The sequence below is a fragment of the Methylobacterium sp. J-026 genome (assembly GCF_022829585.1).
In the GTDB taxonomy this organism is placed as follows: Bacteria; Pseudomonadota; Alphaproteobacteria; order Rhizobiales; family Beijerinckiaceae; genus Methylobacterium.
In genome coordinates, this window is sequence record NZ_JAKSYC010000166.1 from 1 (window position 1) to 42,542 (window position 42,542).

Genomic DNA, 42,542 nt, shown 5'->3' on the forward strand with positions numbered 1-42,542 from the left:
AGGACTATGTGGCGGCCAACGGTGCCGCCTTCGCCAAGTTCGGCGGCCGCTTCCTCGTGCGCGGGGGCGCCCACGAGGCGGTGATGGGCCAGGCCCGGTCGCGCAACGTGGTGATCGAGTTCCCGAGCTACGAAGACGCCCTCGCCTGCTGGAACTCCGACCTCTACCAGGCCGCCAAGGCCAAGCAGCGCGGCGGCGTCGAGGCCGAGATCCTGGTGATCGAGGGCTATGACGGCCCGCAGCCGAGCGCCTCCGAGCCGGCGCCGGAAGCCGGGGCGGCCTCCGAATAGACGTGCCGCCGGAGCGCCGGTCTGACGGCGCGATCGCCGGCGCGTGACGCTTTTGACGGACGTGTATCCCGATCTTCTCCTCATCCCGAGGTGCTGCGAAGCAGCCTCGGAGAGGCGTCCCGAAATCGCCCGGTACGGGAGAACGCCGTGTCACGGCAGCAGCCTCGGCGGGCCTTCGCGGCAGCGGAAGCAGGCCGGGCGCCGTCGGAACAGGATTCGCGTCCGGCGCGCTACGGTCGGGGTGCCGTCGGCGCCAGGCTCCGCAGCAGGAACGCCGTCATGGCCTCCACGGGCGGCACCGGCTGGAGCATCGACGTCCCGACCAGCACCGGATGCGTGTAGCGGGCGATCGCGGCGTGGATGCAGGCCGCCGCCAGAGCCGGGTCCGCGGCCTCGAACGCGCCGCGCGCCACGCCGTCGCGGATGATGCGCTCGAACCCGGCGGTGATCCGGGCGACGTGGTGGCGGCAGACCTCCCAGCTCTCCGCCATCGCCGCCTCGATCATCTCGTGCAGCCGGGGGAACGCCTCGCAGCGGCGGGTGCAGTCGCGGTGCAGGGTCTCGATCGCCGCCACGAGCCGCGCGGTGGCGTCGAGGCCCGGCCGGTCGGCGATCTCCGAGATCAGCGCCTCGACCTCGCCGATCAGGCGCTCCAGCACCGCCTCGTTGATCGCCTTCTTCGATTCGAAGAAGCGGTAGACGTTGGCCGGGCTCATCTTCAGCGTCCGGGCGATGTCGGCCACCGTCGTCTTCTGGTAGCCGATCTCGCGGAAATACGCGTCCGCCGCCGTGAGGATGCGGCTGCGCGTGTCGGGTGCGCACTCCTCCGCGACCAGTTGGATCGTGTCATCGACGGACATGGGTCCTCAGTAGGCCATGCGGACGCGGAGCGTCAAAGAGAGGGCGCGACGCGGGTTCCCCCGCGCGGCGCCTGCGGCCGGTGCGCGCGTGCGGAACCGGGTCCGGCGGCGCCCATTGCCCCGGCATCCGGCCGCGACCGCGGCGCGCCTGCGAGGAAGCACGATGACCCTGACCGATACCCGTGCCCTGATCACCGGAGCCGATTCCGGGATCGGGCAGGCGACCGCGGAGCTGTTCGCCCGCGAAGGCGCCGACGTGGCGATCACCTACCACACCGACGAGGCCGGCATCCGCGAGACCGCCGCCCGGGTCGAAGCCGCCGGTCGCCGGGCGCTGGTGCTCCAGCTCGATGTCGGCGATCCGGCTGCCGTCACGGCCGCCTTCGACCGGATCGGCAGCGAGTTCGGCACCCTCGACGTGCTGGTGGCCAATGCCGGGCAGGCGATGAGCGGCGTGCCGGTCGCCGAGATGGACGACGCGTTGCTGGAGCGGATCCTGCGGGTGAACCTGATGGGGCCGCTGTTCTGCGCGCGCCCGTTCATCAAGATGCGCAGGGCACAGGGCGGCAACGGCAAGATCGTGTTCGTCTCCTCCGTGGCCCAGCACCTGCCGACCCCGGAGAGCGCCCCCTACGGCATGTCGAAGGCGGGGCTCGGCTCCCTGTGCCGGTCCCTGTCGCGGGAACTCGCCGAGGACCGGATCAACGTCAACAACGTCGCCCCCGGCCTGATCGAGACCCCGATGACCGCCGACCGCTTCGAGAAGACGGAGGTGCTCGACCGGTCTCTGGAGCGGATCCCGTGGCACCGGGCCGGCCAGCCGGAGGAGATCGCCCGGGCGATCCTCTACCTCGCCTCCGACGCGTCCGATTACGTCACCGGCCACACTCTCGTGGTCGATGGCGGGCTGACGATGCAATGGGGCGGGGCCTAAAACGACGCGAGGCGCCGGACCCGGGTCCGGCGCCTCGTAGGCTGAACGGGCTCGGCGGGGGACGGCCCCCGCCCGGGCCCTACGAGCCGAACTGCGAGCCCAGCCGCTCGAGGTATTCCGCGAGGTCGACGCCGCCGACCCGCTTGCCGTAATCGAAGCGCATCCCCTGGCGGATGTCGACGCTGGCGTCCCGGGTCGTCAGGGTGAAGGGCCGGACGCAGACCCAGGCTCCGTCGCGGCGGTGCTCGAAGTAGCCGAGGATCTCGTGCTTGGCCATAACCTGTCCTCCGGAACCGTGTTTGGAGACATAACGGTCACCCCCGCCACAGGTTCGCCCGCCGGGACTGTTTTTCGTGTCGGGATCGGCGGGTGTCGCGTGTCCGGAAACCGGAAGGCCCTCGGGGGCGGTCCGGCCTGATCTCGCCTGAGCTTGGCCATGACTGGCCGAACGCTCGCAGCCCGGCCGGTTCCGTCACGGTCGGTCTGGTCGCGGATCCCGCCGGAAGCCCCTACCGGTCGGCCTTCGCGCCGGCGGTGGTGAGCTTGATGTAGCGCTCGGTGGTCGGCCCGATCAGCGAGCGCACCGCCGCGGCCATGCCCTCTTCCTCCTTCAGCGATTGCTGGAAGGCCGTTCGATGGCCCTGCTGGCCGCCCGCGTCGCCGATCACGAGCAGCGACTCGTAGGCCGCGATCTCGAAGTTCTCGAAGGCGTGGTTGGCGTAGGTGTTCTTCAGGATCTCGTCCTGGGCCGGCGCGTGGCCGAGGGCCATCATGTTGCCCACGAAGCCCAGAAACCCCTCCTTGAGGGCCGAGGGGCTCTCGGACAGGCTCTGGAGCGCCTCCTCCAGGCGCTGGCGCTGGCCGTGCGTCTCCGCGATGTGGCGGCGCAGGGCCTGCTCCATCTCCGGATAATGCTCCAGGCGCTCGACCTGGCGCTCCATGATCTGGAGCGCCTGCATCTCGACGGCATGGGTGTTCTTGAGGGCGGTGACGTAGATCTCGTGCGTGTCGGTGGCCATGGCCGATACCTTTGTTAAGCTGCGGGATTTGAGGCCCGTACAACCAGAGAACGCAGGCTCGGCACGGCCAAGTTCCCTGCGGCCCGTTCCCATCCGGGTCGCCGGCCCGCTTCGGCCCGGCGCGGCGGTGAGCGGGGGGCGCCGCGCCGGGCCGAACCAACGAATTCGTGTGACGACAAGGGGTTAGTGACCGTGGCGGCGGCGCCACAGCGCGTCGGAACCGGTCGCCGGCCGGCGTTTTCCCCCGCCTCCGGGGTACCCCGCGGGGAAACGTCATGCGAGCGTCGTATGCCACATCCCACAACCTCGGGCTGTTCGCCGCGGATCCCGCCCGGGGATCCCCGACCCCGTTGGGTGAGGACCGATGCTGCGCCTGAACCTGCCGAGCGCCCACGCCACCGCGGCGGCGACCGGTCTCGCCCTCGGTCTCACGGCCGGTCTCGGAGCCGGTCCGGCCCGGGCCCAGACCGTCGCCGAGATGGCCGCGCGCATGGACGCGATGCAGCGCCAGATGCTGTCCATGCAGCAGGAACTCGCCGCCCTGCGCCGGCAGTCCGGCGCGCAGAGGGCGGCGCTCGCCGGTGAGACCCGGGAGCGCCGGGTCCTGTCGCGGGATCAGGCCCGCCTCGCCGCCCGGACCGAGCACCAGCAGCGCGTCGCGCAGGCGGGCGGTCCCGGCGGGGCCCGGCCGGGGGTGAGCGAGCACACGCCGGTGATCCTCGCCAACGACCTCGTCTGCAACGCCGGCAGCTACGCGCTCGGGCCGGCGATCTGCTTCACCCCGGGGGGCTTCGTCGAGCTGGCCGGGATCTTCCGCAACCCCAACACGGTCTCGGACACCGCCACCGACTTCAACGGCATCCCGTTCCGCAACAGCCCCCAGTCCCGCGAGAGCGAGTTCCGCTTCTCCGCCCGGCAGAGCCGGCTGAGCGGGCTGTTCACCGCCCGGGTCGAGCCGACGCTCCAGATCTCGGGCTATTACGAGATCGACTTCCTGGCGGCCGGCACCACCTCGAATTCGCGCGAGAGCAACAGCTACACGCCCCGCGTCCGGCAGATTTTTACAACTGTCGACGCCCTCGATAGCGGCTGGCACGTGCTCGCCGGCCAGGCCTGGAGCCTGGTCACCACGGACCTGTCGGGCATCACGCCGCTCAAGGAGCAGATCCCGCTCACCATCGACGCCCAGTACGTGCCGGGCTTCAATTGGACCCGCAACCCGCAGGTGCGCGTCGTCAAGGACATCGCCCCGGGCCTGTGGGCCGGCCTGTCGGCGGAATCGCCCCAGAGCGTCCTGCCGCCGAGCCCCTTCGCGGCGCCCAGCCTCGTCAATGTCAACAACACCGGCGACGCGGCCGGCCTGCTCAACAATTCCACCACCTACTCGAACAGCAGCGTCCCCGACCTCATCGGCAAGCTCGCCATCGAGCCGGGCTTCGGGCATTTCGAGCTGAAGGGTCTGGTGCGCTTCTTCGACGACCGGCTGAGCCCCACCACCCTCACCACCGCGACCCGTCTCCCCGGCCACTCCGACACCGCGGTGGGCTACGGCATCGGCGGCGCCGCGACCCTGCCGGTGATCGACAAGCGCCTCGATCTCCAGGTCAGCGGCCTCGTCGGCCAGGGCATCGGCCGCTACGGCTCGGCGCAGCTGCCCGACTTCGCCCTGAAGGCCGACGGCTCGATCGCGCCGGTCCCGGCCTTCCAGCTGCTCGCCGGCGCGGTCGCCCACGTCCAGCCGGGCACCGACGTCTACCTCTATGCCGGCTGGGAGCACGCGTCCCGGGCGGGCGCGCCGAACGCCACGGGCTACGGATCGCCCACTTTGGTGGTGACGGGCTGCGACGTCGAGGGGGCGGCGAGCGGGACCTGCCAGGCGGAGACCCGGGACATCCGCCAGATCACCGGCGGCTTCTGGCACGACCTGTACAAGGGCGGCTACGGCCGCCTCGTGGCGGGCGCCCAGGTCTCCTACACCGAGCGCGACGCGTTCCGGGGCGCCTTCGGGATCACCCCCTCCAACCACCTCGTCACCGGCCTGACCTCCCTGCGCTACTACCCGTTCTGAGCGCCGGGGCGGCCCTTCCGGCCGAGGGCGCCGCGCATCGCGACGCGGCGCCGGGACCCGCGGGCCCGGTCAGTGCAGTGCGGTGTCGTGCGCGATCCGCTGCCGCGCCGCCAGGTGCCGGCCGATCTCCAGCAGCAGGGTCTCGGTCAGCGCCTGCATGCCTGCGTCGTCGAGCTGCGAGACCGCGTTGTGCAGCGACAGGCACAGGTCGGCGGTCCGGTTGAGGGCGTCGTCGATGCTGGCGCCGTCGCGCTGGGCGAAGGCGGTGCCGGCGGACTTGCTGTCCGAGATCTCGACGATCACCCCCCGGCCCGTGGTCGGCTGGCCGGCCTCGTCCAGGTAGAAATGCCCGCGGGTGAACACCCATCGCAGCCGACCCGCCGGCGAGCAGACGCGGTACTCGGCCGCGTAGGAGCCGCCGGACTCGACGCAATCCAGGATCACCTGCGCAATGTGCGCCTTGTCGTCCGGATGGACCGCCTCCAGGATCTCCGCGAGGCTGACCCCGGCGCGCGACCGGGCGGGGCTGATGTTGAACAGCAGGGCGCTGACCGGATCGGCGCGCGCATCGTCCCTGGCGATGTCCCAGGTCCAGAAGCCGACGCCGCCGGAGGCCTGGAGGGCCGCACAGAGCGCCGCCTCCGACACGACATCGTCCGCCGCCTGGTCCATCTGAACTGTCCCTCGCTGGTCGGGGCGGTCCTGCGCCGTGTCGCCCCGTGCCCGTGGCCGTCTCAACTGGAAGTCGATGATCGAGAAAGGCTGGTCTGCCAATAAGCGCCTCTCACAAAACGTCTGCGCCGCCGGCTTCCCCTCCGGCGAGATCGCGCGCCCCGCGGTGGCGGGTGCGAGCCGTCGCGGGGGGCACGTCCATGGCAAGGCTTTGCCGACGCGCCGTTCTTCGTGGGTAGAGTGCGGCCCCGATCGCGGCCCGGACGGGTCGAGAACGCCTTACGGCAACGCTTGCGCCTGTCCATCCTCCGCAATCGCTACTGAGGCGTGGCCATATTATTATTGCTTACCGTGGGTTCATGAACCCGCAGCCCGCAGATGGATATTCTAAACGCAAATTAGTTGTAGGGAAGCTGCCGATTTGGCGCTATGTGATAGCGTCCACCCAGCTCGGAGACTAGGATGCGCCGTCTAGCACTCGAATCCGCAGTGCTGTCCCTCCTGGCGTCTACGGTCGTCTTCCCGGCCACCTGCTACGGCAAGCCGAAGCAGGTCAGGTTGCCGATGCTGGAGGTGCCTAATGATCTCGGCATCATCCTCAACAAGCCCAATTTCGGCAGCCGCTCGACGCTGCTGCGGGCGCCGGTCGAGTTGTCGGACGCCAATGACCGGCGGGTCCTGGCGCGGGAACAGCTGATGTGGCAGCGCCTCAACGGCTCCCTCTGCACCGGCTGCGGCGAGACCCAGGTCGTGCGCAAGGTCAATTACGTGGATCCGGTCGCCGTCCTGAACGCGAAGCCCGCCGCCGCGCCGGACAGGGCCGTGGCCCGGTACGCGGCCGTGCCGCCGCGGATCGCCCGCGTCCGTCTCGCCCACCGGCAGCACCGCAATTCGCGGCTGTACGCCTATTACAGCAGGCTGCGCTACGCCGTGCTGAAGTGGCGCCGGCACCACCACCGCCGACGGGTCCGGGCCGTCCAGCACAATCCGGCATCGCCCGTATAGTCACGCGACGCCGCGCGGGCGGGATCAGGCCGCCCGCAGGGCCTTGATCTCGGCGATCGTGACCGCCGTGCGGTCCCGGAGCGTGCCGAGCATCGGGGCGACATCCGCCCCCGACTGGCAGGCCGCCTCGACGGCCCGGCAGGTCTCGGCCAGCGTCGCGAAGCCCACCATGCTGGCCGCCGACACCATCGCGTGGGCGTCCAGCATGAGCCGGTCGCGGCTCGTCTCGGGCGCGGCGGTGCCGAACCGCTGGGACAGCTCCTTGGCCAGCATCGCGAGCAGATCGTTCATCCGCGCCCGGCCGATCATCTGGGTCATCTCGTCGAGGACGGCGCGGTCGATCGTGCCGCCGGGGGACGGCGGCTCCGCGGGCCGGTCGGTCCAGCGGTCGATCGCGGCGAGCAGCGTCTGCGCGCGGAACGGCTTGCCGACATGGTCGTCGAACCCGGCCGCACGCAGCTCGGCCACCTGCTCCGGCAGGACGTTGGCCGTCATCGCCACGATCGGGACGCGGCCCGGTGCATCGCCGAGCGCGCGGATCCGCCGGGTCGCCGCGATCCCGTCCATCACCGGCATCTGCACGTCCATCAGGACGAGGTCGTAGGGCCGGGCCTGGACCGCCGAAACCGCGGCGACGCCGTCGCCCACCACGTCCACCGCGTGCCCGGCCCGTTCCAGGATCGTCCGGGCGAGTTCCTGGTTCAGCGGCACGTCCTCGGCGAGGAGCAGGCGCTTGCCGGTCGCGCTGAGACGGGCCGAGGCGGAGGCCGCCGCGGGCGCCGCCGGGGCGGTCTCGGGCAGCGCGGCCTCGAACCAGAAGGTCGAGCCGCGCCCCACCGTGCTCGCGACGCCGATCGTCCCGCCCATCAGCTCGACCAGCGACTTGGAGATGGCGAGGCCCAGGCCGGTCCCGCCGTACTCGCGGCTGATCGAGCCGTCGACCTGCGAGAACCGCCGGAACAGCCGGTCGCACTTGTCCGCTGGGATGCCGATCCCGGTATCGTCGATCTCGAAGCGCAGGGTCGGCGCGCCGGCCCCACCGCCGGGGCCGGCCAGGACCCGCAGGCCGATATGTCCCGCCGGGGTGAACTTCACGGCGTTGTTGAGCAGGTTGAGGAGAACTTGGCGCAGGCGATCCTCGTCGCCCTCGAGCCAGGCCGGCAGGCCCGGCGTCCGGGTGATGGTGAGGGCGAGGCCCTTGCGCTCGGCCGACGGGCGCACGATCGAGACCGCGTTGTCGATGAGCGCTTCGAGGGCGAAGGGCCGGGGCACGATCTCGACCTGCCCGGCCTCGACCTTCGAGTAGTCGAGGACGTCGTTCACCACCGTCAGGAGCGCCGCCCCCGCGGTGCGGATGTGGTCGGCGTGCCGGCGCGCCACCGGTCCGAGGTCCGTCTCGTCGAGGAGCAGGTCGGCGTAGCCGATCACGCCGTTCAGCGGCGTGCGGATCTCGTGGCTCATGGCCGCCAGGAACTCGCTCTTGGCCGCGCTCGCCCGCTCCGCCTCCAGGCGCGCGGCGTCGGCCGCGGCCTTGGCGGCGAGGAGCGCCGCCTCGGCGGCCTTGCGGGCGGTGACGTCGATGTTGAGGCCCATCATCCGCCGCGTCCGGCCGTCCGGCCCGGGGGCGCCGCGCCCGACGCCGTTGATCCAGCGCACGCCGCCCTCCGCGGTCGGGACCTGGAACTCGATCGAGAAGGTCTCCCCCGTCTCCGCGGCCGCGGCGGCGGTCCGCAGGGCGCACTCCCCGTCCCGGCGATCGATCAGGCTGAGCCAGGTCTGCGCGTCGAGCCCGTAATCCCGGTCGGTCTCGATGCCGTGCAGGCGCGCGCTCTCCGCCGACCAGTCGATCCGGCCGGTGTCGAGGTCGAGGTGCCAGGTGCCCGCCTTGGCGGCCTGCTGGGCCAGATGCAGCAGGCTGCTCGCCTCCTCGACCTCGCGGCGCGCCGTCACGATCTCGTCGATGTCGAGGGCGGTGCCGAGCATCCCGACCATCGTCTCCCCGTGCCAGATCGGCAGGAGCACGAGCTTGTGCCAGCGATAGGCGCCGTCGTGCCGCTGCAGCCGCCCCTCGACCTCGTAGGCGGTCCGCCGTTCGCGCGCCGCGCACCACAGCTGCTCCATCCGCTCCGCGTCCTCGGGATGGTTGCGGGCGATCCGCGCGGCCCGCGACGGGCCGATCGGGCCGTAATAATCCTCGAAGCGCCGGTTGACGTAGGTCGCCTCCCCGGTCCCCGTGCCGGCGATCCAGACGAGCTGCGGCAGCGCGTCCGCCAGCGCCCGGTAGCGCGCCTCGCTCAGGCGCAGGGCGTCCTCCGCGGCCTTGCGGCCGCTCACGTCGCGCAGGGTGGCGACGTAGCCATCCGCCTGGCCCGTCACCCCGTCGTGGGTCAGGCTGAAGGAGATCTCCAGCCAGACCCAGTGGCCGTCCCGGTGCCGGTAGCGCTGGCAGGTCAGGGCCTGTTCGGTGCGGCCGCTGGTCAGGCCGTCGAGGACGGCGCGGTAGGCCGCGACGTCGTCGGGATGGACGTCGGCGAGGGGCTGCGTCCCGATCAGCGCCTCCGGATCGTAGCCGAGGACGGCGCGCACGGCGGGGGAGACGTAGCGGCGGCAGGTGCTCAGGTCGGACCAGATGATGATGTCGGTGGCGTTCTCGGCGAGCAGCCGGTAGCGGCGCTCGCTCTCCTCCATCGCGCCCTCGGCGATCCGGTTCTGCGTCACGTCGCTGAAGGTCAGGACCGCGCCGCCATCGGCGAGGGGCGAGCGGCGGACCTCCAGGGTGATCCCGGTGGGCAGGCGCCAGTCGAACAGCGGCGGGAGCGCCCGCAGGTCGCGGCCGACCAGCCCGAGCCGCAGGTCGGATTCCGCCGCCGCGAAGTCGCCCCGGGCGCGCTGGTAGGCGTGGATGTCCGGGAAGGCGACGCCGGCGCGCAGCACGTCGCCCGGCAGGTCGAGCAGCTCCGCGGCGGCGCGGTTGAACACGCGGACCCGCTGCTCGGCATCGAGCACGACGAGGCCCTGGTCCATGCTGTCCAGCGTCCCGTGCAGGAGCCGGTCGGTTTCGTGGGCGCGCCGCTCGGACCGGACGAGGTCGCTCACGTCGAGGAGCATGCCGTGCAGGGCGACGAGCGTGCCGTCGGGTCCGAATTCGGGCACGCCCTGGATGATCGCGTCGAGGTGCGAGCCGTCCGGACGCATGATGCGGGCCCGTGCCTGATAGGGGCTCGCCGGCCGGTTTCCGGACAGGATCCCCTCGACCCGCGCGGTCACGGCGGCGCGGTCGTCCGGATGGTAGCAGGCGAAATGGTCCTCGAAGGCGAGGTCGCGCGCCTCCGGCGCCCCGAGCAGGCGCGCGAGCCCCGCCGACCGGGTCACCCGGCGGCTGAGCGGATCGAGGCGCCACTGGCCGAATCCGGCGGCTCCGTCCCAGGGGGCCGGCTCGCCCGTGGCCGGGGGCGCGGCGGGGCTCGGCGGCGCGACCGGGGAAGGCGCGTCTGTCTGCATCGGCGCTCGCGGATCCGTTCGACCGGCGCGAACCGCGCCCCGAAGCACCGACGGCGGTGCTGAGACGGCAGCTTTCTCACCCGATGGTTGCGGAATCCTTGCCGCGACACCTGCGGCATTCGCGCCGGCCGCCCCGGCACCCTTCGTCATCCCGCCCCGTCCAGGCTGTGGGCGCCCCGTCGGCCCCCGTCGGCCCCCCTCGGCCCCGAACACGGCCGGGTCGGTGGGAACCATCCGGGCCGCAAGCGGCTTCCTCGCCGACCCGTGGGAGAATCTGCTCCCGCCAACGGTCTCGAGGAAACGCCTGCCCTCACCGGCGGCGAGAGAGGACACCCCCTTGCGCACCACGATCATCACCGCCGCACTGATCGCCGTCTTCGGCAGTGCCGTCGCCCTGCCGGCTTCGGCCGCGCCGATCGGACCCGGAGCCGCCGCTGCCCCCGCCGACATGGTCACCCATGTTCAGATGGACCGGATGGAGCACCGCATGATGCACCGCCGCATGGAGCGCCGGATGATGCGCCACCGGATGGAGCGTCACATGATGCGCCGCGACATGCGCCACCGCATGATGCACCGGATGTGAAGCCGATCCGCCGCGGGGCCTGCCCCGCGGCGGCACCGCACGGGATGGCCGTCCGGCCTCTGAACCGCCCGCCTGCCGCGTATCGGCGGGCGCCGGCCGCCCGCTCGATCTCACGGCCAAGCCGATCGAACCATTCCCGGTGCGAGGCGTTTCACGCCACCGGAAGAAGGATCTGGAACAATGAAGGCGCTTCTGACAGCGGCCGCGGTGACCCTCGGTATCCTGGGCGTGGTCGGCCCGGTCTCGGCGCAGCCCCGTCCCGATTACGAGGATTACGGCGATCGCGGCCGCGACCGCGTCTATCGGGATCGCGGCGAGGACGAGTACCGGGATCGCGGCTATCGCGACCGGGACGAGTATCGCGGGCGCGCCACCTTCGAGTTCGACGAGCGCGAGTACCTGCGCTGCAATCCGGATGTCCGCCGCGCCATCGCCAACGGCCAGATGGAATCCGGGGCCGCGCATTACCGCACGTTCGGGCGCCGGGAAGGCCGCCGGCTGAGCTGCTGACCGGACGGGGTGTCGGGGCCGTGCCGAATCCACCGGTACACGGCCTGACCTGACTGACGTCGCCGCGGGGACGCGGCGGTGGACACGGCTTATGCTCCCGGCCCGCATCGCGGCGCGCACCGGAGCCCCCATGTTCGACTTCAGCCAGCTCCGGTGCTTCGCGGCCGTCGCGGAGGAGCTGCATTTCGGACGTGCGGCGGCCCGCCTGAACATGACGCAGCCGCCCCTGTCGCGACAGATCCAGGTGCTGGAACGGATCCTCGACGTCCGGCTCCTGGAGCGCACGAGCCGTTCCGTCCGGCTGACCGCGGCCGGGCGCAGCTTCCTTCCCGAGGCGCAGCGGATCCTGCGCCTCGCCGAGGCCGCGACCCATGTGACCCGGCAGGTCGCGGCGGGACGCGCGGGCGTCCTGAAGCTCGGCTTCACGGCGGCCTCGGCCTACGACGTCCTGCCCTGCCTCGTCTCCGCGGTCCGGCGGACGCTGCCGGACGTCACCCTCGCCCTGCGCGAGATGGTGAGCAAGGATCAGATCGCGGATCTGCTGGCCGGCCGCATCGACGCCGCGCTGGTGCGTCCGCCGGTGACGCATCCGGACCTGACCGCGATCCGGGTCCTGGCCGAGCCCCTGGTGGTCGCGCTGCCGGCGGCCCATCCCCTGGCGCCGCGCGACCGGCTCAGTCCCGGCGATCTCGGTGGCGCGGCGCTGATCGGCTACGCGCCGAACGAGGCGCGCTACTTCCACGATCTCACCCGCGACCTGCTCGTCGAGACCGGGATCCAGCCGCGGATCGTCCAGCAGCTGACGCAGATCCACTCGATCCTGGCCCTGGTCCGGGCCGCGGTGGGGATCGCCCTGGTCCCGGCGGCGGCCGAGCGCCTGCGCTTCGCGGATGTGGTGTTCCGCCCGCTCGCGCTGTCCGCGCCGCGGCCGGTCGAATTGCTCCTGGCCTGGCGGCGCGATGCGGACGATCCCCTGATCGCGCAGCTGGTCTCGATCCTGTCGGACATGCCGGCCGGCTGATCCCAACGGGCGCATCGATGCCGCGCTCGCATCGATCGATCCAGCCTTTGGCTTTGACCTCGGGGCGGAAGGCTGCGCCTGATGGCACCGGACGGCGCGCAGACGCCCGGTGCCCAGGGAGGGACTCGCGATGGACAGCCTCACCAACCGCTTCAAGGCGGCGCTCGCCGAGGGGCGCCAGCAGATCGGCCTGTGGTGCAGCCTCGCCAGCCCGATCTCCACGGAGATCGTCGCCGGGGCCGGGTTCGACTGGCTGCTCCTCGACATGGAGCACTCGGCCAACGACCTGCGGGACATCTACGCCCAGCTCCAGGCGATGATGGAGGGCCCCACCCACCCGATGGTGCGGGTGCCGAGCGATGATCCGATCACCATCAAGCGCATCCTGGATGCCGGCGCGCAGTCGCTGATGATCCCCAATATCGACGATGCCGAACAGGCCCGGCGGGTGGTCGCGGCGACGCGCTACGCCCCCCGGGGCATCCGCGGCTTCTCGCAGGCGCCCCGCGCCGCCCGGTTCGGCCGCATTCCCGATTACCACACCCGCTGCGAGGCCGAGATCTTCGTGGCGGTGCAGGTCGAATCGCGCCGTGCCCTGGACAATCTGGACGCGATCGCCGCGGTCGAGGGCGTGGACGGGGTGTTCATCGGCCCCGGCGACCTCTCCACAAGCCTCGGCTATCTCGGCCAGCAGGGTCACCCCGAGGTGGTCCGCACCATCGAGGACGCGGTCGCCCGGATCGGGAAGGCCGGCAAGCAGGCCGGGATCCTGACCCCGAGCGAGGAGCTGGCCAAGCGCTACATCGCCGCCGGCACCCGGTTCACCGCGGTGGGGTCCGATATGGGGCTGCTCGCCCGCAACGCCGAGGCTTTGGCCGGGCGTTTTCGGACGCCAAGTTGAGGGGATGGCGATGCAGGCCGAGAGCGAAGCCCCGTCCCGCGAGCGCCCGTCCGGCGACCTGCCGCGCACGATCCGCCTGAGCGAACGGGACAACGTCGCGATCGTGGTCAACGCCTTCGGCCTGCCGGCCGGCACGGTGTTCCCGGACGGGCTGGAGCTCGTCGAGTTCGTGCCGCAGGGCCACAAGGTGGCGCTCACCGACATCCCGGAGGGCGGCGACGTGCGCCGCTACGGCGAGGTGGTGGGCATCGCCACCCAAAACATCCCGCGGGGCGCCTGGGTGGAGGAATCCCGGGTGGCGACGCCGCTGGCCCCCGCCCTCGACGCCCTGGACTTGGCCACGCGGGTGCCAGCCCCCCTGCCCCCGCTCAAGGGCTACACCTTCGCGGGCTACCGCAACCCCGACGGGTCGGTGGGTACCAAGAACATCCTGGCGATCTCGATCAGCGTGCAATGCGTCGCCGGGACCCTCGACGTGGCGATCCGGCGGATCAAGCAGGAGCTGCTGCCGCGCTACCCCAACGTCGACGACGTGGTCGGCCTGACCCACGCCTATGGCTGCGGCGTCGCCATCAACGCCCCCGAGGCGGTGGTGCCGATCCGTACCCTCCAGAGCCTCGCGCAGAACCCGAATTTCGGCGGCGAGGTCATGGTCGTCGGCCTCGGCTGCGAGAAGCTCGTCTCGGAGCGCCTGCTGCCTGACAACGGCGCGGCCGGGGACGGGGTGGTGCGCCTCCAGGACGAGCGCCACCGGGGTTTTTCCGCCATGCTCGACAGCATCCTGGCGATGGCCGAGGCCCGCCTGGAGGTGCTGAACCGGCGCACCCGCGAGACCTGCCCGGCCGCCGACCTGGTGGTCGGCCTGCAATGCGGCGGCAGCGACGCCTTCTCGGGGGTGACCGCCAACCCGGCGCTGGGCTTCGCGGCCGATCTCCTGGTGCGCAGCGGCGCCACCGTGCTGTTCTCCGAGGTGACGGAGGTGCGCGACGCGATCCACCTCCTGACCCCGCGGGCGAAGAGCCCGGAGGTCGCCCAGGCTCTGATCCGCGAGATGGCCTGGTACGATGCCTATCTCGCCAAGGGCGAGGCCGACCGCCGGGCCAACCCCTCCCCGGGCAACAAGAAGGGCGGCCTCAACAACATCGTCGAGAAGGCGCTCGGCTCGGTCGCAAAGTCCGGCACGAGCGCGATCTCCGGAGTCCTGGCCCCGGGGGAGCGCGTCCGCGGGAAGGGCCTGATCTTCGCCGCGACGCCGGCGAGCGACTTCGTCTGCGGCACGCTCCAGCTCGCCTCGGGCATCACCCTGCAGGTGTTCTCCACCGGCCGCGGCACGCCCTACGGTCTCGCCCAGGCCCCGGTGATCAAGGTGGCAACCCGGACCGAGCTCGCCGAGCGCTGGTCCGACCTGATCGACCTCGATGCCGGCCGGATCGCCACCGGGGAGGCTACGATCGAGGCGGTCGGCTGGGAGCTCTTCCACCTGATCCTCGACGTGGCGAGCGGGCGCAAGCAGCCCTGGTCGGACCGTTGGGGCCTGTTCAACGACCTGACCCTGTTCAACCCGGCGCCGATCACCTGAGACCGGGGGGCCCGGCCGCGGCCCATGCGTCCCGCGGCGTCGTCAGCTTGGCCGGAAACTGGTAGGCAGCCGGCACCGCCATGACGCTGCCGATTCCCTCCCCCCGGACCGTGCTCTTCCGCCTGCACTGGGCGCTCGGCCTCACCGCCGGTCTCGTGCTCGCCCTGATGGGCCTGACCGGGGCGCTGATGAGCTACGAGGAGGCGATCACCGCCTTCGCCAACCGCGACCGTCTGGCCGTGGTCGCCGGCGACCGCGCGGCGCTCCCGCCGGCGGCCCTCGCGGCGCAGGTCGAGGCCCGGGCGGGCGGCCGCCGGGTGAGCGCGCTGACCCTCTCGGACGACCCGCATGCCAGCGTCGCCGTGCGCTTCGCCCGCGATCCGGAGACCCGCGAGCGCCCGCCCGCCCTCTATGCCGACCCCTATGACGGCGCGGTGCTGGGCCCCGTGCGGCTGGAGGCGGCGTTCGCGACGATCCGGGACCTGCATCGCTGGCTGCTGCTGCCGGGCGGCTCGAAGGGCTGGGGCCGCACGATCACGGGGGCCTGCACGCTGGCGCTGCTGGCCTTCCTGGCCACCGGCCTCTACCTGCGCTGGCCCAAGATCCACCGCTGGCGGATCTGGCTGAAGCCGAGCCTGTCCCGCCCCGGCCGGCCGCGCTGGTGGTCGCTCCACGCCGTGGCCGGGACGTGGCTCCTGCCGGTCTACCTCGTCGCCGCGCTGACGGGGCTGACCTGGTCCTACCCGTCGGTCAAGGACGCCGCCACGTGGCTGCTGGTGGGCGACCGGGCCGCGGGCAAGCCCGCCCGTGCCGGCCGCAGGGCTGCCCCCGAGGCGCCGGGCGACGCATCCGGGCCGGCGGCCGTCGACCGCGCCTGGGCGGCGTTCCGGTCCGGCGCGGGGCGCGAGGCGGGCACCGCGATCCTGACCCTGCCGGAACCCGACGCGAAGGCGATCCGGATCCGCTGGCTGCCGAAGGGCGTGGATGATCCGAGCGCCCGCAACGAGGCCCGCTACGATGCCGCCACGGGGGCGCTCCTGTCGGCCGAGCGCGCCGCCGACACGCCGCTGGGCCGGCGGATCCTGGAGAACATCCTGGAGGTGCATCGCGGCCGCTTCTTCGGCGCCCCGTTCGCCCTGCTGTTCTGCCTCGGCGCCCTGGCCCTGCCGGGCTTCGCGGCCACGGGGCTGACCCTCTACGTCCTGCGTCGCCGCGCGGATGCGCGGCGCCGGAGCGTCCTGCCGGGGGCGAAGACCGGGTTTCCGAAGGGCGAGCCCTTCGGCGGGGTTCAGGGGCGGAGCCCCTGAGAGACCCGGGCTCCGCCCTGGACCCGCACAAGGGCTCGCCCTTTTGAAACCCTGACCGTCCCCGATCCGACCCGGCTCACAGCCGCGCGGTGATCGTCGCAAGCACCGAGAACGGCGCGCCGGGGAGATTGTCGGTCGGGCTGAAGGGTTGCTCGATGTAGCGCCTGTCGGTCAGGTTGCGCAGGTTGATCGAGAACCGGGCGTGCTCGTCGAAGTCGTAGAACACGGCGGCGTCGAGCCGGGCGTAGCCGCCGACCGTGTAGCTGTTGTTGAGGTCGCCGGTGCGCCGTCCGACATAGGTGATCCCGGCCCCGACGTTCCAGCCGCGCAGGAAGCCCTCCTGGAACGCGTAGGTCGACCAGATGCTGCCGCTGAAGGACGGCGCTCCCGGCAGGCGGTTGCCGACCGGGTAGACCTGATCCTTGGTGATCCGCGCGTCGAGGAAGCTGACGGCGCCGATCACCTTCCAGCCCGGCAGGATCTGGCCGGCAAGGTCGGCCTCCACGCCCTCCGAGCGCTGCTGGCCGGTGATCACCGAGTAGAGGCTGTTGTTCGGGTCGGTCCCCGACACGTTGTTGCGGGTGATGCGGAAGGCGGCCGCCGACAGGGTCAGGTCGGGGGTGAGGTCGAGCCGGCTGCCGATCTCGTAGAGCTCGCCGGTTTCGGGGGGCGGGTTGGTGACGTTGAGGATGTTGGCGGTCTGCGGCTTGAACGAGGTCGTGTAGCTTGCATAAAACGTCAGCGGATCCACCGGCCGGTAGACAAGGCCGACGCGCGGCGAGGTGCCGGACAATTGCTGTTCGGGTGGGATCGTGCGCGAGGTCGGAATGCGGCTGAAATAATACTGCGTGCCGGTATCGTAACGGACGCCGACCAACATTTGCAGGCCGAGGCCGAGATCGATCTGGTCTTGCACGTAGAGGCCGTTCAGCTCGTTCTTCTGCTTCAGATCCGACTGGAATTGAAGGCCAACGATGGCGGATCCGGGAACCGGGTTCAGGAAGTTGACCGACGGGTAGTTGGTGCTCTGCGTCGTGTAGGAATGCCGGTAGCCGTTGCTGTATTCGATCCCGGCCAGCACGGTGTGCCGGAAGCCCAGCAGGTCGAACTTCGCCACGATCTCGGTCTGGCTGTCGACGGAGGCGTAGGTCGAGTAGCCCGCGGTCTCGCGCCGGCTCACCAGCGTGTTGCGGCTGGCGAGCCCGGTCGCGCGTGTCGCCAGGAAGTTGAAGCCGCCCCATTGGGCGTTGAGGACTTCGCGGAGCGTGATGTTCTGGTCGAGGTCATGCTCGACTTTCAGCAGGCCAAAATTTGACGTGCCGTTGTAGCGGGAGAACAGCTCGCCGTAGTAGCGTGAAATATTGTCGAGCGGGACGCCGCCGTTCCGGGCGACAAGCCCCTCGTCATACTGCGAATCCAGCCGCGTGAACTCGCCGACGAACGAGACCCGGGTATCCGGGCTCGGGTTCCACGTGAAGGCCGGAGCCACGAAGGTCCGGGAATTGTTCCGGTCGCCGAAGTTGCGGAAGGTCGGGTCGGACTGGCCGGCGAAGCTGAGGCGTCCGGCGAGGCCCTCCACCCCCTCGATCGCGCTCGACACCGAGCCCTGGACCCGGCGGAAGCCGAAGCTGCCGCCCTGCAGGTTGATGTCGCCGGACGGCGCCAGTGTAGGCTGACGCGTGACGATGTTGATCAGGCCGCCGGGCTCGCCCCGGCCGTACAGCACCGAGGCCGGACCTTTCAGCACCTCGATCCGCTCCACGTCGGCGAGATCCCGGGTGACCGTCGAGAAGTTGCCGGCCTGGTTCAGAAGCACGCCGTCGATGGCGTAGGTCTGGGTTCTGAAGCCGCGGATGATGAAGGTGTCGCTCCGGCCCTGGATCGTGCCCCCGGGCTGGACGCTGCTGACGTTCTGCAGGGCGTCGCCGAGGCGGATGTCCTGCTGGTCGACCAGCACGTCCCGCGGCACCACCTGGACCGATTGCGGCGTGTCGCGCAGGGGCGTGTCGGTCCGGGTCGCCGTGGCCGACCGCGTGGCCCGGTAGCCGGCGACGGGGCCCCCGGCCCGCTCGACCGCGGGACCGGTGCCGGTGACGCTCAGCTCGGAAAGGACAACGTCGCCCGATGGACCGTCAACTTCCGCCTGTACGGAAGTCGTCGCCAGAGAAAACAGAGTTGTCGCGAAAACACGTCCAATGGAGATGCTGTTTCCACGGCGCTTGCGGCGAGTGCTGTCCGTACGTCTGCGGCGCCCGGGCATAGTTTATAATCGCTCTCAAGAGAAACCGCACCGATCGAGTGTACGGATCCTTGAGCGAAGCACCGATGATTTTTCAATGCGCGTGCGCGGGATGCGGCTTGGATTCGACCGTAACTCGCCGGACGTGACCAAGCGGACACATTGTCGCATTGGAATAACTTAAGATCGCCGAGCCGATTTGCCCGGACTCCGCAGCGTGCGGAGGCTGCACATCCCGATACGGGATCTCCCGCGCGACAGTCCTGTGGACCCTGCGGCAGGGCGCGTGCACGGGCGGCGAAGCGCGTCGCCCGCCCGGGAAGACGGTGGCCGGTTCGCGAGAGGCGCGGTGCGGTTCGCCCGCGCGGGGGCGGCGGCTCTCGTCCGCCGGATCCCACGGATCCCGGACTTGCGGGATCCGTGCGACCGGGTCTCAGCCCTGCAGGGCCGGCTTGAGGGCGCCGGTCCGCTCGTGGAAGTCCGGGCCGTTGGTGGTGCGGGCCACGTGCCCGGCCCGGATCAGGTAATCGCCGAAATGCTCGCCCGGCTGCCGGCCCTTCGCGTAGTCGGCGAACAGCGGATCGAGGGTGTCGCGGATCTCGGAGGCCTGCACGTCCTCCCGGTAGAGCTTGCTCAGCCGCGAGCCGTCGAAGGCGGCGCCGAGATAGAGGTGGTAGCGCTCGGGGCCGCGGCCCACGAGGCCGATCTCGGCGATGAACGGCCGGGCGCAGCCGTTCGGGCAGCCGGTGGAGCGGATCGTGATCTCCTCCTCGGCGAGGCCATGGGACGCCAGGCTCTGCTCCAGCTCGGTCATCAGGTCCGGCAGGTAGCGCTCGCTCTCGGCCAGCGCGAGGCCGCAGGTGGGCAGGGCCACGCAGGCGATGGAATTGCGCCGGAGCGCCCCCGCCCCCTTGGTGAGCCCGTATTCGTCGACCAGCGCCTCGATCGCGGCGCGCTGCTCCGCCGGGACATTGGCGATGATCACGTTCTGATTGGCGGTGAGGCGGAAATCGCCCGTATGCACCTCGGCGATCCGGCGCAGGCCCGAGAGGAACTGCGCGCCGCCCTCGATGTCCTTGATCCGCCCGGACGGGACGTAGAGCGTGAGATGGTGCCGGCCGTCATCGCCCTCGGTCCAGCCGAAGCGGTCGCCGTTGTTGGTGAAGGTAAACGGCTTCGGCGCGGCGAGCGGCTTGCCGATCCGCGTCTCCACCTCGGCCCGGAACGCGTCGAGCCCGTAGCGCTCGATCGTGTACTTGAGCCGGGCGTTCTTGCGGTTCTTGCGGTTGCCCCAGTCGCGCTGGACCGTCATCACCGCCTCGGCGACCTTGATGGCGTCCTCAGGCTCCACGAAGCCCATCACGTCGGCGGTGCGCGGGAAGGTGTCGGGCTCGCCGTGGGTCATGCCCATGCCGCCGCCCACCGTGACGTTCCAGCCGGTGACTTGGTTCTTCTCGTCGAGGATCGCGATGAAGCCGAGGTCGTGGGCGAAGATGTCGACCTCGTTCGACGGCGGCACCGCCACCACAGTCTTGAACTTCCGCGGCAGGTAGGTCCGGCCGTAGACCGGCTCGACCTCGGCTTCCTCTTCGCCGCCGGCCACGCGCTCGCCGTCGAGCCAGATCTCCCGCCACGCGCTGGTCTTCGGCAGCAGCGAATCGGAGATGTCCTTGGCGAGCTGGTAGGCGGCCCTGTGGGCGCCGGCCTGGGCGGGGTTGGTCGCCGCCATGACGTTGCGGTTGACGTCGCCGCAGGCCGCGATCGTGTCGAGCAGCGTGGCGTCGATCGCCGCCATCGTGCGCTTCAGGTTCGACTTGATGACGCCGTGATACTGGAAGGTCTGGCGCGTCGTGGCGCGCAGGGCGTTCCCGGCATAGGTCCGGGCGATGTCGTCAAGGACCAGCCACTGCTTCGGGCTGATGACGCCGCCCGCGATGCGCAGCCGGATCATGAAGCTGTAGGCCTTGTCGAGCTTCTTCTTGGTCCGCTCGGGGCGCAGGTCGCGGTCGTCCTGCAGGTACATCCCGTGGAACTTCACGAGCTGCCCGTCATCCTCCGAGATCGCCCCGGTGGCGTGCTTCAGGAGCCCGTCCGCCAGGGTGCCGCGGAGATAGCCGCTGGCAATCTTGATGTGCTCGTTCGCCGCGAGCTGGGCCGCCCGGGCGGCCTCGGCATTGGTGATCGGCCGCTCGGTCGGCGGGGTCTCGTAGACGCGCTTGGTGTCAGTCATGGGCGTTCGTCTTCAAATGATCAAACCGCTTGCCGCGGGACCTCCCCCCCCCCTCTGCGGGGGAGGGTGGCCCTCGCGTGAGCGAGGGTCGGGAGAGGGGAGCGCCGGGACCGGAGATGTCGCGACGGGCGATTCATCCTGAACCGTCGCGCTCCCCTCTCCCGCCTGCTCCGCAGGCACCCTCCCCCGCGGAGGGGGGAGGGTTCCGTGTGTCTCAGTATACGTCCTGCTGGTAGCGGTGGCTGCGCTCCAGCGCCGCGACCTGCGCCTCGGCCTTGGCCGGGCTCAGGCCCTTGGCGGTCTCGTAGGCCTTCACCACCGCGTTCCGGACATCCTTGGCCATGTTCTTGGCGTCGCCGCAGACGTAGAAATGGGCGCCGCCGTCCAGCCAGGAGACCAGCTCCCGCGCGTGATGGGTGATCCGGTCCTGCACGTAGACCTTCTCCGGCTGGTCCCGGGAGAAGGCCACGTCGATCTGCGTGAGCGACCGATCCTCCAGGGCCTCCTGCCATTCGAGCTGGTAGAGGAAGTCGTGCAAGAAGTGGCGGTCGCCGAAGAACAGCCAGGACCGGCCGGGCGCCTCGATGGCGCGGCGCTCCTGCACGAAGGCGCGGAACGGCGCGACGCCGGTGCCCGGCCCGACCATGATGATGTCGGTGGCCGGGTCCTGCGGCAGGCGGAAATGGCGGTTCGGCTTCAGCCGCACGCGCAGCTTGGCGCCGTCGCGGATCCGGTCGGCCACGTGGACCGAGGCGACCCCGGAGCGGGCCCGGCCGTGGGTCTCGTAGCGCACCGCCACGATGGCGAGGTGGACCTCGTCGCCGACCTCCTTCCGCGAGGAGGCGATCGAGTAGGCCCGGGGCGGCAGCGGCCGGGTGATGGCGGTGAGGTGCTCGGCCGTCAGCGTCGCCGGGAAGGTCGCGATCAGGTCGATCAGGTGCCGGCCCTCGATCCAGGCCTTGGCCTCGCCGCTCTCGATGAGCCGCTGCGCGTCCGTGTGGCCGGTGGCCTTCACGAAGCGCTCGATCGTGGCGGCCGACAGGGTGGTGATGTCCCGTTCGGCGAGGAGCGCGTTGCGCAGGGCCGCGTCGCCCGAGAGCCCCGCGGCGGTGAGGATCTCGTCCACCAGCTGCGGATCGTTCTCCGGGAAGAGCTCCAGCGAATCGCCCGGCTCGTAGGCCGGGGCGCCGTCCTCGAAGGCCAGCGCGAGGTGGATCGTCTCCTTGTCGGAGCGCGAGGAATTGAGGTTCACGTGCTCGACGACCTCGACCACCAGCGGCTCGCGGCTCGGCTCGGCCTCGTCGTCCTCACCCGCGGCGACGCGGGCGAAATCGACCGCCACCACGTTGTCGGCCGCCTCCGCGGGGGCCAGCGCCTTGAGCGTGGCCTTGATCCAGTCGGCCGCCGGCTTCTCGAAATCGAGATCGAGGTCGGCCCGCTCGGCGGCGCGCTTGCCGCCCAGGGCCTCGAAGCGCGCGTCCAGCGCCTTCCCGATGGCGCAGAACTCCGCGTAGGAGGTGTCGCCCAGCGCCAGGACCGCGAACTCGACGCCGTCGAGGCGCGGGGCGCCCTCCCCCATCAGCTCGCCGTAGGCCCGCACGCCGCGCGCCGGCGGCTCGCCCTCGCCCCAGGTGGCCGCGATGGCGACGAGCTTTCCGGCCTTGGGCAGGGTCGCCACGTCGAGGTCGGCGAAGTCCACGACCTTCGGCTTGAAGCCCTGCTTGCGCGCGAGCTTCGCGACGGTCCCGGCGAGCGCCTCGGAATTCCCCGACTCGCTCGCGTAGATCACCGTCAGCGGCGCGGCGGCCTTGGGCGGGGCGGCCGGCACGGCGGCGGGCTGCCCGCCCGCGGCGTCGAGCCCGGCCAGGAAGCCGGCCAGCCACGCGCGCTGCGTGGGGCTCGCGGCGCCGAGCACCGCGTCGAGGCTGGCGCGCTCGCCGTCCCCGAACGGGGCGGTGCGCGGGAGGAGATTCTGGCGTGACATCAGGTGACCATGTCGGGGCCTACGGGGCCGGTGTCAATCGAGAAACGTTCGTTTTGCAGAACGGGCGAGGATTAGAACATCACGTTCGTTGCACTGCGAAGAAAGAGAAGATCATTCTCCGACCACCGCAAGGACCGGCCCGGTTCCGGGCAGGTGCCGGCCGTTCTTGGGTGGGGCCGGCAACGGCAGGGCGGTGGTGGATTTCACCTTTTCCATGGCGAAGCGCGAGGTGACGTTCTTGAGCGGCAGCACCGCGATCAGGTGCTTGTAGAAGCTGTCGTAGGCCTGCATGTCGGCCACGACGACCCGCAGCATGTAATCCACATCGCCGGCCATCCGGTAGAACTCCAGCACCTCCGGCATGGCCGAGACGGTTGCGGCGAAGCGTTGCAGCCAATCCTGGGAGTGGTCTGCGGTCTCGATGGAGACGAACACCGTCAGCCCGAGGCCCAGCTTCACCGGATCGAGCACCGCCACCCGCCGGTCGATGACGCCGTCGGCCTCCAGCTTCTGGATGCGCTTCCAGCACGGGGTCTGGGACAGGCCGACGCGCTCGCCGATCGCCGCGATGGAGAGCGTCGCGTCCGTCTGCAGCAGGGCGAGAATCTTGAGATCGATCGCGTCCAAGGCTGTCTCCGTGGGGTCCGTCCACGCGGGTGAGGCCCGCGATCGGTACAGGGTCGCCCGGGGGCGGTGAAGAAGATTTTTTCACCTGGGTGCCGCGGGGCCGCGGCGGCCGCTGTGTGCAACCGCACGCCGGACCGCGTCTCCAGGCCCGACAAGCGCGCCGAAGCGCCTTGACTTCGTTCGGTATAGCGAACATCTCGACCCCTCGACAACGGGGTGCGGCACCGACCGCATCCTTATCCCTTCACGAACCCCGGGACATGGTGCGATGACCCGTCTTGACCGACAGACGGCCGAAGCCCTCGCGGAGCGGCTGTCCGGGCTCGACCTTCCAGGCCGCCTTCACGCGATCGCCGCCGCGATTCCCGGCCGCCTCGTCTTCACCACGAGCCTCGGCGTCGAGGATCAGGCGCTCACGCACGCGCTGGCCATGGCGGGCCTGGCCAAGGGGCTGACGAAGGGTCGGGTCGCGATCGTCACCCTCGATACCGGCCGCCTGTTCGCCGAGACCTACGACACCTGGGCCGAGACCGAATCGGCCTACGGCATCCGGATCACCGCCTACGCGCCGGAGCGCGCGGCCGCGGAGGATTTCGTGCGGGACGAGGGCATCAACGGCTTCCGCCGCTCGGTGGCCGCCCGGCAGGCCTGCTGCGGCTTCCGCAAGGTCGAGCCCCTGGGCCGCGCCCTGGAGGGGGCGAGCGGCTGGCTTACGGGCCTGCGGGCCGGCCAGTCGGCCAACCGCGCCGAGACGCCGCTCGCCGAATTCGACCCCGCGCGCAACCTGATCAAGCTGAACCCGCTGGCCGATTGGACGCGGGCGCAGGTCGACAGCTTCGTGCGCGACAATTTCGTGCCCTACAACGTGCTGCACGACCGCGGCTTCCCGTCGATCGGCTGCGCCCCCTGCACCCGCGCGGTGAAGCTCGGCGAGCCGGAGCGCGCCGGCCGCTGGTGGTGGGAGCAGGAAGAGAAGAAGGAGTGCGGCCTGCATGTCGGCCAGCCCTCCGCGTCGGTGCAACCGGGCCAGGAGCCCGCAATCTTCGAAAGCGATCCAAACGTGAAGACCCGCCAGCCGGAGTTCGCCCGATGAGCGCCGCCCTCGCCGCCGCCGTGCAGCCGAGCGCCCCCGCCGACCGCCTCAGCCACCTCAAGCGGCTCGAGGCCGAGGCCATCCACATCTTCCGGGAGACGGTCGCCGAGGCCGAGAACCCGGTGATGCTCTACTCGATCGGCAAGGATTCCTCGGTGCTGCTGCACCTCGCCCTCAAGGCGTTCGCGCCGGGGCGGCTGCCGTTCCCGCTGCTCCACGTCGACACCACGTGGAAGTTCCGCGAGATGATCGCCTTCCGCGACGCCCGCGCCAAGGAACTCGACCTCGATCTCCTGGTCCACACCAACCCGGACGGGCTCGCCCGCGGGGTCGGGCCGGTGAGCCACGGTTCCGAGGTCCACACCGACGTGATGAAGACGCAGGCGCTGCGGCAGGCCCTCGACAAGTACAAGTTCGACGCCGCCTTCGGGGGCGCCCGCCGGGACGAGGAGGCGAGCCGCGCCAAGGAGCGGATCATCTCGTTGCGCACCGCGCAGCACCGCTGGGACCCCAAGCGCCAGCGCGCGGAGCCCTGGCACCTCTACAACCTCAAGAAGAAGCGCGGCGAGTCCCTGCGGGTGTTTCCGCTCTCGAACTGGACCGAGCTCGATATCTGGCTCTACATCGAGCAGGAAAACATTCCGATCGTGCCGCTCTACTTCGCGAAAGAGCGCCCCGTGGTGGAGCGCGATGGCCAGCTGATCATGGTCGACGACGACCGCCTGCCCCTGGAGCCCGGCGAGGTTCCGCAGCAGCGCCTCGTCCGGTTCCGGACGCTCGGCTGCTACCCGCTGACCGGCGCGGTGGAGAGCGACGCGGCGACGCTGCCCGAGATCGTCGGCGAGACGCTGGCGGCGCGCACCTCGGAGCGCCAGGGCCGGGTGATCGACAAGGACGGTGCGGGCGCCATGGAGCGCAAGAAGCAGGAGGGCTATTTCTGATGACGGTGCACCAGGCTCCCACCGCGTTCGGTGACCGTGCCGCCACCTATCAGGCGTTCCTGGCCGCCCACCAGAACAAGGCCGTGCTGCGCTTCATCGCCTGCGGCTCCGTGGATGACGGCAAGTCGACGCTGATCGGCCGGCTCCTGCACGACACCAAGCAGATCTTCGACGACCAGATCTCGGCGCTCCAGCGCGACTCGCGCAAGCACGGGACGCAGGGCGCGGAGATGGACCTCGCGCTGCTGGTGGACGGCCTCCAGGCCGAGCGCGAGCAGGGCATCACCATCGACGTCGCCTATCGGTTCTTCTCCACCGACACGCGCTCGTTCATCGTGGCCGACACCCCCGGCCACGAGCAGTACACCCGCAACATGGCCACCGGCGCCTCGACGGCGGACGTGGCGGTGATCCTGGTGGATGCCCGTCAGGGGCTCACCCGCCAGACCCGGCGCCACGCGCTGCTGGTCTCGAATCTCGGGATCCGCCGGGTCGTGCTGGCGGTGAACAAGATGGACCTCGCCGGCTGGGCGCAGGGCACCTTCGACGGCATCGTGGCGGGTTTTTCCGACTTCGCCCGGGGGCTGAATTTCTCCGAGGTCAAGGCGATCCCGCTCTCGGCCAAGAACGGCGACAACGTCGTGGAGGCCGGGGTCGCGGCGCCCTGGTACACGGGCGGCCCGCTGCTCCGCTACCTGGAGACCGTGCCGGTCCACGCGGAGGCGCTGAACGCGCCGTTCCGGATGGCGGTTCAGTGGGTCAACCGGCCCAATTCCGAGTTCCGCGGCTATAGCGGCCGGATCGGCAGCGGCCGGGTCCGCCCGGGCGATTCCGTGACGGTCCAGCCCTCCGGCCGGACCTCCACGGTGGCGCGGATCTACACCGCCGACGGCGACCTGGCGGAGGCCGGCGAGGACGAGTCGGTCACCCTGGTGCTCGCCGACCAGATCGACGCCTCCCGCGGGCAGGTGATCGTCGCGACGGACGCGCCGATGCGGGTCACCGAGACGCTGGACGCCCGCCTGTTCTGGGCGGCCGAGACCGATCTCAGCCCGGGCGCCAGCCTGTTCGCCAAGATCGGCACCGCTACGGTCATCGCGACCGTGGAGCGGATCGTCTCGCGCATCGATCCCGAGACCGGCAAGCCCGGCCCGGCCGAGCGCCTGTCGGCCAACGACATCGCCGACGTGTCCCTGCGCCTCGACCGGCCGGTGGCGGTGGACGCCTACGCGGAGAACCGCGAGACCGGCAGCCTGATCCTGATCGACCGCGAGACCACCGATACGGCGGCCTTGGGGCTGGTTCTGGCACCCACGATCCAGGCGTCCCAGCCGGCGGCTTCACAGGCTGGCGAGAAGGGACCGAGCCTGCTCGGTCGCCTCGGACGGTTGTTCGGGCGCTGAGCATCCGGGGCGCCGGACGGACATCCGCTCCGTCGCCCCGGAACGCCTGCGTTCACAGCCTTCGCATCACACCCGCAGCACGATGAAGCGGAGCACGAGGATCGCGAGCAACAGGCCGAAGAGGCCGCCGTGGGACCAAGCGAGGTAGCAGGCGAGACCGCCGGCGAGGACGAGCGCCGGCAGGCCGATCCGCAGCCTGCCGAGGATCGCGAGGGTCGGATCGGGGGCCGTATCGTGAAGACCCGGCACCGTCCGCGTCGGGTTGGGCGGAAAGGGTTTCCCGCTCACGATGAAAGCGGCGATCTCGGGCCAGTGCGCCTCCCCGATCCCGGCCCCGTGTCCGCCCAGGAGGTAGCGGTACTCGGTGAGGGCCGGCCGCAGCCCGGCATCCCGGAAGCCGTCGAAGCCCGCGCCCCCGAGATCGAATGCGCGGATCCACTCGACACTCTTCGGCAGCAGGGCGACCACCCAATCGTCGGCCGCCACAATATTCTGGCAGGCCGTGATGCGTCCATTATTGAGCATCTGCGCCCACGGGTAGTCGCGGCGCACGACGCTGCCGGCAAACAGGACGTGCCTGAAGTGGATCGCCGGATAGTCGGTCAGCGCCCGCGCGGCAAGGTACGTGCCGTTCGAGTGCCCGACATAGTGAAAGTCAGAGACCGGGTACTGCGCGAAGGCCGTCACGTACTGATCGGCGAACCACTCGACCTTCTCGCGCCGGATCCACGGCAGCACGAACGGCAGCATCGCGAAGTAGCCGTAGCTGGGCGTCCAGCTCCGGAAGATCGTGACCCCCGTGTCGGTCAGCCCGCCGTGCTTGCGGACCTTCTCGGCGATCCGGTGCGTCCAGAAGCCGTCGTCGCGGATGCCGTGGATCACGAACACCGTGTTGCCGACATCGAAATCGACGGCGTCGATCTCATCGACGAGCAGGGCCGGATCGAGGGCGGCCTTCGCCAAGGTGGGGCGCGTGGCCGTCAGGGCCGTTTGGACCAGATGCCCGCGCCGGAGGGCGGCCGGATCGCCCGTGAGCGTGATCGCCTGTGCATGGTCGGTGTCGGGCAACTCGATCAGGAAGTAGTCCTGCTGGGTCGGACCGGCGGCGGCCGCCGTGTAGCCGGTCTGCTGAAAGGCCCATTTGCTGCCGTCGACCGCGAGGTCGACCTGATCGACCGGCGAGATCAGGTCGTCCTGCGTGCCGAGCATCTGGATGAGGATCGGGCGGTCCTTGTCGACGAGGTGGCGCGGCGGGTTCCGGCGATAGGCGAGCCAGTGAAGCCGGGTCTGCGCCATGAACGGCGCGCCGAGCCGGAAATCGAAGGCGGTCGGGGTCCAGCCTCGGTCCGGAGCCGGTACGTGCCCGAAGAGGCCGACGAGGTTGAACAGGATGCTGTAATACCAGCTCATCCGCTCGGAGATCTTCCAGCCGCGGTTGAAGGCTGCGAGCATGACGATGCGCTCGACCTTGTAGGCCCAGTCGCGCGGCCTCTGATGGCCAAGATCGCGCTCCTGCCGGAAGTTGCTGGGCCAGCCGGCCGCGACCAGGAACAGGCGCCGTGCCAGCGTGGCGCCGACGCTGTGGCCGACGAGGACGATCCGGTCGGGCTCGCGCAGGCGCACCTGCTCGTCGATGCCGTCGAGCAGGAGGCCGATGATCGCGCCGGCCCGTGCCCCGGAGAGCCAGCTCCCATGGGGAAGGTCCGGGGCGAAGATCTGTGTATCCGGTCCGTAGGCGATCCGGGCCGCGGCGATGACGTCGCGCAGACGGTGCGCCGAACTTCCGAGACCGTGAACCACAACCACGAGGGTCCGAGCGGCCGGCGCAGCGCGCGCTGGATTCGCGGCAGTCTGGCTCATGGCGGCGCCCGTCCGTTCGGTTTCGGGTGTTTTAACTTCCCGTCGCGGCCTCGTAAATTGATTTCACGGAACAGACATCTTTTTTGGTGAGGCGCTGGCCCGTATCCATGCGCCAGATAGAAGGTATCTGGAGCGCAATCGGCCGTATTCCGCCGGGATAGAGTGCGGGATTCCCTATCCGACGGTCCCCGCAAGGCCCCAGGCCCGCGCCAGCAACGTGTAGGATTCCCGCCGCGCCGCCTGGTCGGGAATCGCCGAGACGATCATCAGCGCGTCCGCTTGGGTGTGCTCGACCAGCTCCGCAAGTCGCGCCCGCAGGGTCTCGGGGCCGCCCACGTGCAGCTTGTCACGGCCGCGCTCGATTTGGGCCCGCTCGGCCTCGGAATATGGATAGGCCAGCGCCTCAGCGAGGCTCGGCAGCGGCCGGTATTCCCCCCGCTCCCGTCGGAGCGTCGACAGGCGGGCGCTCGCGGCCAGCCGCTCGGCCTCGGCATCGGTGGCGGCACAGATCGCCGCCACGGTCAGGATGGCGTGCGGCCGGGCGCCGAGCCGCGTCGGCCGGAACAGGCGGCGATAGGCGAGCATCGGCGCCTCGGCGGGCATCCCGGAGAAGTGCTGCGCGAAGCCGAAGCCGCAGCCGATCTCGCCGGCGAGCTGGGCGCTGTAGTCGGAGGAGCCGAGCAGGAAGAGCGGCGGCAGCCTCACATCCGCCGGGCTCGCCGTGATCCGGGCGAACGGGTGCCCCTCCGGAAAGCCCGCGTCCCAGAACAGCAGCTCCTGCAGGCGGTCGAGGAAGTCGTCGTTGCCGCCCTCCCCCGGCGCCTCCCGGCGGCGCAGCGCCCGGGCGGTGAGGCCGTCGGTGCCCGGCGCGCGCCCGAGGCCGAGATCGATCCGGCCGGGAAACAGCGCCTCCAGCACCCGGAAGCGCTCGGCCACCATCAGCGGCGCGTGGTTCGGCAGCATGATCCCGCCCGAGCCGACCCGGAGATGGCGGGTCGCGGCGGCGATCTGGCCGATCATGATCTCGGGGGCCGGGCTCGCCACGTTGGGCAGCGCATGGTGCTCGGCGAGCCAGTAGCGGGTGTAGCCCAGCCCATCGACGTGCCGGGCGAGCGCCAGGGTGTCGTGCAGCGCCTGCGCCGGGGTCGAATCGGCGCTGACGAAGGAGAGGTCGAGGACGGAGAGCGGGGTCATGCCGAGAGAGATGGGGGTGCGGGCCGGGCGGTGCGAGGGCGCTGCGTTACGAGGACGGCCCACGCGGTTCGTCCCCTGTCCCATCCCCGTAGAACGCCGCGACGTCACGTCCGCCGTAGAAGACATTGAAGATGCGCACGGCTCCGCGCTCCACACGGTATGTGATGACCGCAGACCGCTCGAATGACACCGTCCGCAGGCCTTCCAGGAGATCGTCGCGGGGCCGGCCCGCATGCGGCGCGTCACCGATGCGATCACACCGGTCCTTGATCCGCTGCGTAAAACGCCGCGCCGTCACGATGTCCTGGCTCCGATGCAGGATCGTTCGAAAGATATCGGCGAGGTCGGTTCGCGCCTGCGGGCGGAACACCACCGGCAGTCTACGCACGACGGAAGTCGCGCTCTGCTTCGGCGAACACCCTCTCGAGATCCTCCTGAACCTCGTCGATGCTCAGATCGGGCCGCGGATCGTCCAATGATCTCCGGATGCGGGCGCGGATGGCATCGAGCCGTTCGGCATCCTCCCGGCGCTGGCGCTGCAGGGCGTGCACGGCCTCGTCGAGGAGCGCGTCCACGGAGGCGTACTCGCCGGCCTCGACGCTCGCGCGCACGGCGCGGAGCGTGTCCGGCGCCAGGGTAATGCTGATCGTCTCGCCCATCGGCAGGGCCTCGCGTTCCGTCCCGAGTCTCGACCATGGTAGCAGAGAACGCGGGTCCGCGCGCCGCCCCGGCGTCCCGTGCTTGCCGGCTCAGCGTCCCCGGCCTAGGGTCCCGCCGCGCCGCGGAGCCGCGGCATCCGATCTCGAAAAACCGGAGCATCGCCCATCATGGCTCTCCTCGCCGACGTCCTCTCGCGGGTGAAGCCGTCCGCGACCATCGTGATGACCCAGAAGGCCCGGGACCTGAAGGCGTCCGGCGTCGACGTCATCAGCCTGTCGGTGGGCGAGCCGGATTTCGACACGCCGGACCACATCAAGCAGGCCGCGATCGAGGCGATCCACCGCAACGAGACCCGCTACCCGCCGGTCTCCGGCATCGCGCCCCTGCGCGAGGCGATCGTGCGCAAGTTCAAGCGTGAGAACGGGCTCGACTACACGGTGTCGCAGACCATCGTGGGCACCGGCGGCAAGCAGGTGCTGTACAACGCGTTCCTCGCCACCCTGAACCCCGGCGACGAGGTGGTGATCCCCCGCCCCTACTGGGTGTCCTACCCGGAGATGGTCGGGCTGTGCGGCGGCACCCCGGTCTTCGCCGACACCGACATGGACCACGGCTTCAAGCTCCAGCCGGAGGAGCTCGACCGGGTGCTGACCCCGAAGACCAAGTGGATCGTCCTGAACTCCCCCTCGAACCCGTCCGGGGCCGCCTACACGCGCGACGAGATGAAGGCGCTCACCGACGTGCTGCTGCGCTATCCCGACGTGCACATCCTGACCGACGACATCTACGAGCACCTGACCTACGGCGACTTCGAATTCGTCACCCCGGCCCAGGTCGAGCCGCAGCTGATCGAGCGCACGCTGACCATGAACGGCGTCTCGAAGGGCTACGCCATGACCGGCTGGCGGATCGGCTACGCGGCCGGACCCGAAAAACTCATCAAGGCGATGGACTTCGTGCAGGGCCAGCAGACCTCGGGCGCCACCACGATCGCGCAATGGGCCGCGGTCGCCGCCCTCGACGGGCCGCAGGATCACCTCGCCACGTTCCGCGCGGCCTTCCAGGGCCGGCGCGACCTCGTCGTGTCGATGCTCAACCAGACCAACGGCCTGACCTGCCCGACGCCGGAGGGCGCCTTCTACGTCTACCCGTCCTGCGCGGCGCTGATCGGCAAGAGGACGGAGGCCGGCAAGACCATCGAGACCGACGAGGACTTCGTCACGGAGCTGCTCCAGGCCGAGGGCGTGGCGGCGGTGCACGGCTCGGCCTTCGGGCTCGGCCCGAACCTGCGCATCTCCTACGCGACCTCGAACGCGGTGCTGGAGGAGGCCTGCCGGCGCATCCAGCGGTTCTGCGGCTCGCTGCGGTAGGCCCCGGGGGCTCCTAAGCGGCTGGCTGCTCACGGCAGCGGGTCGCTCCAGGGATCGAGGAGCGGCGCGCGCGCGGCGACGAAGTCCGCGGTGTTGCGCGTGACCAGCGTCAGTCCTGATACCAGCGCGGTCGCGGCGATGAGCAGATCGGGCTGAGAGAACGTATGCCCGCTCCGCCGGCCTTCATCGACGAGGAACCGCCAGCGCACCATCACATCCTCGTCGATCGGCAGGACGCGCGGTCCGAACATCGGGCGGAGCTGCCGGTTCAGCCAGTCGGTCAGCTCCGTGCGGCGGGGGCCGTCGGCCAGCCGCTCGATGCCGAACCGCAACTCGGCGAAGGTTACGACGCTCACGTACAACGCTTCGAGCGGCTGCGCGGTAATGAACGCGACAACGCGCTGCTCCGGTCGAGGGCGGCGCAGCTCTGACAGGATATTGGTGTCGAGCAGCCAGCGCGTCACAGATCGACGTCGCGGACGGACATCATGACCGGTTCGGGCTCGAGATCGACATCGCGATGGGGCGATGCCTGCAGGACATCGACCAGCGCCTTTCCTGTCGCCGTCGCGGTGAGGCGGCGGAACTCCTCGGCGGAGATCACCACGACAGTGTTTTGACCGTCGACGGTCACGTGCTGCGGACCATCGCTGCGCACGCGGCGAACCAGTTCGGTGAAACGGGCGCTGGCATCCTTCAGACGCCACGGCCCGGATGGCTCGGCAGGGCGCACCGCAGGATCGGACATGGGGGAGAAGATACCGGCGCAGCCGGGGCCCGTAAAGGCGATCGCGGCGCGCCCTTCGATGGGCCGAGCCGTTCGGAGAGACCCTGGTGCGGCATTTCCCGACGGGCGTATATCGGTCCTCACCAAGGCACCCCTCTCGTCCCGTCGGAGCCATTCCATGCCCACCATCGCGGTGATCGCCCCCGGCGCCATGGGCAGCGCCGTCGGGGCCCGGCTTGTCCAGCACGGCGCCCGCGTCCTGACCGCCCTCGACGGGCGCGGGGCCGCGAGCCGGGCCCGGGCCGAGGCCGCCGGGATGGTCCACGCGGCGGATGCCGACCTCGCCGCCGCCGACCTCGTGCTCTCCATCGTGCCCCCCGCCGACGCGGAGGCGCTGGCCCGGCGCCTCGCGCCCGCCCTGGCGGCCGCCCCACGCAAGCCGGTCTACATCGACGCCAACGCCGTCAGCCCGGATACGGTCGGCCGCATCGCCGGGATCGTCGCCGCCACCGGCGCGCCGTTCCTCGACGGGGCGATCCTGGGCCTGCCGCCGCAGCCCGGCACCAAGGGGCCGCGCGTCTACGTCTCGGGCGCCGACACCGCCCCGGCCCTGGTCCTGCGCGATCTGGGCCTCGACCTGCGCGTCTGCCCCGGGGATGTCGGCGCCGCCTCCAGCCTGAAGATGAGCTATGCCGGCCTCAACAAGGGCCTGACCGCGCTCGCCGCGATCATGATCCTGGCCGCCGAGCGCGCCGGGGCCGGCCCGGCCCTCCTGGCCGAACTCGCCGAGAACGAGCCGGCGCTGCTGGCCCGCTTCGCCAAGGGCCTGCCCGACATGGCGCCGAAGGCCTACCGCTGGGCGCCCGAGATGGCGGAGATCGCCGACTTCCTCGGTGCGGACGCGGCCGGCCGGCAGGTCTTCACCGGCTATGCCGGCCTCTACCGGCACCTCGCCGCACAGGCCGGCGAGGCCGACATCGCGGCCCTGATGCGCTTCGCCGCGGCCGCCGTGACGCGCTGATCGCCGCGGGGGCGCCGAAACGATCCCGCCTCTGTTGCCGGCTCGGCTGTCAGCCTCTACACGGGCTGTCCCCGGCCGCCGATGCGCCTGAAGGTTTCGCGAGCCCGCTCGGGCCTGCATGGCAGCGGGGTCGGTAGTGACGGGGCGGTCCGGACCAGTTCTCTGGGCCGTTCCTGTGAGGCTCAGTGGGCCGAGTCGCTGCAGGAGTGTCGGGAGCGCGGGGAACAGGAACCGCGGGTTCGGCGCAAGGCCCACATCGCTTCCCCCGTTCGACACCCGGCAGCGCGGACCTGACCCGTTCCGGGACGGGCGCGCCCGGGGCGATTGCGGCTTCGTTCACGCTCCGGGGCGATGATGCCACGAGGCCGGGGATCCGGTCCGGCGTAACCGCGTTCTTTCGGGCCTGAGATCATGCGAGCCCTGCTCACCGGCGGCATCAAGGCGATCCTGGCGGTCGCCGCGCTGTCCACCGCCGCCCATTGGACCCTGCGCGTGCAGAGGGAGGCCGCGCTCCCCGTTGCGGCTACCGCCGCGTCCGAGCCGGCCGTGACGGGATCGATCGAGCCCCGTCGGGTCGAGCGTCCGCTCGCCGCCGCGGGCGCCCCGCCCGCCCCGGTGGTGCCGGCGGCGGGGATCGGTCCGGTCTCGGGTCTCGACCAGACGCACCTCGCCACCCTGATCGCCGGCGCGACGCCGTCGAAGCCGAAGCTAGCCAAGGCGGCGACCCGGACCGCGTCGGCCGAGAAGGTCGCGGCCAAGCGCTGAGCCGGCCGCCTGCCGACCGTGCCGCCTGCATGGTTCCCCTGCAAGCCGGCCGATACCGGAGCGGGCGCGCGCGTGGCAGGAGTATCGGCCTCCAGCGAGGTTGAGCCGAGATGCGCACGCGGGTCGCGACGTCCGTTACCGATGACATCGCCCCCGCGCGCCCCGCCCCCGACGCGGATCTCGCCGGCCGCCGGAGGCTCGTCGGCATCGCGCTGATGTGCGGGGCGGTCGCCTTCTTCGCGAGTCTCGACGCCTGCGGCAAGACGCTGGCCCGGGCCGGGGTCGACCCGCTGGTCACCACCTTCATGCGCTACGCGGCGAGCGTCGCCATGATCTCGCTGTTCATCAACCCGGTGCGCACCCCCGCCGTGGTGAAGAGCCGGCGGCTGCCGCTGCAGATCATCCGCTCGCTGCTGCTCTTCGCCTCCACGGCCCTGAACTTCCTGGCCCTGCGCTACCTGCAGATGGCCGAGACGATCTCGATCCAGTTCGCCGCGCCGCTGACGGTGGCTCTGCTCGCCGGGCCGCTGCTGGGCGAATGGTCCTCCCGGGCGCGGATGGCGGCGATCGGCGTCGGCTTCCTCGGCGTGCTAGTGATCGTGCGCCCGGGGGTCGGCGGGATGCACCCGGCCGCGCTCCTATGCGTGGCCAACGTGGTCGTCTACGCCTTCTACGCGATCATCACGCGCAAGCTCGCGGCCTACGATTCCACCGCCACGACCATGTTCTACACCGGGCTCGCGGGCCTCGGCCTGATGGCCCCGCTCCTGCCGTGGATCTGGTCGAGCCCGGCCAGCCTGACCCAGTGGGCGCTGCTGCTCGGGGTCGCCCTGTTCGGGACGCTGGGCCACTGGCTGCTGGTGTTGGCCCATGCCCGGGCGCCGGCCAACGTGCTGGCGCCGTTCATCTACACGCAGCTGCTCTGGTCCGTGACCTTCGGCTTCCTGCTGTTCGGCGACCTGCCGAGCCGCTGGACCGTGGCGGGCGCCATGATCGTGGTCGGGTCCGGCCTGTATCTCCTGGCGCAAGAAACCATCCGCCGGGAGGCGCGGCCGGCCGCCTGAGGCGACCGGCCGGGATCAGCTCAGCGACCAAGGCGCTCCTGGCGGTCCATCCGATCCTCGCGGCGCTCTTCGCGGCGATCCTCGCGGGCGCGGCGGGCCGGATCCGGATCGGTGCCGAGCACGCCGCCGACGGTGCCGGTGGCCGCGCCCATGGCACCGCCGACGACCCCGCCCACCGGGCCGGCCGCGGCCGCACCGTCCTCGGCGCCGCGCTGGGCGCCGCGGGCCGTGCCCTGGGCCTGCGCGGCACCCGCGAAGACCAGCGGCGCCAGGGCGAGGGTCGTGATCAGAAGCTTCTTCATGGGGGTTTCTCCGGTCTTCCTCTGGGACGGCTCCGCGCCGCCTCGGGCGCGGAGGATGTCCGGGTCAACGGCCCAGGCGCTGAAAGGTCTCATCCGCGCTCGCATTCGCGTGATCGGCCCTGCCGCTGGCCTCGGGCCGGGGCGGCTGATAGAGAACGCGTCATGCCCGCTTCGTGCGCCCCGCGCGGCCCCGGCCGCCCGATTCGAATTACCGGCCCGGCCTCCGCCTGAGGGCCCGCTTCGGCGCGGCCGCGCGGAGGTCCGGGATCCTCCTGCCGCCTGACCCGAACCTGCCGGCCGTCCGCCGCCGGCCCGACCGCCGATGCGAGATCCGATGACCACCCCCGAGACTGCGCCCGCCGCGCCCGCCCGCGACTATTCCAAGACCCTGTTCCTGCCGCAGACCGAATTCCCGATGCGCGCCGGCCTGCCGGTCCGCGAGCCGCTCCTCATCGCGCGCTGGAACGAGATCGACCTCTACGGCAAGCTGCGCGCCCGCGGCCGGGGCCGGCCGAAATTCGTCCTGCACGACGGCCCGCCCTACGCCAACGGCAACATCCATATCGGCACGGCGCTCAACAAGATCCTGAAGGACGTCGTGGTGCGCTCGCAAGGCGCGCTCGGCTTCGATGCCAACTACGTCCCGGGCTGGGACTGTCACGGCCTGCCGATCGAGTGGAAGATCGAGGAGCAGTACCGCGCCAAGGGCCGCAACAAGGACGACGTGCCGGTGATCGAGTTCCGGCAGGAATGCCGGACCTTCGCGGCGCACTGGCTCGACGTGCAGCGGGAGGAATTCAAGCGCCTCGGCGGCACCGGCGACTGGGACCACCCCTACGCCACCATGGCCTACCCGGCCGAGGCGGTGATCGCCGACGAGCTGATGAGGTTCTCGATGTCGGGCCAGCTCTATCGCGGCTCGAAGCCGGTGATGTGGTCGGTGGTCGAGAAGACCGCGCTCGCCGAGGCCGAGGTCGAGTACGAGGAGCATGTCAGCGACACCGTGTTCGTGGCGTTCCCGATCCGGGACGGAGCCGACGCGGCGCTGAAAGACGCCCGGGTCGTGATCTGGACCACGACCCCCTGGACCATGCCGGGCAACCGCGCCGTCGCCTATTCCAAAAAGATCGCCTACGGGCTCTACCGCGTCACGCAGGCGCCGGCCGACAACTGGGCGACGCCCGGCCAGACCTATGTGCTCGCCGACAGCCTGGCCGCCACGGTGTTCAAGGCTGCCCGCGTCGAGGCGTTCGAGCGCGTCGGCGACGTGCGTCCGGAGGCTCTCGCCGCGCTCACCCTGAACCATCCCCTGGCGGCGCTCGGCTACGGCTTCCCCGTCCCGATGCTCGACGGCGACCACGTCACGGACGAGTCCGGCACCGGCTTCGTCCACACGGCGCCCGGTCACGGCCGCGAGGATTTCGAGCTCTGGATGGCGAGCGGCCGTCTGCTCGCCGAGCGCGGCATCAACCCGGCCATCCCCTACACGGTGGATGCCGACGGCGCCCTGACCAAGGCCGCCCCCGGCTTCGAGGGCAAGCGCGTCCTCACCGACAAGGGTGAGAAGGGCGACGCCAACAAGGCGGTCATCGCCGCGCTCACCGAGGCCGGGGCGCTCGTCGCCCGTGGCGTGCTGCGCCACCAGTACCCGCATTCCTGGCGCTCCAAGAAGCCGGTGATTTTTCGCAATACGCCGCAATGGTTCATCGCCATGGACCGGCCGGTCGACAGCCTCGGCAACCGGTCCCTGCGCGAGGTGGCGCTCCAGGGCATCGACGACACCCAGTGGGTTCCGCCGCAAGGCAAGAACCGCATCACCGGCATGGTCGCGAACCGGCCGGACTGGGTGGTCTCGCGCCAGCGCGCCTGGGGCGTGCCGATCACCGTCTTCGTCCACCGGGAGACGGGTGAGATCCTGAAGGACGCGGCCGTCAACGCCCGCATCCGCGATGCCTTCGCCACGGAGGGCGCCGACGCGTGGTTCCGGGACGATGCCGCCGCGCGGTTCCTCGCGCCCGACCACGACCCGGCGTCTTACGAAAAAGTCACCGACGTCCTCGACGTCTGGTTCGATTCGGGCTCGACCCACGCCTTCGTGCTGGACGATCCGGAGGCCTTCCCGGGGCTGGCCGGGGTGCGGCGGGTCCGCGACGGCGGCCAGGACCGGGTGATGTACCTGGAGGGGTCGGACCAGCACCGGGGCTGGTTCCAGTCCTCGCTGCTCGAATCCTCCGGCACCCGCGGCCGGGCGCCCTACGACATCGTCCTGACCCATGGCTTCGTCCTCGACGCCAAGGGCCTGAAGATGTCGAAGTCGAAGGGCAACGTCGTCGCGCCCCAGAGCGTGATCAAGGATTCGGGCGCCGACATCCTGCGCCTGTGGGTGGCGGCCTCGGACTATACCGACGACCTGCGCATCGGACCGGAGATCATCAAGACGTTTGCGGAGACCTACCGCAAGCTGCGCAACTCCCTGCGCTGGATGCTCGGCTCCCTGGCGCATCGGGTGCCGGGCGATGACGTCGAGTTCCAAAAAATGCCGGAGCTGGAGCGGCTGATCCTGCACCGGCTGGCCGAGCTCGACGGCGAGATCCGCGAGGCCTACGCGACCTTCGACACCAAGCGGGTGGTGGCGTTGCTCAACGGCTTCATGACCGGCGACCTGTCGTCCTTCTACTTCGACGTGCGCAAGGACGCCCTGTACTGCGATCCCGTCTCCTCGGTCCGCCGCCGGGCGGCCCTGCAGGTGATCGACGCGGCGTTCCACCGGGCGGCGATCTGGCTCGCCCCGGTGCTGGCCTTCACCGCCGAGGAGGCGTGGCTCGACCGCTACCCGTCCGCGGATGGCTCCGTGCATCTCCAGACGCTGCCGGACACCCCGGCCGCATGGCGCGACGACGCCCTCGCGGAGCGCTGGCAGAAAATCCGGCGGGTGCGGCGGGTGGTCACCGGCGCCCTGGAGATCGAGCGCGCGGCCAAGCGCATCGGCGCGAGCCTGGAGGCGGCGCCGACCGTCTACGTGGCCGATCCCGAGCTGCTGGCCGCGCTGGAGGGCTGCGCCTTCGCCGATACCTGCATCACCTCGGACATCACCGTGGTGGCGGGCGAGGGCCCGGCCGACGCCTTCCGCCTCGACGAGGTCCGCGGCGTCGCCGTGGTCCCGAGCCCGGCCGAGGGGCGCAAATGCGCCCGCTCCTGGCGGGTCAGCCCGGACGTGGGCAGCGATCCGGATTTTCCCGACGTGACCCCCCGCGACGCCCAGGCCCTGCGCGAGTGGGACGCGGCGCATCCGGAGGCGAGCGCGGCGTGGCATGGGCCACATAAATCTGCTGGACGTAGGTAAACGCCAGCAGCCCACGAACGGGGTACAGCGACGTGTAGGTGGCGAAGCCCAGCAATCGGGCATCATCGTGAGCCACGGCTATGTTCACCCTCTGAGCTTGCCGGATGACATCCTTGGCGACCGCCAGATCAGGATCGACCGTAACGCCGTAGAAATCAGTCATCTCGATCATCAGGTCAGCGAGGGCCGGAGCATCATTCTCCTGAAAGCTGCGCACCCGAACCATGCGGCGACTCCTTTGTGACGACCTTTCTAGCTTCGGTACACCGCCAATGCTGCACGTGCCACCAAAGCTCCTGCAACGGATCGCTAGTCGGCGCGACGGCGATGTCTGCTTCTGCCACTTCTCGCTCGAAAACAGACCATCGCAAATCCCCCTCAGCAGCCATCCCGGTTCCGACCCAACCCGGCCGTCTGGATCGCCATGGCCGCGTCCCGTAAGCGGTCATTGGTCGGCTGTCTGGCAACTTCGGCTCAGGGTGGTGGGCGGACCATAGCGTTTCGCCCGAAAGCGGGCGTCTCGCCTATATCCCGTTGCGCGTATGGCAACGAGACTGACTACTCTCGGGAAGCTTCACGAGGGCCCGAAGCCCAAACCCAATCCATCGGTTGTGCATCTGCGTTATTTACAACTTCCAACTGTATGCTATGGTTAGCAGCGCTGCCGGGCGACGATGATCGTAAACGACCGCCCGAAGGATCGAGTTGGTGTTCCACGTCATCGTGCTGAGGTTCAGCATCTGATCGCAGGGGGCATGATATGGTGGTAGTGGTTCTCGACCCTCGGACCGGCAAACTCATCCAGATCCGTGTACCGCCTCGACCACCGTCCAAGCCGGCAACGCAATGGTCAAGATGCTTCTGTCTTCAGTAGGAGCCGAGGTTTCGTTCACTCAGTTGAGCCGCAGCCGCGATCCATCACTGCGGGCCAATGCTTGGCCGATCTTAAACAAGGCGGCTTTGACCTCCTTCAAGCCTGACGTCGCATCGTGCTGCTCCATTAGCGAGTACACGATGATGAGGTGGTCCGCGATGGTATCGAGGGGTGACACGGCCTGCGTGGCCACCTGTGTCGGCGGCGGGATGAACCTCTCGATCCCACCGTATGCGGCGATCTCAGTTGCCTCTGTCGGCGCAAACTCGGTCATGGACCCGAGATAACCGAGGAACGACCGCCCCGGCGGTCCAAACGAGGGAACGCCTCCTGCCGCGAGCCATCGCACCGACCCATCCGCGCACCGAATGCGGAACCGGACACAGAACTCGGCCTGTGCCTTGGCCGCCTCTGAGAAGATGGCCCTGACAGCATCCTGATCGCTTTCCAGGACTGGTGTGGTCCAGCCGTCCCGGTATGCCATCTCGCGCGTCTGCCCGGCGTAGGCGTTCCATTCGAGACAGATGTACGTGATTTCGCCCTGGGCGTCGGTCGTGAAAATCACCGGCACCTCCCGCATCAGTCCGGTTGGGTCAACATTCCACTACAACCTTTGAACACACAACTTGTTCGGGCTACAACTCGGCGGAATGGTATCTCCAGCCACCTTACACGACGGACAACCGTTGGAGGGCAACATGCGGAACGAGAAAGACGCTCGTCATGAGAATTTAAGACGGATTGCAGATGCGCTCCGTATACCCGTCGATGATTTATATGGATCTGGCGAACATGCCGGACAGTACATGCAGACTAATCGCATGTTGACGTTGTGGGGTAAACTATCGACAGATCAGATGCGCGAGAACGCACTGAATGAAATTAGAGCGATAATCAATAAAAATAGATAGTGTAGCATATATTGCGACGTGCTTAATCGGCGATCATGATTGGTTCGTAGTTGCCCTCCATCATTAGCCTACGCTGTGGCCGATACAAACGCACAACCTTATCTCAAAAAGTGGTTGCAAGCGGACCTGCTCAGAGTCTGCAATGGGTGGCAATCGGACCTTGATCTTTCGTCCTAACGCGGACGTGCCACATCCAACCCAGTCTTACCGTTAAGGCCGACGCGCGCTGTGCCGGGACGCTGACGAATGAGGCAGCGATCCATTAGTGCTTGCGTGATGGAACTGCTCTGCTGGAACGAGGCCTTCTAGAGAGGACGTTACTCGGTACGACATGCTGGCTCGCAGGTTCATTCAGTCTGCTTTGCCGAGATGCGGTTGTGGCGATACGACAATAATAATTGCCAGCCTGAATGCTAGCTCTTTGTTTCCTTGAGGGGACGCGACGCGAATGGCTCACTCAGCTACTAATCGCGCAGCAGCTCGGGCTTTTGCCCGTCCGGCAAGATCTCCTTGATATGCTCCCGGACTATCTCAGCCAAAAATGGCTTGCCGAGGAAGCGTGCCCCCTCCGGTAAGTCGCCGGAGCAAGGGCGAGCCTTCCCGGATGCGAGGACGATCGCGATGTGCGGCCACCGGCCGGCCGTTTCCCTGGCGACGGCAAAGCCATTGCGGGACCCAGGCATCTGTACATCGGTGAACAGCAGAATGATCAGGGCGTGCTTCTCAGCCAGCAGGGCCATGGCTGCGGCGCCGTCTCCGGCCTCGAAGGTGTGGAACCCCGCCTCCTCCAGGACGTCCATCGCGGTCATACGGATCAGCGCATCATCGTCCACGACGAGGGCGTAAGGCACGTGCGATACAGGCAATTGGAACCTCCTGAAAGTACCCCAGGCTTGAGAAAGGTTCGGGGGCGTCGCGTTCCAGCAGAGTGCGGACGCCGGTATCGCCCAACCACGGGGCAGCGCCGACGAGGTCAGGTCGGCGCTAGGCGTTGCCGCAGCCAGCGCGTCGCCTCCTCCAGGTCCAGGAAGGTCAGAGACTTGTTCCCCTGCAGCCGGCCGAACCCCGCTTCCAGAAACCAGCTTCCGACATTGGCGTGCTCGGGTTCGGCGAGGCGGACAAGAACCGCCACAAGGAGGCCGTTGGCGATCACCAGCATGCCGTCATGGTCGGGGCTACCCGTGTCGACCGCGATCGGCTGCAGCACGATCAACGTCTCGACGTTGCCCCGCTCGGACATCGGCTAGCCTTCCTGGGCTCGGCCGAGCCAACTCAGGTCGCGGCGCTCTCCCCAACGGGTATTGCGCAGGTGCAGGTAGTTCGGTGCGAAGCTGCAGAACGCCTTTAGCTGCTCGACGTCGAGAATGGTCAGCACCCGGCGCTTGAGGTGGATCAGGCCGAGGGCGCGCAACCCGCGTAGGGTTCGGTTCACGTGCACGTCGGACAAGCCGATCATGTCAGCGATCTCGGTCTGCGTGAGTGGGAACGCGTAGCTATTATCGGTGACACGCCCCACCGCCTCCAAGCGCATCAAAAGTTCGCAGAGGAGGTGAGCGATGCGCTGGTCCGGAGCGCGTGCGCCCATGTTGACCAGCCACTCTCGTAGGACCGCACCGTCGACCAGGGAGCACCACCAGAAGGCGCGCGCGATGCTCGTGTGATGCGCCGTGATCTCATCGAT

At 70.0% G+C, this 42,542-nt stretch carries 39 protein-coding genes; 19 read left to right on the forward strand and 20 right to left on the reverse strand.

What is annotated here, in order from left to right; genetic code table 11:
• Window positions 1-290, forward strand: a 290-nt coding sequence (locus MKK69_RS15775; RefSeq protein WP_243969256.1) for a DUF1330 domain-containing protein, incomplete at its 5' end; no start/stop codon positions are given.
• A 230-nt stretch (window positions 291-520) separates the two neighbouring features.
• Here the strand turns inward: MKK69_RS15775 and MKK69_RS15780 are convergent.
• Window positions 521-1,150: a TetR/AcrR family transcriptional regulator gene (locus MKK69_RS15780; RefSeq protein ID WP_243969258.1), complete on the reverse strand. Its 630-nt coding sequence runs from the start codon at window positions 1,148-1,150 to the stop codon at window positions 521-523.
• Window positions 1,151-1,313: 163 nt separating this feature from the next.
• Between MKK69_RS15780 and MKK69_RS15785 the strand changes: the two genes are divergently transcribed.
• Window positions 1,314-2,084 (forward strand): SDR family NAD(P)-dependent oxidoreductase, encoded by a 771-nt coding sequence (locus tag MKK69_RS15785; RefSeq protein ID WP_243969260.1) that lies wholly within the window; start codon window positions 1,314-1,316, stop codon window positions 2,082-2,084.
• A gap of 79 nt (window positions 2,085-2,163) precedes the next feature.
• On the opposite strand, the gene MKK69_RS15790 is transcribed toward MKK69_RS15785, so the two are convergent.
• Both MKK69_RS15790 and MKK69_RS15795 read right to left on the reverse strand, forming a co-directional pair.
• Window positions 2,164-2,361, reverse strand: coding sequence for a hypothetical protein (locus MKK69_RS15790; protein WP_012318739.1), 198 nt, complete (start codon window positions 2,359-2,361; stop codon window positions 2,164-2,166).
• A 232-nt stretch (window positions 2,362-2,593) separates the two neighbouring features.
• A complete protein-coding gene (locus MKK69_RS15795; RefSeq protein WP_243969262.1) occupies window positions 2,594-3,103 on the reverse strand; it encodes a ferritin-like domain-containing protein in 510 nt (169 codons plus the stop codon).
• Window positions 3,104-3,467: 364 nt separating this feature from the next.
• Here MKK69_RS15795 and MKK69_RS15800 point away from each other — a divergent pair, with 364 nt between their 5' ends.
• Window positions 3,468-5,171, forward strand: coding sequence for a hypothetical protein (locus MKK69_RS15800; RefSeq protein WP_243969263.1), 1,704 nt, complete (start codon window positions 3,468-3,470; stop codon window positions 5,169-5,171).
• A gap of 69 nt (window positions 5,172-5,240) precedes the next feature.
• Here MKK69_RS15800 and MKK69_RS15805 read toward each other — a convergent pair whose 3' ends face one another.
• Window positions 5,241-5,843 (reverse strand): PAS domain-containing protein, encoded by a 603-nt coding sequence (locus MKK69_RS15805; RefSeq protein WP_243969265.1) that lies wholly within the window; start codon window positions 5,841-5,843, stop codon window positions 5,241-5,243.
• A gap of 462 nt (window positions 5,844-6,305) precedes the next feature.
• Between MKK69_RS15805 and MKK69_RS15810 the strand changes: the two genes are divergently transcribed.
• Window positions 6,306-6,848, forward strand: a complete 543-nt coding sequence (locus tag MKK69_RS15810; RefSeq protein ID WP_243969267.1) for a hypothetical protein — start codon at window positions 6,306-6,308, stop codon at window positions 6,846-6,848.
• Between the two features lie 24 nt (window positions 6,849-6,872).
• Here the strand turns inward: MKK69_RS15810 and MKK69_RS15815 are convergent, their stop codons facing one another.
• On the reverse strand, window positions 6,873-10,349 hold the full coding sequence (locus MKK69_RS15815) for a PAS domain S-box protein (RefSeq protein ID WP_243969269.1): 3,477 nt from the start codon (window positions 10,347-10,349) through the stop codon (window positions 6,873-6,875).
• 337 nt (window positions 10,350-10,686) lie between these two features.
• On the opposite strand from MKK69_RS15815, the gene MKK69_RS15820 reads away from it, so the two are divergent.
• The 6 genes from MKK69_RS15820 to MKK69_RS15845 all read left to right on the forward strand — a co-directional run bounded on the left by MKK69_RS15820 (window position 10,687) and on the right by MKK69_RS15845 (window position 16,253).
• Window positions 10,687-10,935, forward strand: coding sequence for a hypothetical protein (locus MKK69_RS15820; protein WP_243969271.1), 249 nt, complete (start codon window positions 10,687-10,689; stop codon window positions 10,933-10,935).
• 180 nt (window positions 10,936-11,115) lie between these two features.
• Window positions 11,116-11,445 carry a hypothetical protein gene (locus tag MKK69_RS15825; protein WP_243969273.1) on the forward strand — a complete coding sequence of 110 codons (330 nt, stop codon included), beginning with the start codon at window positions 11,116-11,118 and terminating at the stop codon, window positions 11,443-11,445.
• Between the two features lie 130 nt (window positions 11,446-11,575).
• Window positions 11,576-12,466, forward strand: a complete 891-nt coding sequence (locus MKK69_RS15830; protein ID WP_243969275.1) for a LysR family transcriptional regulator — start codon at window positions 11,576-11,578, stop codon at window positions 12,464-12,466.
• 130 nt (window positions 12,467-12,596) lie between these two features.
• Window positions 12,597-13,367, forward strand: a complete 771-nt coding sequence (locus MKK69_RS15835; RefSeq protein WP_243969276.1) for an HpcH/HpaI aldolase family protein — start codon at window positions 12,597-12,599, stop codon at window positions 13,365-13,367.
• A 10-nt stretch (window positions 13,368-13,377) separates the two neighbouring features.
• The gene (garD, locus tag MKK69_RS15840) at window positions 13,378-14,946 is read left to right on the forward strand and encodes a galactarate dehydratase (RefSeq protein ID WP_243969278.1); all 1,569 of its coding nucleotides are present in this window, start codon (window positions 13,378-13,380) and stop codon (window positions 14,944-14,946) included.
• 80 nt (window positions 14,947-15,026) lie between these two features.
• Window positions 15,027-16,253, forward strand: a complete 1,227-nt coding sequence (locus MKK69_RS15845; RefSeq protein WP_243969280.1) for a PepSY-associated TM helix domain-containing protein — start codon at window positions 15,027-15,029, stop codon at window positions 16,251-16,253.
• A 76-nt stretch (window positions 16,254-16,329) separates the two neighbouring features.
• Here MKK69_RS15845 and MKK69_RS15850 read toward each other — a convergent pair whose 3' ends face one another.
• From MKK69_RS15850 to MKK69_RS15865, 4 genes are all read right to left on the reverse strand, one after another.
• Window positions 16,330-18,513, reverse strand: a complete 2,184-nt coding sequence (locus MKK69_RS15850; protein WP_409564822.1) for a TonB-dependent siderophore receptor — start codon at window positions 18,511-18,513, stop codon at window positions 16,330-16,332.
• 412 nt (window positions 18,514-18,925) lie between these two features.
• Window positions 18,926-20,722, reverse strand: a complete 1,797-nt coding sequence (locus MKK69_RS15855) for an NADPH-dependent assimilatory sulfite reductase hemoprotein subunit (RefSeq protein WP_243969282.1) — start codon at window positions 20,720-20,722, stop codon at window positions 18,926-18,928.
• 214 nt (window positions 20,723-20,936) lie between these two features.
• Window positions 20,937-22,706 (reverse strand): sulfite reductase flavoprotein subunit alpha, encoded by a 1,770-nt coding sequence (locus MKK69_RS15860; RefSeq protein ID WP_243969284.1) that lies wholly within the window; start codon window positions 22,704-22,706, stop codon window positions 20,937-20,939.
• A 111-nt stretch (window positions 22,707-22,817) separates the two neighbouring features.
• Entirely contained in the window at window positions 22,818-23,333 is a 516-nt protein-coding gene (locus MKK69_RS15865) for an Lrp/AsnC family transcriptional regulator (protein ID WP_161393443.1), read from the reverse strand.
• A gap of 268 nt (window positions 23,334-23,601) precedes the next feature.
• Here MKK69_RS15865 and MKK69_RS15870 point away from each other — a divergent pair, with 268 nt between their 5' ends.
• From MKK69_RS15870 to cysN, 3 genes are read left to right on the forward strand one after another with little or no spacing between them, the layout of a single operon-like run.
• Window positions 23,602-24,426: a phosphoadenylyl-sulfate reductase gene (locus MKK69_RS15870; protein WP_243969286.1), complete on the forward strand. Its 825-nt coding sequence runs from the start codon at window positions 23,602-23,604 to the stop codon at window positions 24,424-24,426.
• Window positions 24,423-25,367: a sulfate adenylyltransferase subunit CysD gene (cysD, locus tag MKK69_RS15875; RefSeq protein WP_243969288.1), complete on the forward strand. Its 945-nt coding sequence runs from the start codon at window positions 24,423-24,425 to the stop codon at window positions 25,365-25,367. Before MKK69_RS15870 ends, cysD begins: the two co-directional genes overlap by 4 nt.
• On the forward strand, window positions 25,367-26,770 hold the full coding sequence (gene cysN, locus MKK69_RS15880) for a sulfate adenylyltransferase subunit CysN (RefSeq protein WP_243969290.1): 1,404 nt from the start codon (window positions 25,367-25,369) through the stop codon (window positions 26,768-26,770). The genes cysD and cysN overlap by 1 nt, the downstream gene beginning before the upstream one ends.
• Window positions 26,771-26,836: 66 nt before the next feature.
• Here the strand turns inward: cysN and MKK69_RS15885 are convergent, their stop codons facing one another.
• The 4 genes from MKK69_RS15885 to MKK69_RS15900 all read right to left on the reverse strand — a co-directional run bounded on the left by MKK69_RS15885 (window position 26,837) and on the right by MKK69_RS15900 (window position 30,483).
• Window positions 26,837-28,630 (reverse strand): alpha/beta hydrolase, encoded by a 1,794-nt coding sequence (locus MKK69_RS15885; RefSeq protein ID WP_243969293.1) that lies wholly within the window; start codon window positions 28,628-28,630, stop codon window positions 26,837-26,839.
• 174 nt (window positions 28,631-28,804) lie between these two features.
• The gene (locus tag MKK69_RS15890; protein WP_243969295.1) at window positions 28,805-29,824 is read right to left on the reverse strand and encodes an LLM class flavin-dependent oxidoreductase; all 1,020 of its coding nucleotides are present in this window, start codon (window positions 29,822-29,824) and stop codon (window positions 28,805-28,807) included.
• Between the two features lie 46 nt (window positions 29,825-29,870).
• Window positions 29,871-30,212 (reverse strand): type II toxin-antitoxin system RelE/ParE family toxin, encoded by a 342-nt coding sequence (locus MKK69_RS15895; protein ID WP_243969297.1) that lies wholly within the window; start codon window positions 30,210-30,212, stop codon window positions 29,871-29,873.
• Window positions 30,205-30,483 carry a type II toxin-antitoxin system ParD family antitoxin gene (locus tag MKK69_RS15900; RefSeq protein ID WP_409564823.1) on the reverse strand — a complete coding sequence of 93 codons (279 nt, stop codon included), beginning with the start codon at window positions 30,481-30,483 and terminating at the stop codon, window positions 30,205-30,207. The genes MKK69_RS15895 and MKK69_RS15900 overlap by 8 nt, the downstream gene beginning before the upstream one ends.
• Before the next feature lie 168 nt (window positions 30,484-30,651).
• Between MKK69_RS15900 and MKK69_RS15905 the strand changes: the two genes are divergently transcribed.
• Window positions 30,652-31,854, forward strand: a complete 1,203-nt coding sequence (locus MKK69_RS15905) for a pyridoxal phosphate-dependent aminotransferase (protein WP_243969299.1) — start codon at window positions 30,652-30,654, stop codon at window positions 31,852-31,854.
• Window positions 31,855-31,883: 29 nt separating this feature from the next.
• Here MKK69_RS15905 and MKK69_RS15910 read toward each other — a convergent pair whose 3' ends face one another.
• Both MKK69_RS15910 and MKK69_RS15915 read right to left on the reverse strand, forming a co-directional pair.
• The gene (locus MKK69_RS15910; RefSeq protein ID WP_243969301.1) at window positions 31,884-32,318 is read right to left on the reverse strand and encodes a type II toxin-antitoxin system VapC family toxin; all 435 of its coding nucleotides are present in this window, start codon (window positions 32,316-32,318) and stop codon (window positions 31,884-31,886) included.
• Complete coding sequence (locus MKK69_RS15915; RefSeq protein ID WP_243969303.1) at window positions 32,315-32,602, reverse strand: type II toxin-antitoxin system prevent-host-death family antitoxin; 288 nt, start codon at window positions 32,600-32,602, stop codon at window positions 32,315-32,317. Before MKK69_RS15915 ends, MKK69_RS15910 begins: the two co-directional genes overlap by 4 nt.
• A gap of 157 nt (window positions 32,603-32,759) precedes the next feature.
• On the opposite strand from MKK69_RS15915, the gene MKK69_RS15920 reads away from it, so the two are divergent.
• From MKK69_RS15920 to MKK69_RS15930, 3 genes are all read left to right on the forward strand, one after another.
• Complete coding sequence (locus MKK69_RS15920) at window positions 32,760-33,602, forward strand: DUF1932 domain-containing protein (protein ID WP_243969304.1); 843 nt, start codon at window positions 32,760-32,762, stop codon at window positions 33,600-33,602.
• Window positions 33,603-34,013: 411 nt separating this feature from the next.
• Window positions 34,014-34,367, forward strand: coding sequence for a hypothetical protein (locus MKK69_RS15925; RefSeq protein ID WP_243969306.1), 354 nt, complete (start codon window positions 34,014-34,016; stop codon window positions 34,365-34,367).
• A 110-nt stretch (window positions 34,368-34,477) separates the two neighbouring features.
• Window positions 34,478-35,431 (forward strand): DMT family transporter, encoded by a 954-nt coding sequence (locus MKK69_RS15930; RefSeq protein WP_243969308.1) that lies wholly within the window; start codon window positions 34,478-34,480, stop codon window positions 35,429-35,431.
• A gap of 20 nt (window positions 35,432-35,451) precedes the next feature.
• On the opposite strand, the gene MKK69_RS15935 is transcribed toward MKK69_RS15930, so the two are convergent.
• Window positions 35,452-35,733 carry a hypothetical protein gene (locus MKK69_RS15935; protein WP_243969310.1) on the reverse strand — a complete coding sequence of 94 codons (282 nt, stop codon included), beginning with the start codon at window positions 35,731-35,733 and terminating at the stop codon, window positions 35,452-35,454.
• A 334-nt stretch (window positions 35,734-36,067) separates the two neighbouring features.
• Between MKK69_RS15935 and ileS the strand changes: the two genes are divergently transcribed.
• Both ileS and MKK69_RS15945 read left to right on the forward strand, forming a co-directional pair.
• Entirely contained in the window at window positions 36,068-39,076 is a 3,009-nt protein-coding gene (gene ileS / locus MKK69_RS15940) for an isoleucine--tRNA ligase (protein WP_243969312.1), read from the forward strand.
• A complete protein-coding gene (locus MKK69_RS15945) occupies window positions 39,045-39,320 on the forward strand; it encodes a hypothetical protein (RefSeq protein WP_243969314.1) in 276 nt (91 codons plus the stop codon). The genes ileS and MKK69_RS15945 overlap by 32 nt, the downstream gene beginning before the upstream one ends.
• A gap of 649 nt (window positions 39,321-39,969) precedes the next feature.
• Here the strand turns inward: MKK69_RS15945 and MKK69_RS15950 are convergent.
• The 4 genes from MKK69_RS15950 to MKK69_RS15965 form a co-directional block, all read right to left on the reverse strand.
• The gene (locus MKK69_RS15950) at window positions 39,970-40,515 is read right to left on the reverse strand and encodes a PAS domain-containing protein (RefSeq protein WP_243969316.1); all 546 of its coding nucleotides are present in this window, start codon (window positions 40,513-40,515) and stop codon (window positions 39,970-39,972) included.
• Window positions 40,516-41,325: 810 nt separating this feature from the next.
• The gene (locus MKK69_RS15955; protein WP_279598424.1) at window positions 41,326-41,727 is read right to left on the reverse strand and encodes a response regulator; all 402 of its coding nucleotides are present in this window, start codon (window positions 41,725-41,727) and stop codon (window positions 41,326-41,328) included.
• Between the two features lie 107 nt (window positions 41,728-41,834).
• The gene (locus tag MKK69_RS15960) at window positions 41,835-42,101 is read right to left on the reverse strand and encodes a hypothetical protein (RefSeq protein ID WP_243969318.1); all 267 of its coding nucleotides are present in this window, start codon (window positions 42,099-42,101) and stop codon (window positions 41,835-41,837) included.
• A gap of 3 nt (window positions 42,102-42,104) precedes the next feature.
• A partial coding sequence (locus tag MKK69_RS15965; RefSeq protein ID WP_243969320.1) for a Crp/Fnr family transcriptional regulator occupies window positions 42,105-42,542 on the reverse strand: 438 nt, incomplete at its 5' end.

Bases quoted from the DNA above. Each gene is read 5' to 3' on its own strand.
- MKK69_RS15780 (WP_243969258.1), bottom strand. From the start codon at position 1,150: ATGTCCGTCGATGACACGATCCAACTGGTCGCGGAGGAGTGCGCACCC.
- MKK69_RS15785 (WP_243969260.1), top strand. From the start codon at position 1,314: ATGACCCTGACCGATACCCGTGCCCTGATCACCGGAGCCGATTCCGGG.
- MKK69_RS15790 (WP_012318739.1), bottom strand. From the start codon at position 2,361: ATGGCCAAGCACGAGATCCTCGGCTACTTCGAGCACCGCCGCGACGGA.
- MKK69_RS15795 (WP_243969262.1), bottom strand. From the start codon at position 3,103: ATGGCCACCGACACGCACGAGATCTACGTCACCGCCCTCAAGAACACC.
- MKK69_RS15800 (WP_243969263.1), top strand. From the start codon at position 3,468: ATGCTGCGCCTGAACCTGCCGAGCGCCCACGCCACCGCGGCGGCGACC.
- MKK69_RS15805 (WP_243969265.1), bottom strand. From the start codon at position 5,843: ATGGACCAGGCGGCGGACGATGTCGTGTCGGAGGCGGCGCTCTGTGCG.
- MKK69_RS15810 (WP_243969267.1), top strand. From the start codon at position 6,306: ATGCGCCGTCTAGCACTCGAATCCGCAGTGCTGTCCCTCCTGGCGTCT.
- MKK69_RS15815 (WP_243969269.1), bottom strand. From the start codon at position 10,349: ATGCAGACAGACGCGCCTTCCCCGGTCGCGCCGCCGAGCCCCGCCGCG.
- MKK69_RS15825 (WP_243969273.1), top strand. From the start codon at position 11,116: ATGAAGGCGCTTCTGACAGCGGCCGCGGTGACCCTCGGTATCCTGGGC.
- MKK69_RS15830 (WP_243969275.1), top strand. From the start codon at position 11,576: ATGTTCGACTTCAGCCAGCTCCGGTGCTTCGCGGCCGTCGCGGAGGAG.
- MKK69_RS15835 (WP_243969276.1), top strand. From the start codon at position 12,597: ATGGACAGCCTCACCAACCGCTTCAAGGCGGCGCTCGCCGAGGGGCGC.
- garD (WP_243969278.1), top strand. From the start codon at position 13,378: ATGCAGGCCGAGAGCGAAGCCCCGTCCCGCGAGCGCCCGTCCGGCGAC.
- MKK69_RS15845 (WP_243969280.1), top strand. From the start codon at position 15,027: ATGACGCTGCCGATTCCCTCCCCCCGGACCGTGCTCTTCCGCCTGCAC.
- MKK69_RS15850 (WP_409564822.1), bottom strand. From the start codon at position 18,513: ATGCCCGGGCGCCGCAGACGTACGGACAGCACTCGCCGCAAGCGCCGT.
- MKK69_RS15855 (WP_243969282.1), bottom strand. From the start codon at position 20,722: ATGACTGACACCAAGCGCGTCTACGAGACCCCGCCGACCGAGCGGCCG.
- MKK69_RS15860 (WP_243969284.1), bottom strand. From the start codon at position 22,706: ATGTCACGCCAGAATCTCCTCCCGCGCACCGCCCCGTTCGGGGACGGC.
- MKK69_RS15870 (WP_243969286.1), top strand. From the start codon at position 23,602: ATGACCCGTCTTGACCGACAGACGGCCGAAGCCCTCGCGGAGCGGCTG.
- cysD (WP_243969288.1), top strand. From the start codon at position 24,423: ATGAGCGCCGCCCTCGCCGCCGCCGTGCAGCCGAGCGCCCCCGCCGAC.
- cysN (WP_243969290.1), top strand. From the start codon at position 25,367: ATGACGGTGCACCAGGCTCCCACCGCGTTCGGTGACCGTGCCGCCACC.
- MKK69_RS15885 (WP_243969293.1), bottom strand. From the start codon at position 28,630: ATGAGCCAGACTGCCGCGAATCCAGCGCGCGCTGCGCCGGCCGCTCGG.
- MKK69_RS15890 (WP_243969295.1), bottom strand. From the start codon at position 29,824: ATGACCCCGCTCTCCGTCCTCGACCTCTCCTTCGTCAGCGCCGATTCG.
- MKK69_RS15900 (WP_409564823.1), bottom strand. From the start codon at position 30,483: ATGGGCGAGACGATCAGCATTACCCTGGCGCCGGACACGCTCCGCGCC.
- MKK69_RS15905 (WP_243969299.1), top strand. From the start codon at position 30,652: ATGGCTCTCCTCGCCGACGTCCTCTCGCGGGTGAAGCCGTCCGCGACC.
- MKK69_RS15915 (WP_243969303.1), bottom strand. From the start codon at position 32,602: ATGTCCGATCCTGCGGTGCGCCCTGCCGAGCCATCCGGGCCGTGGCGT.
- MKK69_RS15920 (WP_243969304.1), top strand. From the start codon at position 32,760: ATGCCCACCATCGCGGTGATCGCCCCCGGCGCCATGGGCAGCGCCGTC.
- MKK69_RS15925 (WP_243969306.1), top strand. From the start codon at position 34,014: ATGCGAGCCCTGCTCACCGGCGGCATCAAGGCGATCCTGGCGGTCGCC.
- MKK69_RS15930 (WP_243969308.1), top strand. From the start codon at position 34,478: ATGCGCACGCGGGTCGCGACGTCCGTTACCGATGACATCGCCCCCGCG.
- MKK69_RS15935 (WP_243969310.1), bottom strand. From the start codon at position 35,733: ATGAAGAAGCTTCTGATCACGACCCTCGCCCTGGCGCCGCTGGTCTTC.
- ileS (WP_243969312.1), top strand. From the start codon at position 36,068: ATGACCACCCCCGAGACTGCGCCCGCCGCGCCCGCCCGCGACTATTCC.
- MKK69_RS15945 (WP_243969314.1), top strand. From the start codon at position 39,045: ATGGGCCACATAAATCTGCTGGACGTAGGTAAACGCCAGCAGCCCACG.
- MKK69_RS15960 (WP_243969318.1), bottom strand. From the start codon at position 42,101: ATGTCCGAGCGGGGCAACGTCGAGACGTTGATCGTGCTGCAGCCGATC.